The sequence below is a fragment of the Amycolatopsis vancoresmycina genome, assembly GCF_000716785.1.
GTDB lineage: Bacteria > Actinomycetota > Actinomycetes > Mycobacteriales > Pseudonocardiaceae > Amycolatopsis > Amycolatopsis vancoresmycina.
This window is the reverse complement of record NZ_JNYY01000025.1, coordinates 111,170-167,392: the sequence shown is the minus strand read 5'-3', so window position 1 is coordinate 167,392 and position 56,223 is coordinate 111,170. Positions and strand designations below refer to the sequence as shown.

At 71.9% G+C, this 56,223-nt stretch carries 52 protein-coding genes (2 of these 52 only partly in view); 28 read left to right on the top strand and 24 right to left on the bottom strand.

Annotated features, from left to right (window positions below; all coding sequences use genetic code 11):
- On the top strand, positions 1-2,177 hold the 3' portion of the coding sequence (locus tag OO60_RS39060; RefSeq protein ID WP_033263249.1) for an alpha-L-fucosidase. 175 nt of this gene lie to the left of the window's left edge; 2,177 of the gene's 2,352 nt are visible here — the last part of the coding sequence; its start codon lies beyond the left edge, outside the window; the stop codon is at positions 2,175-2,177.
- Here OO60_RS39060 and OO60_RS39055 read toward each other — a convergent pair.
- Together OO60_RS39055 and OO60_RS39050 are read right to left on the bottom strand one after the other, a co-directional pair.
- Positions 2,158-4,143 (bottom strand): HelD family protein, encoded by a 1,986-nt coding sequence (locus tag OO60_RS39055; RefSeq protein ID WP_003099298.1) that lies wholly within the window; start codon positions 4,141-4,143, stop codon positions 2,158-2,160. The two genes, OO60_RS39060 and OO60_RS39055, sit on opposite strands and share 20 nt — an antisense overlap.
- 57 nt (positions 4,144-4,200) lie before the next feature.
- Positions 4,201-5,526, bottom strand: a complete 1,326-nt coding sequence (locus OO60_RS39050; RefSeq protein ID WP_003099301.1) for a type III PLP-dependent enzyme domain-containing protein — start codon at positions 5,524-5,526, stop codon at positions 4,201-4,203.
- 82 nt (positions 5,527-5,608) lie between these two features.
- On the opposite strand from OO60_RS39050, the gene OO60_RS39045 reads away from it, so the two are divergent.
- Positions 5,609-6,517, top strand: a complete 909-nt coding sequence (locus OO60_RS39045; RefSeq protein ID WP_003099308.1) for a LysR family transcriptional regulator — start codon at positions 5,609-5,611, stop codon at positions 6,515-6,517.
- Here OO60_RS39045 and OO60_RS39040 read toward each other — a convergent pair.
- A complete protein-coding gene (locus OO60_RS39040; RefSeq protein ID WP_003099310.1) occupies positions 6,483-7,037 on the bottom strand; it encodes a hypothetical protein in 555 nt (184 codons plus the stop codon). The genes OO60_RS39045 and OO60_RS39040 overlap by 35 nt on opposite strands.
- 24 nt (positions 7,038-7,061) lie before the next feature.
- Complete coding sequence (locus tag OO60_RS39035) at positions 7,062-8,351, bottom strand: NAD(P)/FAD-dependent oxidoreductase (protein ID WP_033263248.1); 1,290 nt, start codon at positions 8,349-8,351, stop codon at positions 7,062-7,064.
- 170 nt (positions 8,352-8,521) lie between these two features.
- On the opposite strand from OO60_RS39035, the gene OO60_RS39030 reads away from it, so the two are divergent.
- Entirely contained in the window at positions 8,522-8,890 is a 369-nt protein-coding gene (locus OO60_RS39030; protein WP_003099320.1) for an STAS domain-containing protein, read from the top strand.
- Positions 8,891-8,915: 25 nt separating this feature from the next.
- On the opposite strand, the gene OO60_RS39025 is transcribed toward OO60_RS39030, so the two are convergent.
- Genes OO60_RS39025 through OO60_RS39015 form a run of 3 tightly spaced genes read right to left on the bottom strand, consistent with a single transcriptional unit; the run spans position 8,916 to position 9,894 of the window.
- The gene (locus OO60_RS39025) at positions 8,916-9,182 is read right to left on the bottom strand and encodes a DUF4235 domain-containing protein (RefSeq protein ID WP_003099325.1); all 267 of its coding nucleotides are present in this window, start codon (positions 9,180-9,182) and stop codon (positions 8,916-8,918) included.
- Positions 9,179-9,484 carry a DUF3618 domain-containing protein gene (locus OO60_RS39020; RefSeq protein WP_003099327.1) on the bottom strand — a complete coding sequence of 102 codons (306 nt, stop codon included), beginning with the start codon at positions 9,482-9,484 and terminating at the stop codon, positions 9,179-9,181. Before OO60_RS39020 ends, OO60_RS39025 begins: the two co-directional genes overlap by 4 nt.
- Positions 9,481-9,894, bottom strand: coding sequence for a phage holin family protein (locus OO60_RS39015; RefSeq protein ID WP_003099329.1), 414 nt, complete (start codon positions 9,892-9,894; stop codon positions 9,481-9,483). Before OO60_RS39015 ends, OO60_RS39020 begins: the two co-directional genes overlap by 4 nt.
- Positions 9,895-10,012: 118 nt before the next feature.
- Here OO60_RS39015 and OO60_RS39010 point away from each other — a divergent pair, with 118 nt between their 5' ends.
- The 3 genes from OO60_RS39010 to OO60_RS39000 all read left to right on the top strand — a co-directional run bounded on the left by OO60_RS39010 (position 10,013) and on the right by OO60_RS39000 (position 11,934).
- Positions 10,013-10,474, top strand: a complete 462-nt coding sequence (locus OO60_RS39010) for an SRPBCC family protein (RefSeq protein WP_003099331.1) — start codon at positions 10,013-10,015, stop codon at positions 10,472-10,474.
- Between the two features lie 87 nt (positions 10,475-10,561).
- Entirely contained in the window at positions 10,562-11,401 is an 840-nt protein-coding gene (locus tag OO60_RS39005) for an aldo/keto reductase (RefSeq protein ID WP_033263247.1), read from the top strand.
- 68 nt (positions 11,402-11,469) lie between these two features.
- Positions 11,470-11,934: a hypothetical protein gene (locus tag OO60_RS39000; protein ID WP_003099336.1), complete on the top strand. Its 465-nt coding sequence runs from the start codon at positions 11,470-11,472 to the stop codon at positions 11,932-11,934.
- Between the two features lie 65 nt (positions 11,935-11,999).
- Here the strand turns inward: OO60_RS39000 and OO60_RS38995 are convergent, their stop codons facing one another.
- Entirely contained in the window at positions 12,000-12,800 is an 801-nt protein-coding gene (locus OO60_RS38995; protein ID WP_033263277.1) for a GAF and ANTAR domain-containing protein, read from the bottom strand.
- A 688-nt stretch (positions 12,801-13,488) separates the two neighbouring features.
- Between OO60_RS38995 and OO60_RS38985 the strand changes: the two genes are divergently transcribed.
- Positions 13,489-15,006 carry a CYTH and CHAD domain-containing protein gene (locus OO60_RS38985; protein ID WP_003099346.1) on the top strand — a complete coding sequence of 506 codons (1,518 nt, stop codon included), beginning with the start codon at positions 13,489-13,491 and terminating at the stop codon, positions 15,004-15,006.
- A gap of 33 nt (positions 15,007-15,039) precedes the next feature.
- On the opposite strand, the gene OO60_RS38980 is transcribed toward OO60_RS38985, so the two are convergent.
- From OO60_RS38980 to OO60_RS38970, 3 genes are all read right to left on the bottom strand, one after another.
- Positions 15,040-15,831 carry a SigB/SigF/SigG family RNA polymerase sigma factor gene (locus tag OO60_RS38980; RefSeq protein ID WP_003099349.1) on the bottom strand — a complete coding sequence of 264 codons (792 nt, stop codon included), beginning with the start codon at positions 15,829-15,831 and terminating at the stop codon, positions 15,040-15,042.
- A complete protein-coding gene (locus tag OO60_RS38975) occupies positions 15,828-16,277 on the bottom strand; it encodes an ATP-binding protein (RefSeq protein WP_003099353.1) in 450 nt (149 codons plus the stop codon). Before OO60_RS38975 ends, OO60_RS38980 begins: the two co-directional genes overlap by 4 nt.
- Before the next feature lie 62 nt (positions 16,278-16,339).
- A complete protein-coding gene (locus tag OO60_RS38970; protein WP_003099355.1) occupies positions 16,340-16,669 on the bottom strand; it encodes a hypothetical protein in 330 nt (109 codons plus the stop codon).
- A gap of 119 nt (positions 16,670-16,788) precedes the next feature.
- On the opposite strand from OO60_RS38970, the gene OO60_RS38965 reads away from it, so the two are divergent.
- Positions 16,789-17,751, top strand: a complete 963-nt coding sequence (locus tag OO60_RS38965) for an LLM class F420-dependent oxidoreductase (protein WP_033263246.1) — start codon at positions 16,789-16,791, stop codon at positions 17,749-17,751.
- 17 nt (positions 17,752-17,768) lie between these two features.
- Here OO60_RS38965 and OO60_RS38960 read toward each other — a convergent pair whose 3' ends face one another.
- A complete protein-coding gene (locus tag OO60_RS38960; protein ID WP_003064713.1) occupies positions 17,769-18,134 on the bottom strand; it encodes an STAS domain-containing protein in 366 nt (121 codons plus the stop codon).
- A gap of 297 nt (positions 18,135-18,431) precedes the next feature.
- Here OO60_RS38960 and OO60_RS38955 point away from each other — a divergent pair, with 297 nt between their 5' ends.
- A complete protein-coding gene (locus OO60_RS38955; RefSeq protein WP_003064710.1) occupies positions 18,432-19,169 on the top strand; it encodes a GAF and ANTAR domain-containing protein in 738 nt (245 codons plus the stop codon).
- On the opposite strand, the gene OO60_RS38950 is transcribed toward OO60_RS38955, so the two are convergent.
- Positions 19,166-19,378, bottom strand: a complete 213-nt coding sequence (locus tag OO60_RS38950; RefSeq protein ID WP_003064707.1) for a hypothetical protein — start codon at positions 19,376-19,378, stop codon at positions 19,166-19,168. The genes OO60_RS38955 and OO60_RS38950 overlap by 4 nt on opposite strands.
- Before the next feature lie 62 nt (positions 19,379-19,440).
- Between OO60_RS38950 and OO60_RS48490 the strand changes: the two genes are divergently transcribed.
- The 5 genes from OO60_RS48490 to ligD (OO60_RS38930) are packed head-to-tail and all read left to right on the top strand — an operon-like array spanning position 19,441 to position 22,529.
- Complete coding sequence (locus OO60_RS48490) at positions 19,441-19,521, top strand: hypothetical protein (protein ID WP_162146205.1); 81 nt, start codon at positions 19,441-19,443, stop codon at positions 19,519-19,521.
- Positions 19,522-19,567: 46 nt separating this feature from the next.
- Complete coding sequence (locus OO60_RS38945) at positions 19,568-19,765, top strand: hypothetical protein (protein ID WP_003064704.1); 198 nt, start codon at positions 19,568-19,570, stop codon at positions 19,763-19,765.
- Between the two features lie 21 nt (positions 19,766-19,786).
- Positions 19,787-20,728 (top strand): non-homologous end joining protein Ku, encoded by a 942-nt coding sequence (gene ku, locus OO60_RS44810; protein ID WP_003064701.1) that lies wholly within the window; start codon positions 19,787-19,789, stop codon positions 20,726-20,728.
- A complete protein-coding gene (gene ligD, locus OO60_RS38935; RefSeq protein WP_003064698.1) occupies positions 20,725-21,669 on the top strand; it encodes a non-homologous end-joining DNA ligase in 945 nt (314 codons plus the stop codon). Before ku ends, ligD (OO60_RS38935) begins: the two co-directional genes overlap by 4 nt.
- Entirely contained in the window at positions 21,666-22,529 is an 864-nt protein-coding gene (ligD, locus tag OO60_RS38930; RefSeq protein ID WP_003064695.1) for a non-homologous end-joining DNA ligase, read from the top strand. Before ligD (OO60_RS38935) ends, ligD (OO60_RS38930) begins: the two co-directional genes overlap by 4 nt.
- Here the strand turns inward: ligD (OO60_RS38930) and OO60_RS38925 are convergent.
- A complete protein-coding gene (locus tag OO60_RS38925) occupies positions 22,522-23,148 on the bottom strand; it encodes a UdgX family uracil-DNA binding protein (protein WP_033263245.1) in 627 nt (208 codons plus the stop codon). The genes ligD (OO60_RS38930) and OO60_RS38925 overlap by 8 nt on opposite strands.
- Before the next feature lie 88 nt (positions 23,149-23,236).
- On the opposite strand from OO60_RS38925, the gene OO60_RS38920 reads away from it, so the two are divergent.
- Positions 23,237-23,653: a CBS domain-containing protein gene (locus tag OO60_RS38920; RefSeq protein WP_003064685.1), complete on the top strand. Its 417-nt coding sequence runs from the start codon at positions 23,237-23,239 to the stop codon at positions 23,651-23,653.
- Positions 23,654-23,714: 61 nt separating this feature from the next.
- Here OO60_RS38920 and OO60_RS38915 read toward each other — a convergent pair whose 3' ends face one another.
- The 6 genes from OO60_RS38915 to OO60_RS38890 form a co-directional block, all read right to left on the bottom strand.
- Entirely contained in the window at positions 23,715-24,020 is a 306-nt protein-coding gene (locus OO60_RS38915; RefSeq protein WP_003064683.1) for a DUF3040 domain-containing protein, read from the bottom strand.
- 65 nt (positions 24,021-24,085) lie between these two features.
- Positions 24,086-25,852: an IlvD/Edd family dehydratase gene (locus OO60_RS38910; RefSeq protein WP_003064680.1), complete on the bottom strand. Its 1,767-nt coding sequence runs from the start codon at positions 25,850-25,852 to the stop codon at positions 24,086-24,088.
- 155 nt (positions 25,853-26,007) lie between these two features.
- Positions 26,008-27,429, bottom strand: coding sequence for a GH1 family beta-glucosidase (locus OO60_RS38905; protein ID WP_167346747.1), 1,422 nt, complete (start codon positions 27,427-27,429; stop codon positions 26,008-26,010).
- A gap of 2 nt (positions 27,430-27,431) precedes the next feature.
- Complete coding sequence (locus OO60_RS38900) at positions 27,432-28,289, bottom strand: carbohydrate ABC transporter permease (protein WP_003064674.1); 858 nt, start codon at positions 28,287-28,289, stop codon at positions 27,432-27,434.
- Positions 28,286-29,275 (bottom strand): carbohydrate ABC transporter permease, encoded by a 990-nt coding sequence (locus OO60_RS38895; RefSeq protein ID WP_003064672.1) that lies wholly within the window; start codon positions 29,273-29,275, stop codon positions 28,286-28,288. The genes OO60_RS38900 and OO60_RS38895 overlap by 4 nt, the downstream gene beginning before the upstream one ends.
- 4 nt (positions 29,276-29,279) lie before the next feature.
- Positions 29,280-30,584 (bottom strand): ABC transporter substrate-binding protein, encoded by a 1,305-nt coding sequence (locus OO60_RS38890; RefSeq protein ID WP_003064668.1) that lies wholly within the window; start codon positions 30,582-30,584, stop codon positions 29,280-29,282.
- 249 nt (positions 30,585-30,833) lie between these two features.
- Between OO60_RS38890 and OO60_RS38885 the strand changes: the two genes are divergently transcribed.
- The 4 genes from OO60_RS38885 (at position 30,834) to OO60_RS38870 (ending at position 38,580) form a co-directional block, all read left to right on the top strand.
- Positions 30,834-31,826: a LacI family DNA-binding transcriptional regulator gene (locus tag OO60_RS38885; RefSeq protein ID WP_081655748.1), complete on the top strand. Its 993-nt coding sequence runs from the start codon at positions 30,834-30,836 to the stop codon at positions 31,824-31,826.
- 435 nt (positions 31,827-32,261) lie between these two features.
- Positions 32,262-35,180, top strand: coding sequence for a glycoside hydrolase family 48 protein (locus OO60_RS38880; protein ID WP_003064662.1), 2,919 nt, complete (start codon positions 32,262-32,264; stop codon positions 35,178-35,180).
- A gap of 10 nt (positions 35,181-35,190) precedes the next feature.
- Positions 35,191-36,720 (top strand): cellulase family glycosylhydrolase, encoded by a 1,530-nt coding sequence (locus OO60_RS38875; protein ID WP_003064659.1) that lies wholly within the window; start codon positions 35,191-35,193, stop codon positions 36,718-36,720.
- A 33-nt stretch (positions 36,721-36,753) separates the two neighbouring features.
- Positions 36,754-38,580 carry a glycoside hydrolase family 6 protein gene (locus OO60_RS38870; RefSeq protein WP_003064656.1) on the top strand — a complete coding sequence of 609 codons (1,827 nt, stop codon included), beginning with the start codon at positions 36,754-36,756 and terminating at the stop codon, positions 38,578-38,580.
- Between the two features lie 448 nt (positions 38,581-39,028).
- Here the strand turns inward: OO60_RS38870 and OO60_RS38865 are convergent, their stop codons facing one another.
- Positions 39,029-40,300, bottom strand: coding sequence for an ABC transporter substrate-binding protein (locus tag OO60_RS38865; RefSeq protein WP_033263244.1), 1,272 nt, complete (start codon positions 40,298-40,300; stop codon positions 39,029-39,031).
- 167 nt (positions 40,301-40,467) lie between these two features.
- On the opposite strand from OO60_RS38865, the gene OO60_RS38860 reads away from it, so the two are divergent.
- Positions 40,468-41,418, top strand: coding sequence for a LacI family DNA-binding transcriptional regulator (locus OO60_RS38860; protein ID WP_033263243.1), 951 nt, complete (start codon positions 40,468-40,470; stop codon positions 41,416-41,418).
- Positions 41,419-41,467: 49 nt separating this feature from the next.
- Here the strand turns inward: OO60_RS38860 and OO60_RS38855 are convergent, their stop codons facing one another.
- A complete protein-coding gene (locus OO60_RS38855; protein ID WP_033263242.1) occupies positions 41,468-42,592 on the bottom strand; it encodes a lytic polysaccharide monooxygenase in 1,125 nt (374 codons plus the stop codon).
- Positions 42,593-42,759: 167 nt separating this feature from the next.
- Between OO60_RS38855 and OO60_RS38850 the strand changes: the two genes are divergently transcribed.
- Positions 42,760-43,953 carry an AGE family epimerase/isomerase gene (locus OO60_RS38850; RefSeq protein WP_004561890.1) on the top strand — a complete coding sequence of 398 codons (1,194 nt, stop codon included), beginning with the start codon at positions 42,760-42,762 and terminating at the stop codon, positions 43,951-43,953.
- 35 nt (positions 43,954-43,988) lie between these two features.
- Entirely contained in the window at positions 43,989-44,990 is a 1,002-nt protein-coding gene (gene mgrA / locus OO60_RS38845) for an L-glyceraldehyde 3-phosphate reductase (RefSeq protein WP_033263241.1), read from the top strand.
- A gap of 75 nt (positions 44,991-45,065) precedes the next feature.
- On the opposite strand, the gene OO60_RS38840 is transcribed toward mgrA, so the two are convergent.
- Positions 45,066-46,232 (bottom strand): cellulose-binding domain-containing protein, encoded by a 1,167-nt coding sequence (locus tag OO60_RS38840; protein WP_033263240.1) that lies wholly within the window; start codon positions 46,230-46,232, stop codon positions 45,066-45,068.
- A gap of 507 nt (positions 46,233-46,739) precedes the next feature.
- On the opposite strand from OO60_RS38840, the gene OO60_RS38835 reads away from it, so the two are divergent.
- From OO60_RS38835 to OO60_RS38815, 5 genes are all read left to right on the top strand, one after another.
- Positions 46,740-48,185, top strand: a complete 1,446-nt coding sequence (locus OO60_RS38835) for a hypothetical protein (RefSeq protein WP_244885647.1) — start codon at positions 46,740-46,742, stop codon at positions 48,183-48,185.
- 116 nt (positions 48,186-48,301) lie between these two features.
- Entirely contained in the window at positions 48,302-49,105 is an 804-nt protein-coding gene (locus OO60_RS38830) for an AfsA-related hotdog domain-containing protein (protein ID WP_003084473.1), read from the top strand.
- Positions 49,106-49,141: 36 nt separating this feature from the next.
- On the top strand, positions 49,142-49,954 hold the full coding sequence (locus OO60_RS38825; protein WP_003084470.1) for a carboxymuconolactone decarboxylase family protein: 813 nt from the start codon (positions 49,142-49,144) through the stop codon (positions 49,952-49,954).
- On the top strand, positions 49,951-50,682 hold the full coding sequence (locus OO60_RS38820) for an HAD family hydrolase (protein WP_003084467.1): 732 nt from the start codon (positions 49,951-49,953) through the stop codon (positions 50,680-50,682). The genes OO60_RS38825 and OO60_RS38820 overlap by 4 nt, the downstream gene beginning before the upstream one ends.
- Positions 50,679-51,680 carry a zinc-dependent alcohol dehydrogenase family protein gene (locus tag OO60_RS38815; protein ID WP_003084464.1) on the top strand — a complete coding sequence of 334 codons (1,002 nt, stop codon included), beginning with the start codon at positions 50,679-50,681 and terminating at the stop codon, positions 51,678-51,680. Before OO60_RS38820 ends, OO60_RS38815 begins: the two co-directional genes overlap by 4 nt.
- Positions 51,681-52,032: 352 nt before the next feature.
- On the opposite strand, the gene OO60_RS38810 is transcribed toward OO60_RS38815, so the two are convergent.
- Positions 52,033-54,702 carry a cellulose binding domain-containing protein gene (locus OO60_RS38810; protein WP_003084461.1) on the bottom strand — a complete coding sequence of 890 codons (2,670 nt, stop codon included), beginning with the start codon at positions 54,700-54,702 and terminating at the stop codon, positions 52,033-52,035.
- 350 nt (positions 54,703-55,052) lie between these two features.
- Here OO60_RS38810 and OO60_RS38805 point away from each other — a divergent pair, with 350 nt between their 5' ends.
- Positions 55,053-56,223 carry the 5' portion of a sugar porter family MFS transporter gene (locus OO60_RS38805; RefSeq protein WP_003084459.1) on the top strand. The gene runs 245 nt beyond the window's last position, so 1,171 of the gene's 1,416 nt are visible here — the first part of the coding sequence; it begins with the start codon at positions 55,053-55,055; its stop codon lies off the right edge, out of view.

The following is a 56,223-nucleotide window of genomic DNA, read 5'->3' as shown; positions in this document are numbered from 1 at the left end:
GGTTCACCAACGACGGCATCGACAGCGCGTCGGCCACCGGCGGCGACTTCGACGGCTCCGGCTACACGTTCCCGGCCGAACACGTGCCGGCCGGGCAGACCGTCACCGCGGGCGGTGTCCCGTTCAAGCTCGGCTCCGCGGCCGCCGGCGCCAAGAACAACGTCGCCGCCACCGGGCAGCGGATCGACCTGCCGAAGGGCCGCTACTTCGTCGCCTACTTCCTGGTCGCCGCCAGCTACGGGGCCACCGGCGGCCCGGCCACCGTGCACTACGCCGACGGCAGCACGAGCACCGGTTCGCTGTCCGGCCCGGACTGGTACACCGGCAGCGGCGCGCTCGTCTCGCCGTTCCGCTACGCACCCGGCGGCGTCGTCGACGACAACCCGGTTTCCCTGGCCACCGGCCAGGTCTGGCTCGACCCGGCGCGCGAAGCCGTCGCGCTGACCCTGCCGGTGACGGCGAACCCGGCGCCGAACGTCGCCAGCCTGCACGTCTTCGCGCTCACCCTGCAGCCGGTCGCCGTGGGCCGCTCGGCGCTGGTCCTCGACGGCCGCTCGACGGCGAACCTGCTGACCGACGGCGGGCCGCAGGCCGCCGAAGCGACCATCGTCAACGCCGGAACCGTGTGGCTCGGCGCGGGCGACCGGGTGAGCGTCACCGTCGACGTGCCGGGCGGCCGGACGACGGTCCCCGCGCAGATCCGCGCGCTGGCGCCGGGCGAGCAGGCCACGGTCCGGCTCGGGCTCGCCCGGAACGCGTCCGTGCCGCCCGGGACCACCACCAACGGCCAGATCCGCGTCACGGCCGGGCGGGGCACCCTCGCCACGCAGCAGATTCCGGTCACCCTCGGCGTCCCGGACTTCCGCCCGGCCGACGGCTCGCTGTCGACGCACCGCGCGCCCTACTGGTTCGGCGACGCCAAGTTCGGCATCTTCATCCACTGGGGTGTCTACGCCGTGCCCGCGTGGGCGCCGGTGGGGCAGCAGTACGCCGAGTGGTACTGGCAGAACCAGCAGGACCCGAACGGGCCCACCTACGCCTACCACCGGCAGAAGTACGGCGAGAACTTCACCTACGACGACTTCATCCCGCAGTTCACCGCGGCGAATTTCGACCCGCGCGCCTGGCTGAACCTGATCGCGGACGCGGGCGCGGAGTACTACGTCCTGACGTCCAAGCACCACGACGGTTTCGCGTTGTGGGACACCAAAGTCAGCGACCGCAACTCCGTCAAGCTCGGCCCGAAGCGGAACATCGTCGCGGAGCTGTTCGCCGCGTCCCGGAAGTACACGCCGCAGCTGCGCAACGGCCTGTACTTCTCGCTGCCGGAATGGTTCAACCCGGACAACCCGTGGATGGGCCACGCGCCGCGCAACCCCTACACCGGCGCGCCGCTGCCCTACACCGGGTACACCGCGGGGAAGGACTTCGTCCGCGACTACCAGGCGCTGCAGGTGCTCGAGCTGATCTCGGAGTTCGACCCGGACGTCCTGTGGTTCGACATCGGCGGCGTCAACGACACGCGGGACGTGATCACCGAGTACTTCAACCGCGCGAAGAACCGCAAGCGCCCCAAGGACGTCACCTACAACGACCGCGGTGGCATCCCCGACCACGACTTCACGACGCCGGAGTACACGACGTACCCGAACACCGTGGTGGCGAAGTGGGAGGCGAGCCGCGGCCTCGACCCGTTCTCCTACGGCTACAACCGCGCGACGCCCGACGACCGGTACATGACGGCGGAGGAGGTCGTCCGGACGCTCGTCGACATCGTCTCGAAGAACGGCAACTTCCTGCTCGACATCGGCCCGGACTTCGACGGCACGATCCCGGACGTGATGCAGCGGCACCTGCGGGACGCGGGCGCGTGGCTGAAGGTCAACGGCGAAGCCATCCACGGCACGACCTACTGGTCCCGGATGGCCCAGCTCGGCGACCTGCGGTTCACGGTGAAGCAGAACGAGGCGTTCTACGTGCACTCGCTGACCGCGCCGGGCAGCCGCGTGGTCGTGGACGCGCCGGTGCCGATCCGCCGGGGCGACCGGGTGACGCTGCTCGGGTACCGCGGGAACCTGCACTGGACGGTGGAAAACGGTTCGCTGGTGATCGACGTCCCGGCCGCGGCCCGCCAGGCCGGCCGCTACACGTGGGTGTTCAAGATCGCCTGGAGCTGACCGGCCGTTCCACCAGCGAGGCCAGTTCCCGCGGGACCGGCCCGGGGTGGACGACCCCGAGCGACCGGGTGGCCCGCGTCATCGCCACGTAGAGGTCGCGGGGCCCGTGCGGGCCGGCCGCGAGGACGGCGGCGGGGTCGGCGATCACCACCGCGTCGAACTCCAGTCCCTTGGCCTCGGCCGGGGTCAGCAGCACCACGTCGTCGGCCGGGTCCGGCGGCCGCCGCAGCGAAAGCGCGGCCGCCAGGTCCCCGGCCGCCGGCGCGATGACGGCCAGCTTCCCCCCGGTGTGCTCGCCGGCGAGTTCGGCGAGCACACCGGGCACGTCGTCGGCGGCCCGCCGCCACGGCGGTTCGCCACCCGCCCGCACCGAGGTCGGCGGCCGCAGCGCCGGGTGGTGGACGGCCAGCACCCGCGCGGCGGCGTCCATGATTTCCCGCGGGGTGCGGTAGCCGACGGTCAGGTGGGCGAGCCGGTGCGGCCGCGGTACCCGGTCCCACGACGTGGCCCCCGCCGCGCTCCCGGTCTGGGCCAGGTCCCCGACGACGGTCATCGACCGGGACGGGCAGCGGCGCAGCAGCATCCGCCAGTCCATTTCGGACAGTTCCTGGGCCTCGTCGACCACCACGTGCCCGAACACCGGCACGCTCGCGCCGACCAGCGCGGCGGCCTCGTCCAGCAACGGGACGTCCGCGGCGCTCCACGGCCCCTCGACCACCTCCGCCGGGGTCAGCGGCGGCCACAGCGCGTCGAGCACGTCCCGGACGCCGGTGTCGGCGAGCAGGGCCGTCTGCAACGCTTCGCGGTCCCCGTCGTCCAGCACGGTGCGCGGGCCGTCGTCGTCCTCCGGGCCGAGCACCACGCCCGCGGCGGCCAGCGCCCGCAGTTCCGCCTCGCCGAGGCGGCCGTCCGCACTGCCGCCGTCGAGCGCCTCGCCGGTCTCGGTGAACACCACCGCCTCCAGCCGGGCGGCCAGTTCCCCGGCCAGCGTGGCGACGACCGCCCGGTGGAACACGTGGCGGGCCTGGTTGTGCGGCAGCCCGGTCGCCCTGGCCGTCCGCACGGCCCGGCGCAGCGCCGCCGGCTCCAGCCGCAGCACCTGCTGCTCGAATTCGACGTCCACGGCGTGCCCGGGAACGCGCACCGCGGCGCGGACCCGTTCGGCCAGCCGCGCCGCCATCTCCGCCCGGCCCTTGCGCACGGCTTCGGCGTCGGTGTCGACGCGGGTGACCACGACGCCGGGAACGAGGTCGGCCACGGTCGCCGTCACCACCCGGTGCTCGCCGAGGCCGGGCAGGACCTGGCCGATGTAGTCGAGGAACACCCGGCTGGGGCCGAGCACGAGCACCCCGCGGGTGCGCAGGTGTTCGTGGGTGTAGAGCAGGTACGCGACCCGGTGCAGGGCGACGGCCGTCTTGCCGGTGCCCGGTCCGCCCTGCACGACCAGGACGCCCCGGGCGTCGTCGCGGACGATCCGGTCCTGCTCGGCCTGCAGCGTCGTGACGATGTCCCGCATCCGCCCGGTGCGCTCGGCCGTCACCGCGGCGAGCAGCGCGGCCGCACCGACCAGCCCGTCGGCCGGGGCATCGGGATCGAGCAGTTCGTCGTCGAGGGCGACGACGCTGCGGCCGCGCGTGGTGATCCGCCGGCGGCGGACGACTTCGCCCGGCTCGGCGGCGGTTGCGGTGTAGAAGGGCCGGGCAGCCGGCGCGCGCCAGTCCAGCAGCAGGGGCTCGCCGTCGTCGGCGAACAGCCCGAGCCGTCCGATGTGGACACGCCGGCCGCCGGTCAGGTCCAGCCGGCCGAAGCACAGCCCGTCCTCGACCGTCGCCAGCCGCGCCACCTCGCCCCGCCACACGTCCGTCGCGTGGCCGCGGGCGAGGGCGGCGGCCGCCTCCTCCCGGAGGGCGTCGAGGCGGGCGTAGAGGAGGTTCAGGTGTTCCTGCTCGGCGGTGAGTTCGCGCATGCCGCAGAGCGTGCCCGCGATTTCGCGGGAAGTGCAGTCTTGTTCTTCTTGACAGCTTCAGCCGCGCACCATTCCGAGGAATTCGCCGCCCGCGTCGGCGACCAGTTCGGCCGGCGTTTGCGCGCGGCGCAGTGGCGTGAACTCGACGTCACCGCGCGGCGACACGGTGAACCCGTACACCGCCGGGCGGGGGAGCGTGTTGTACGCGTAATGGGCCCCGAAGTAGTACGCGCCCGTGTCGTGGGCGACGACGAGGTCGCCGGGGTCCAGCCGCGGCAGCGGCCGCTCCCTGGCCAGGAGGTCGCCGGCGAAGCACAGCGGTCCGGCGATGTCCTGCGGTACCTCGGGGCCGGTCTTCGGGAGCCCGGCGGCGTCGAACGCGCCGATGCGCAGCGGCCAGTGCTCCGGCTGGAGCACCGTGCGGGCCGCCACCTGGGCGCCCGCGTGCGTCACCGCGATGTGCCTGCCGCCGGCGACCTTCGTGTACTCCACCTCGCTGACGAGGAAGCCGCTCTTCGCCAGCAGGGACCGGCCGAACTCGGTGACGAACGCGTAGAGGCCGTCGGCGAGGGACGGGACCCGGGCCAGCAGCGTCGCGACGTAGTCCGCGTAGCCCGGGCCCGGCTCGTCGGAGGTGAAGTCCACCGGCAGCCCGCCGCCGAGGTCGAGGCTGGTGACCTGGCGGTAGCCGCCTTCGGCGTTGATCTCCTCGGCGAGGGCGTGCACCGCGGCGACCCCCTCGGCCATCAGCTCCGGCGGGCAGCCCTGCGAGCCGACGTGGACGTGCAGCCGCGTCAGCCACGGCCGGTGCGCGAACGCCTCCCGCAGCAGCGCGCGGTTCCCGTTGTCCCGCAACGGGATGCCGAACTTCGACGCCGCGGTGGCGGTGCTGGTGTCGCCGATCCGGCCCGCCCCGACCTGCGGGTTGATCCGCAGGCCCAGCACCGACCGCGGCGGGGTCGCGCCGACCAGCGCGTCGAGCCGGGCGAGCTCCTGGAAGTTGTCGGCGTTGACCGCCGTGCCTTCGGCGAGGGCGTGGGCGAGTTCGGCGGTCGTCTTGGCCGGGGAGTCGAGCACCAGCCGCGGGCCGCGGAGGCCGGCGGCTTCCGCCACCGCCGTCTCGCCCGGGCTGGCCACTTCGGCGTCGATCCCGAGGTCGCCGAGGAAGCGCAGCAGCGGCGCGAGGCCGCACGCCTTGGCGGCGACGGTGTGCTGGACGCGGCCGAGGGGCGCGAACGCCTTCGCCAGGTCCTCGACGGCTTCCCGGACGCCGGCGAGGTCGACGAACCCGGCCATCGGGGCGGCCAGCCGCCGGTCCGCCGCGGCGGCGACGGCGAGCAGCTTCCGGTCGGTGCGGGTCAGGGGTGCGCTGGTCGTGGTCACGGGGTCCAGGACAGCAGCGGCCGGCGCGCCCGGTCCAAGACTTCGTCCCGATGAAACCATAGGCAGGCCCTATAATCGCTGCGTGGACCTGCGCCGATGGCACTACTTCGCCGTGCTCGCCGAGGAGATGCACTTCACGAAGGCGGCCGCTCGCCTGTTCGTCTCGCAGCCGTCGCTGAGCCAGCAGATCCGCGCCTTCGAGGCGGAACTCGGCGTCGCCCTGCTCGACCGCACGGGCCCGCGCTTCGCCCTGACCGAGGCGGGCCGTGTCGCGGCGGAGCACGCGCGCGACCTGCTCGGCCACCTGGAGCGGGCCCGCGGCGCCGTCGCCGCGGCCGGCCGGGGTGCCGCCGGACGGCTGCGGATCGCCTACACGCGGTCGGCGCCCGGCCCGCTATCCGGTGACCTCGTCGCCGTGTACCGGGAGCGCCATCCCGGCGTCGAACTCGCCCTGGAGACGGGCTGGACGAGCCTGAACCTGGCCCGGCTGGCGGCGGGGGAGATCGACGCCGGGTTCGTGCGGCCCCCGGTGACCGCCCCCGGGATCGAGGTCGCGGTGGTCGGCTCGGAGGAGGTCCTGCTCGCGCTGCCGTCGACGCACCCGCTCGCCCGCCGCCGCGGCCGGCTGCGGCGCGCCTGGATCGCCGTCGAGCCGGTCGTGTTCTGGCCGCGGGAAAACGGCCCCGGCCAGTACGACGCGATCAGCGGCCAGGTCTGGCCGGGCGGGCTGCCGCCGATCGTGCGCGAGGAACCCGAGGACGAGCAGCTGATGCGCGCGGTCGCCGAAGGCGCGGGCATCGCGGCGGTCCCGGAACACCGGGCGCGGGCGCTGCGGCGCCGTGGCGTGGTGCTGCGGCGGCTGGAAGACCCGCCGCCGCGGATCGACCTGGGCCTGGCCTGGCGGGCCGGCGCGGTGCCCCCGGTGGTGCGGGCGTTCGTGGACCTGGCGGCCGGGGTCAGCCCAGGCCGAGGGCCGAGCGCACCGCCGTGACGACGTCGGGGTGACCGAGCGGCAGCGGCGGCGGCACCCGGTCGTCCGGGCGCTCGCCGCTCGACGCGACGATCCGCACCTCCGTGCCCGCTTCGCGCAGCTTCGAGACGACGTCGTCGTGTTCGGCCAGCCAGGCGTCGTTGGCCGCCGCGGCGGCGCCGGCGGGCAGGAACGCGTCCGACGCCGGGTCGACCAGCAGCAGGTGCGTGGCCGCGCCCGGGTGCCGTTCGACGAGCTGCAGGGCTTCCGCGGCGAAGGGACCGCCGGCCACGACGGCGATGTCCGGGTCGGCGGGACCGGCGTCACCGAGGACGTCGTCGGCTTCGGTGAGGGCGCCCCCGGCGGGCACCCGGCACCAGAAGACGGCCCGCTCGGCCGCCATCGGCCGCCAGGTCGCGGGCAGCTCGTCGTGCTTCCCGGCGCCCGCCGGGTCGAGCACGATCACCTTCGGGCCCGACGCGTCGCCCGCGGTCACCACGGACGGGCCTTCGGAGCGGGCGGGACGGGCTTCGGCAGCCATGATTCTCCTTACCGGGAAAGGGGTTCACCGACGGGGCAGTTCCGGGGCGTCCGTGTCGAGCGGCACCGCGCCGGACCGGACGAGTCCCAATTGGACGGTCTGGCGGCCGGTCAGCGCCTCGAGGGCCCAGTCGGCGGCCGTGCGGATCCGGTTGCCCGGCATCGCCATCAGGTGGTAGCCGCGCGTCACGGCCTTCGCCGGGCGGCCGGACAGGGGCACGTGCAGCGGGTTCGCCGCGGCGGCGCCGGCCCCGAGGTCGACGACGAAGCCGAGGTCGTGGTGGCGGTAGGTGCCGGGGCTCCCGTAGCCGAGCGACGCCGCCACGTTGCGGCCGGCGAGCCTGCCCTGCCGCTCGGCGTGCTGCGCGGTCATCGCGGTGTACTGGCCGGGGCGGGTGAGGTCGGGCACCGCGGCCGCGTCGCCGCAGGCGAAGACGTCGTCGTGGCCCGGCACCGTCAGCTGCCCGGTGACCACCAGCCTGCCCTTCGCGGTCTCGAGCCCGAGGTCGGCCACCAGCGGGTCCGGGCGCACGCCCACGCACCACACGAGGGTCCGGGACGGCACCGAGTCGCCGTTGGTCAGGGTGACGCCCTTGGCGTCGGCGTGGTCCACCGAAGTCTTCATGAGCACCTCGACCCCGCGGGCGCGCAGCACCTCGCCCGCCGTGCGGGCGAGCCGCTTGTCGAGCTCGGGCAGCACCCGCTCGGCGAGGTCGAGCAGCAGCCAGCGGATCGGCTGCCCGGCCAGTTCCGGGTGGCGCCGGGCGAGCGCCGCGGTGAACGCGGGACCCTGCGCGGCCACCTCGGTGCCGGTGTAGCCGGCGCCGACCACCACGAACGTGCAGCGGGCGGCGCGTTCGGCCGGGTCGTCGGCCGCCGCGGCCAGCTCGATCTGCCGCGTGATGTGGTCGCGCAGGTACAGCGCCTCCGGCACGCCGCGGAAGCCGTGCGCGTGCTCGGCGACGCCCGGGATCGGCAACAGCTTGTTGACGCTGCCCGCGGCCAGCACCAGCCGGTCGTACCCGATCCGGTGTTCCCGGTCCTCCGGGTCGGTGTAGGTGACGCTCCGGGCGGCGAAGTCCACGCCGGTCGCCGAGCCCAGCACCAGGCGGACGCCGGGCAGTGTCTCGGGGATCGAGACGGTGACCCGCCGCGGGTCGAGGATCCCGGCCGCCACTTCGGGCAGCAACGGCAGGTAGAGGAAATAATCCGTCGGGTTCAGCACGACGATTTCGACGTCGCCCCCCGCCTCTTTCCGCAGGCTCTTCGCGGCGTGGTAGCCGGCGAAACCGCCGCCCACGATCACGGCACGCATGGATCTCCTTCCGGGGCCGGGTTTCCGTCCCGAACGGATTACCCGAGGTCGGAGCCGGGAAACCCGCGGGGTTGACCTCACCGCTCAGGGGCGTACGGTCGACGGTGTTGGCTGTTGTTCAGACACGTGCTCCGGTCAGCGCCCCTGCACCGCTGAGAAAAGGGAGCGCCATGCACGACTGTTTCCGCACGATCCAGGAACCGTCCGGCCTCACCGTCACCACCACCGAACGGCCGGGCGGCATCCGCGTCCTCACGCTGGTGGGCGACATCGACGCCGCCACGGTCGGCACGCTCGACGCCGCGCTCGCCACCGGCGGGCGGCTGGTCGCCGACCTGACCCGGGTGTCCTTCCTCAGCTGCGCCGGTGTCCGGTCGCTGCTGGAGGCCAACGCCCGCACCGAACTCGCCGTCGTGCTCGGCGGCCACGCGGTCACCCGGTCACTCGAAGCCACCGGGGCCGACCTGCTGCTGAAGATCCACCCCGGCGTCGGGGCCGCGCTCGTCGGCATGGGCCCCGGGCTCGGCGGGCCGGCCTGACCGCCCGCCGAGCCGTCCACTGTGGTCAGTCGTCGCCCGGCCAGTCGCCGGTCGCCTTGCGGTAACCGGCCGCGCCGGCCCGTTCGGTGGCGGCCTTGACGGCACCGAAGATCGCCCCCTGCACCGCCGCCGCGACGACCACCTGACGCCAGGTGTAGTCGCGGTCGGTGGCGTCGGGGGCGTCTTCTTCGCCCGCCACCCGTTTCCACACCTGCTTGAACACCTGGCCGGCGAGGATGCCGCCCAGCGCACCCACGACCCAGCTCAGCGGCTTGTACAGCGTTTTCGTCACGAATTCCTCCGGCGCAGGATCAGGCGGATCAGGATCAGCAGGCCCAGCACGCCGGCGAAGACCGGAACCGGGTTCGCGCGCACGGCGTCGGCGCCCTGGCGGAACTTGACCGCGGTCGGCTCGTTCGTCACGTCGGCGACCTTCGCGGTCGCCTGGTCGAGCTTCTCGTCGACGTTCTCCTTGACCCGGGCCTTGACGTCGAGCTTCTGCCCGAGCGCCGTCAGCGTCTCGGTGAGCTCTTCCCGGGTGGTGTCCCGGTCGAGCCGCGCTTCCTCGGCGTTCTTGGGGAAGTCCCCGCTCATGTCCGCACTCCCTGCTTCACCGTGTCGACGTCTTCGCGGACGCCGGTGATCGCCTCTTCCGGCACCGGCGGCACCCCCTGCGTCACTTCCTTCTTGCCGACCAGCGCCGCGATCCCGGCCACCAGGAACAGCGCGACCGCGACGAGCACCGCCGCCAGCCAGCCGGGCACCGCCAGCGCGAGCGCCAGCACGGCGGCCGCGACGAGCGTGCCGGCCCCGAGGAACGCGAACAGGCCCGCCGCGCCGAACAACCCGGCGCCGAGGCCCATCTTCTTGCCCTTGCGCTGCAGTTCGAACACCGCGAGCCGCATCTCGTCCCGGACCAGCCGCTTGACCTCGTCGGTCAGCTCGGTCACCAGTTCGCCGACCGAGCGCTCGGCGGCCGGCTTCTTGTTCGCTTCTTCGATCACGGAACACCTCCTTGCCTGGCCGCCGTGTACCCGGCCCGGACCGGGATCAACCGCGCCGGGTTTGGCCGCTGTCGCACCGGGTAGCCGATTCGGTGTCGACACCGACGAGGAGGAGTGCATGAGCACGATCACCGAAATCGTGGACGTGGAAGTCCCCGTTTCCACCGCCTACAACCAGTGGACGCAGTTCGAGGAATTCCCGCAGTTCATGGAAGGCGTCGAAGAGATCCGCCAGCTCGACGCCACCCACACCCACTGGGTGACGCGGTTCGGTGGCGTGACGCGCGAATTCGACGCGACGATCACCGAACAGCACCCCGACGAGCGGGTCGCGTGGACGTCGGACTCCGGTCCGGACCACGCCGGCGTCATCACCTTCCACCGGCTCGACGACTCGCACACCCGGGTGACCGCCCAGATGGACATCGACCCGGAGGGGTTCGCCGAGAACGTCGCCGACAAGCTCGGCGTCCTCGACCGCCGGGTGAAGGGCGATCTCAAGCGGTTCAAGGAGTTCATCGAGCAGCGCGGCCACGAGACCGGTGGCTGGCGCGGCGATGTGGACCGCCCGGGGCGGTAACCCGTTCCGGGTGAGATCCGGCGGCGGGGCGGGTGGATCCCGCCCCGCCGCGTTTCGCGTCCGGGCGGCCCCGGGTACGCCGCTCGCATGACGACCACCACAGCCGGCGTTCCCGCCGTGGACCTGGCCGACGGCGTGCGCATCCCGCAGTTCGGCTTCGGCGTGGCCGAAATCCCGCCCGAGGAGACCACCCGGGCCGTGCGGGCGGCGCTGGAGGCGGGCTACCGCCACATCGACACCGCGCAGCTGTACCGCAACGAGGCCGCCGTGGGTGCCGCGATCGCCGAGTCCGGGCTGGCCCGCGAAGACGTGTTCGTCACGACGAAACTGGCGAACGACGCGCACGGCCACGACAACGCGATCACCGCGCTGGAAGGCAGCCTGCGCCGCTTCGGCTTCGACCACGTCGACCTCTACCTGATCCACTGGCCGCTGCCGGCCAGGGACAACTACGTCCGGACGTGGCTGGGTTTCGAGGACCTCCTGCGGGCGGGCAAGACCCGCGCGATCGGCGTCTCGAACTTCCAGCCCGCCCACCTCGACCGCCTCGCCGCGGAAACCGGGACGGTGCCCGCGGTGAACCAGATCGAGCTGCACCCGGCGTTGCAGCAGGCCGCGCTGCGCGAACACCACCGCGCGCACGGCATCGCCACCGAGGCGTGGAGCCCGCTCGCCCGGGCCGGGGTGCTCGGCGACAGCGTGCTCGCCGGCCTGGCGGAGAAGCACGGGCGGACCCCCGCGCAGGTGGTGCTGCGCTGGCACGTGCAGCTCGGGAACATCGTGTTCCCCAAGACGGTCTCGCCCCGGCGGATGCGGGAAAACCTCGACGTGTTCGGCTTCGCGCTCGACGACGAGGACATGGCGGCGATCGGCGGCCTCGACGAAGGCCGCCGCACCGGACCGGACCCGGACACCTTCACCGCGTGACGGCGGCGTTTCCCTGCGCGACCTGCCGGGTATTCCTCCGGCAAGGTCCCCCAGGAAGGAGCGTCCGCATGACCACGAACGCGTATCTGTCGTTCCTCGCGATCGGTATCGCGCTGGTCCTGATAGACGGGCAAGTCATCTACCGCAGCGGCCGCCGGTACCTGGAGAACTCCTACGGCGACCCGGCGGCGGGTGCTTCGATGACGCGCCTGGTCACGGTGCTGTTCCACCTCGCGACGCTGGGCGTGCTGGCGCTCATCTCGACCATCGACATGGGCGGCAGCGACCTGCCCGGCGTCGTCGGGCGGATCGGCGTGCTGCTGCTGATCCTCGCACTGGCCCACGCGATCACCCTCGGTGTCCTGGCCCGCATCCGCGGTGAGCAGGAGGTCGAGGCGGTCGTCCAGCGCGGCCCCCGGCCGCGGGCGGAGGCGGAGCAGCAGGCGACGGTCACCCCGGTGCCGGGTCAGGACGGCCACTACCCGGCCGCGAGCCCGTCGCTGGAGAACCGGTCCCCGTACACGGCGCAGTAACGGCCGCACCGCGATCGGGGGCGGCGCATCCGCTGTGGATGTGCCGCCCCCGGCGTGTGCGGCGGTCAGGCTTCGGAGGCGGGCAGGTCGATCTCGGTGTGCCGGGTGGCCAGCGTCCGCGCCAGGTCGGCGAGCTTGACGTTGAGGTCCTGGGACGCGCGGCGCAGCACGTCGAAGGCCTCGTCGGCGGTGATGCCGCGGCGCTGCATCAGGATGCCCTTCGCCTGGCCGATGACGTCCCGGCCGTCGACCGCGCGGCGCAGGTGCTCCGCTTCCAGCTCGGCCGAGGCCACGGCCCGGGTGTGGGCGAGCGCGAGCGACGCGTGCGTCGCCAGCAGCAACGCGGTGTCGATCGCCGGGCCGCCGAACGCACCCGGCGTGCGCGAATAGATGTTGAGCGCGCCCGAAAGCCGCGGCGGGCGGGCGTCCGGGACCAGGGCGGTGGCCAGCACCGAGTGGTAGCCGTGCCGGGCGGCGGCCGGGCCGAACGCCGGCCAGCGCGGGTCGTGCCCGAGGTCGGTGGACCAGCCGACGGCCGGCCCGTCCGGCCGGGCCGACTCGACGCACGGGCCTTCGCGGTGGTCGTACTGCACCTGGTCGAGCTGTTCGGCGACCGGGTCCGTCTCGACCGGCGTGTGGTACGTGCCGTCGGCGTCACGCAGGGTGACGCTGACCAGGTCGGCGTCCGGGATGAGTGCCGTGGCGGCCCCGACGACGAGCTTGAGGACCCCGCCGACGGTGGGTGTCGCGTCGAGCAGGGTCCGCGTGAGGTCGGCGAACTGCCGCGCCAGCGGGCCCGGCGCCGGTGCGCCGTCCTGCCCGAACCAGGCCCGATCGCGGGCCCACTCTTCTTCGCCGACGCTCATCCGTCCTCGCTGCCTTCCGTCGGGGTGGCCGGACTGCCCATTCAACCCGATGCCGGGGGGGTTCAGGGCGGCCCGGGCCCGGTCGACGAACCCCGGGCCCGGCCAGAGCTGGTCGGCCTGGGGCACCCGGTCGGCCAGGTCGGGGTGCGGCAGCATCGGCGCGGCGTCGCGGGTGTCGAGGACCTCGCGGCCCAGTTCGGCCTGCCGGCCGGGCGAGCACGTGCTCCCGATCTTCCGCACGGCCGCGGGCCCTTCGTCGCGCACGTGCCGCCGGACGGCGCGGATCAGCCCGCCCAGCAGGCGCTCGAACCGGGGCTCCTGCGGCCCGGTGCCCTCCAGCTGCCGCATCAGGCGGTCGGCCTCGGCGAGGTCGCCGTCGCCGTCGAGGAACGGCTCCTCGGCGACGGCGTGCCGGACCACCTCCGCGATCAGGTGGTCGGCGAGGTCTCGGCGGTTCTCCGGGCTGCCCTGCCCGAGTTCGAGCTCGGTGCAGAGCCGGTCGAGCTGCTGGTGGTCGTCGGCGAGGACGGTCGTCAGGTCGGTGGCTGGCGGGCTGCCGTTCATGCACGCTCCTGGTCCGGGCAACGGGTTTTCGCCCGGATACCCGCTGCTGGAGCGCCGAATCCCGTGTCGGCCGCGTGACGGCCGGGTACTCGTGCAGGGAACCCGGATCCCGAGGAGGACGACCATGGCCGCGCCGGCACCGGTGCCCGAACGCGAACGCAAGTACGAAATCGCCGCCGGGAGTGGCGTCCCGCGCCTGGTCGGCGTCGGCGGTGTCGCCACCCAGAGCGACCCGGTCGAGCACGTGCTCGACGCGTCCTACTACGACACCCAGTCCTACCGGCTCGCCCGCGGCGGCCTCACCCTGCGGCGGCGCGTCGGCGGTCCCGACGCCGGCTGGCACCTCAAGCTGCCGGTTTCGGCGGACGAGCGGCAGGAGATCCGGCTCCCGCTGGGCGGCGACCCCCACAAGGTGCCCGGCCGGCTGCGGCGCCTGGTGCGGGCGTACACGCTGGGGGAGAAGCTGGTGCCGGTCGCGCACCTGCGCACCGACCGGTTCGCCCACCGCCTGGCCGACGCCGGCGGCCGCACGATCGCCACCCTGACCGACGACCACGTGACCGGGGAAGCCGGCGGCGCGACCGCGCGGCTCGACGAATGGCGCGAGCTGGAACTGGAGCTCGAACCCGAGACCGAACCCGGGCGGCTCGGCGAGTTCGATCGCGCGCTGACCGGGGCCGGCGTGACCGCGGCGGCGTGGCCGTCGAAACTGCGCCGCCTGCTCGGCGACCGGCTGCCGGCACCGCCGCGGCCCCGCAAGAAGCCGTCGGCGGGGGACGTCGTGCTGGCGTCCCTGCGCGAGCACTACGGCCGGTTGCGCCGGGCGGACGTCGGCGTGCGGCTGGACGTCGACGACTCCGTGCACCAGATGCGCGTCGCCATCCGGAAGCTGCGGAGCACGCTTCGCACCTTCGGGTCCGTCATCGACAAGGAGGCGACGGCGCCGCTCGCGGCCGAGCTCAAGTGGCTCGGTGGCCAGCTGGCACCGGCGCGGGACACCGAAGTCACCGAGGAGCGGCTGCGCGAGCAGCTGGACGACGTGCCTTCGGAGCTGGTGTTCGGGCCGGTCCGCCAGTTCCTCACCCGGTACTTCGCCCGTGAAGCCGAGGAGGGCCGGACCCGCGCGATGTCGGCGTTGACCGGCAAGCGTTACGTCGAGCTGCTGCGCGCGCTGGACGCCGTGCTGGAGGACCCCCCGCTGACCGCGCAGGCGCGCAAGCCCGCGAAGGCCGGGCTGCGCAAGCCGCTGCGGAAGGCGGCGAAGAAGCTGAGCCGCGCCGAGGCGGCGGCGCGCGGCCTGACGGGCAACGAACTCGGGCTCGCCCTGCACGACGTCCGCAAGAAAGCGAAGCAGGCTCGCTACGCCACCGACACCGTGAAGCCGGTGTACGGGAAGAAGCTGGGGAAGTGGCGCAAGAACGTCAAGGCCGTCCAGCAGACCCTGGGTGCGCACCAGGACACCGTGGTGGGCCGGGAGGTCCTGCACCACCTCGCCATCGCCGGCCACGGCGAGGGGCAGAACACGTTCGCCTTCGGGGTGCTGCACGCCCAGGACGCCGGCCGGGCGGCGGAGCTGCGGGGGACGTTCGCGAAGCAGTGGCGGCGGCTGCGGAAGGGCGGCCGTCCCGGCTGGCTCGGCTGAGCGGCGCCGGGAGGCGGCCCGCCGGGCCGCCTCCTAGCCTTCGCCGGTGAGCTTCCCGCGCAGCTGTTCCAGCGTCTGCGACAGCAGCCGGGAGACGTGCATCTGCGAAATGCCGACGCGGTCCGCGATCTGGGTCTGGGTGAGCCCGCCGAAGAACCGCATCACCAGGATCGCGCGCTCGCGCTTGGGCAGTTCCTGCAGCAGGGGCTGGAGGGCCTCGTGGTTCTCGACCATGGCCATCTCGTGGTCCGGTTCCCCCATGGTGTCGGCCAGCGACAGCGCCTCGGCGTCGTCGTGGACCGGCTTGTCGACCGACAGCGCCTGGTAGGCGTTGCCCGCGAGGAGCCCTTCGCGGACCTCGTCGACGTCCAGGTTCAGGTGCTCGGCCAGCTCGGTCGGCGTCGGGGCCCGGCCGAGGCGCTGCGACAGCACCGCCGAGCCCTGGCTCAGCGACAGGTGCAGCTCCTTGAGCCGCCGCGGGACCCGGACGGACCAGCCGGTGTCCCGGAAGTGCCGCCGGACCTCGCCCATGATCGTCGGCACGGCGAAGGACAGGAAGTCGTGCCCCCGGCTGGGGTCGAACCGGTCGACGGCGTTGATCAGGCCGATCCGCGCCACCTGGACCAGGTCCTCCCGCGGCTCGCCGCGGCCGGAGAACCGGGTCGCGATGTGCTCGGCCAGCGGCAGCAGCTCGGTCACGAGCTTGCTCCGCACGACCTCGCGCCGCGGATCGTCGGTGCCGAGCTCGCCCAGCTCCTCGAACAGCGGTTCGCAGTGGGCGTATTCGTCCGGGCGGTGGAGGAGGGTTTTGCGCTCGCTGCTCACGCGCTCGTTCCCGGGTTCAGCACCAGCTCGATCGTGACGATGCCCGCGCCACCACCCGGCAGGACGTCGCAGTGCGCGGTGACCGACCGGCTGAGGGTCGTCAGGACGTGCCAGCCGAACGTGCGGTCGCTCGGCGGCCGCGGGTCGGCCGAGCGGGTGGAGACGATGACGTGCAGCCCGTCCGGCGCGAGCCGGAAGCGGCACTGCAGCTGGGACCCGAGCTCGGCCAGCTGGACCAGCTGCGCGCAGGCTTCGTCGACGGCCATCTTGGCGTCGGCGATGGCGTCCAGCCCGAAGTCCGCGCGCGAAACCACGCCGTGCGTGAGCATGCGGACCAGGGGGATCTGCTCGGCCATCGCGGGGAGCCGCAGCTCGACGAGTTCGTCGAGCAGCTCGTCCACGGTCGGCTTGCCGCCGAACGAGCTGTCGCTTCGAGTTTCTTCCATGCGGGAGGTACTACCCATCTGGGGGAGAGCGGACACTTCGTGATCAGGGGTTTCGGGTTTGGTCACCGGCCCAGCGCCCGTTCGAGTTCCTTCTTGGTCATCGTCGAGCGGCCGTTGATCTTGCGCTTCTTGGCCTCGTTGTACAGCTGGGCCTTCGTCGGCCCGCCGGGACCCTTGCGGTTGCCGGACCGCTCGCCGCCGCGCTGCTGCGGCGACTTGTCCTTCAACGACGTCTTGCTGGCCTGCCGGGACTCCCCCGACTGCGCGCGGTTCTTGTTGACGGTCCTGGCCGCGATCTCCTTGGCCCGCTTCGTGCTCGCCCCGCGGTCCTCGGCCGAGTCCTTGATGTGCTCGTACTGGCGCTCGCGCTTGCCGCTCCACGACTGAGGCATACCCGCTCCCTTCGTCTCGCGGGATGAGTACCCGCACGGACACCCGGTAAACGTCCGCGCCCGGGCGGTTACCCACCGCAGCACCGGGTACGCGAGGGGCCGACGGAGAGGAGGCGCCGATGCGCATCGGCTACACCCTGATGACCGAGCAGGCCGGCCCGAACGACCTGGTCCGGTACGCCGCCGGCGCGGAACAGGCCGGCTTCGACTTCGAGGTGATGAGCGACCACTACTCGCCGTGGCTGGCCGAGCAGGGCCACGCCCCGTACGCCTGGAGCGTGCTGGGCGCGGTGACGCAGGTGACCGAGCGCGCCGAGCTGATGACCTACGTGACCTGCCCGACCATGCGCTACCACCCGGCGGTGGTGGCGCAGAAGGCGGCGACCGTCCAGGCGCTCTCGGGCGGCCGGTTCACCCTGGGGCTCGGCGCGGGGGAGAACCTCAACGAGCACGTCGTCGGCCGCGGCTGGCCGCCGGCCAACGTCCGGCACGACATGCTCGCCGAGGCCGTCCAGATCATCGGCGGCCTGTTCGACGGCGGGTACTTCGACTACGAGGGCAAGCACTTCCGCGTCGACTCGGCGAAGCTGTGGGACCTGCCGGAGACGCGGGTGCCGATCGGGGTCGCGGTGTCCGGTTCGCAGTCGGTCCGGCGGTTCGCCGCGGTCGCCGACCTGATGATCGCCGTCGAGCCGAAGAAGGAACTGTCCCAGGAGTGGGACGCGACCCGGCTCGGCCCGCCGACCCGCAAGGTCGGGCAGCTGCCCGTGTCGTGGGGCACTGACAAGGACGCCGCGGTCAAGCGCGCGCACGAGCAGTTCCGCTGGTTCGCCGGCGGCTGGAAGGTCAACGCCGAGCTGCCGGGACCGGCCGGGTTCGCGGGGGCGACGCAGTTCGTCCGCGAGGACGACGTCGCCGGGTCCATCCCGTGCGGCCCGGACGCCGAGCCGATCGCCGAGGCGGTGCGCGGGTTCGCCGAGGCCGGCTTCACCGACGTCGCCCTGGTCCAGATCGGCGGTGACCAGCAGGACGGTTTCCTCGACTTCGCCGAGAAGGAACTGCTCCCGGCGCTGCGCGGGTAGGACCGCGGCGCCGGTGCTCACGCCGGCGCGGGGGCGGGCCGGTGTTCGGCCACCGCGAGCCGCCGGTCCGCCCCGGTGACCCGCAGCGCCCGCCGGACGATGAGGTTCGGCCCGGTCACGACGAGCAGTTCGGTGCCGCCGTTGGCCGCCTGGAGCGCGGCCCGCAGGAGCACCTCGACGCCCGCCACGCCCAGGAAGTCCACTTCGGACAGATCGAGGGTGAGCCGTCCGGGCGTCGCCCACAGGCGGTCGGACACCAGCGTGGCCAGGTCGCCTGCCGTCACGCGGTCGAGGGCGCCGCGCGCGGTGACCAGCACCGCGTGCGGGGCCGGCCACGTCGTGCGCAGCCGCAGGCCCGGGTGCCGGGCTCGGGGGAGGTTCATGGCGGTTCGCCACCGTCCTGGTGCGGCGCGCGGCCCGCGGCGCCGCGCTCCGGGGAGATCGAGGCGGCTGCTGGTTGAACCGTTCCCCGAGCCTAGCTGCGCGTGCACGGCCCGCAACCGTCGTTGCTCCGAACGGACGTGTGGCGCGCCACGGCGGTGACCGCTCGTGCCCGGAGCCGCCGGGATGCAGTAATCTCCCGCTGGACCCGTTAAAGCGCTAGCGGCCCACTAGTGGCGCGCGCCCGGGTCCTCCCTGGTCTAGAGCGCCCTGAGGAAAGAAGAAGGGGCGTCACCAGGATGACGGGCGGCGATGAGCAGCTCACCGCACGGCTGGACGAGGTCACGCTCGCGATGGAGTCGCTGACCGCGATGCTGGACAGCGAACTCGATCTCGGCCAGATGCTGCAGGCGGTCTGCGACCACGCCGTGCAGGTGGTGCCGGGGGCCGACATGGCGAGCATCACCCTGGTGCGCGACGGGGTGCCGGAGACGGTGGCCAGCACCGACCAGCGGGCGGTGAACTTCGACCGCGAGCAGTACCGGATCGGGGACGGCCCGTGCCTGCGCGCGGCCGAGACGGGCCAGCCGGTCCGGGTCGGCGTCGGCGCGGTGGGGGATCTGTGGCCGCAGTTCGTGTCGGCGGCCGAACAGCTCGGCGTGGCCAGCTTCCTCGCCGCGCCGCTGACGGTGGACGAGGACATGTCGGGCGCGGTGAACCTGTTCGGCTTCGGCGAGCACGGGTTCAGCGAGCTGGGCACCAAGATCCTGGAGCTGTACACCGCGACGGTGGTGATCGGCCTGCGCAGCGCCCGGCGGTACTTCGCCGCCCGCGAGCTGGTCGACCAGCTCAACCGGGCGCTGGAGACGCGGGCGGTGATCGACCAGGCCAAGGGCATCCTGATGGCCGCGCACCGGATCACCGCGGAGGAGGCGTTCCAGCGGCTGGTGAAGCGCTCTCAGGACGGCAACCGGAAGCTGCACGAGGTGGCGGCGGAGTTCGTGACGGCGGTGGCGACGACGAAGTCGGGGAGCTAGCCGGCGGCCACTTCGTCCGGGGGTGCCTCCGCTCCGGCGGCGGGCGGCTCCGGGTGGTGCTTGCTGCGCTGGCAGGTCGTGCAGACGAGGGTGCGGCCGAGCACGGTCCCGTCGTCGGCGACGACCTTGGCCACGTGCATCGTCGGGAAGCCGCACACCTCGCAGGGCAGTGACCCGTCCTCGCGGCTGATGCGGAGCTGGGTGCCCATCCGGCCTCCTGTGTGACGTGGGTCTCACCACCTTGCCCGCGTCCGGGCCGTGATCCCGGCAGATTCACTCGTTCGGCCTAGCGTGCCGTGTCTCCGGTGCCTCCTTCGGGGACACCTGTGTCGCGTGGGGTGATCCGGGGTAACCCGCCCGCGAACGAAGCACCCGGACATTGCCGGAGGGGAGCGAACATGCGAGACAAGCGCAACGATCTGCGGCCGGTGGCGGACCTCCTGCTCGACGGCGGGGACTCGCCCGGCCAGGCGGAACTGCGGCGCAAGGCGGCCAGGGCCGTGGCCGCGCGGGCCAAGGATCCCGAGGACTGCGCGCGGCTGCTGGAGATGCTGGGGCTGCACCGCAGCGGCACCCGCGCCAGCGACGTCGCCTGACGCGGGCGGGGGAGGACGACCATGGCCCGACCGGTGTGGAGCGGTGCGCTGAGCCTGGGACTGGTCACCGTGCCGGTGGAGCTGTACCCGGCGGTGGCGGACCACACGATCCACTTCCACCAGTTCGAACGCGGGACCTCGGACCGGATCCGCAACCGCCGCGTCAACGAGCGGACCGGCGAGGAGGTCACCCAGGACGAGATCGTCAAGGGCTACGACCTCGGCGGCGGCGACCACGTGCTCGTCGAACCGGACGAGCTGGACGAGATCGCGCCCGAACGGTCCCGCCGGATCGACATCGAGCAGTTCGTCGAGCTCGACGAGATCGACCCGTGGTTCTTCGACAAGACGTACTGGCTCAAGCCGGCGAAGGAGGACTTCGCCAAGGCGTACGGCCTGCTGCTGCAGGCGATGGACCGCAGCGAGAAGGCCGGGGTCGCGAAGTTCGTGCTGCGCGGCAAGGAATACCTGGCCGCGGTCCGCGCCGGCGAAGGCGTCATGGTGCTCAACACGCTGCACTTCGTCGCCGACCTGCGCAAGCCCAAGGACGTCATGGGCAAGCTGCCCGAGCTGCCGAAGCCGCGGCCGAAGGAACTCGACATGGCGCTCGCGCTCGTGGACGAGATGACGGCGCCGTGGAAACCCGAAGATTACCGCGACGAGTACTCGAAACGCGTCGAAGAGCTGATCAAGGCGAAGGAAGCGGGCAAGGAGATCGCCCACGAGGAGGAGCCCGAGCCCTCCGCCGACGTCGTCGACCTGTTCGAGGCCCTGTCCCGCAGTGTCAAGAACCGCAAGAGTGGTGGTAAGGCACCGAAGAAGGCGTCGAAGAAGGCCGCGAAGCAGCCCGAGCTGTCCGAGCTGTCGAAGTCCGATTTGGACAAGCTGGCCCGTGAGCAGGGCGTGAAGGGGCGGTCCAAGATGACGCGCGCCGAGCTCGAGAAGGCGCTGAAGGCGTCGTGAGCGGGCCCGGCTGGCGCGAGCCGACCCTGGCCACGCTCACCGATCGCCGGTTCTCCGACGCGGGCTGGATCTTCGAGCGCAAGCTGGACGGCGTCCGGGCGATCTGCGTGCGCGACTCCGGCCCGCCGACGCTGTACTCGCGCAACCACAAGGTGATGGACAACGCCTACCCGGAGCTCGTCGAAGCGCTCGCGGACCAGGGCGGCCCGCGGTTCGTCGCGGACGGCGAGATCGTGGCGTTCGACGGCGCGAACACGAGCTTCGCCGCGCTGCAGCCGCGGATCCACGTCAGCGACCCCGATCGCGCCCGCGCGACCGGCGTGCGGGTCTACTACTACCTGTTCGACCTGCTGTACTTCGACGACCACGACACGACCGGGCTGCCGCTGCGGCAGCGCAAGGCGTTGCTGCGGGACGCGTTCGACTTCGCCGGCCCGCTGCGGCTGTCCGCGCACCGCAACACCGAGGGCGAGAAGTTCTACGCGGAAGCGTGCCGGCGCGGCTGGGAGGGCGTGATCGCCAAGCGGGCGGACGCGCCGTACCACCACGGGCGGTCACCCGACTGGCTGAAGTTCAAGTGCGCGCAGGGGCAGGAGCTGGTGATCGGCGGCTTCACCGACCCGCAGGGCGCCCGCCACGGCTTCGGCGCGCTCCTGCTGGGCTACCACGAGGACGGTGGCCTGAAGTACGCGGGCAAGGTCGGTACCGGCTTCGACGAGCACCTGCTGACGTCGCTGCACGCGCAGCTGCAGGAACGGGAGATCGCGCGGTCGCCGTTCACCGGGCCGGTCAAGGAACCCGGCGCGCACTGGGTGCGTCCCGAACTGGTGGCGCAGATCGGTTTTTCGGAGTGGACGCGCGACGGGCGGCTGCGGCACCCGCGGTTCGCCGGGCTGCGCGAGGACAAGAAGGCGGCCGACGTCGTGCGGGAGCGCGCATGAAGACTTCCCACCCGGACAAGGTGTTCTACCCCGCCGACGGGCTGACCAAGGGCGACGTCGCCGAGTACTACCGCGCGGTCGCGGACGTCATGGTGCCGCACCTGCGCGGCCGCCCGCTGACCCTGCGGCGGTTCCCCGACGGCATCGGGAAGCCGGGCTGGTTCCAGAAGCACCCGGGGGAGCACTTCCCGGACTCGATCCGGACCGCCCGCGTGCCCCGCCGCGGTGGCGGCACGGACGAGTACGTACTGTGCGAAGACGCCGAAACCCTTGCCTACCTGGTGAACCAGGGCACCCTGGAGTTCCACGTCTGGTTGTCCACAGTGGACGCACCGGAGCGGCCCGACCGGCTGGTGCTGGACCTCGACCCGCCGGCGGTCACCCCCGCCGCCGAGCTGCGCGCGGTCGCCCGGCGCATCCGCGACCACTACGAGCGGGTGGGCCTGACGGCGTTCGTCCAGGCCACCGGCGGCCGCGGGTTCCACGTCCTCGCGCCGCTGGACGCGAAGTCGGGCACCGACACCGTGCTGGAGCTCTCCCGCGCCCTCGCCGAGCGCGTCGCGGCGGACGACCCGGACCGCCTGACGACGGCCCAGCGCAAGGAGAAGCGCGGCGACCGGATCTTCCTGGACGCCAACCGCAACGGCTACGCGCAGACGTTCGTCGCCCCCTACTCGCTGCGTGCCCGCCAGGGGGCGGCGGCCGCGACGCCGCTGGACTGGCGGGAGCTGGGCGGCGCCGACCCGGACGGGTGGTCCCCGGCGAAGGAGAAGCGGCGGCTGGCGCGCAAGGAAGATCCCTGGCGGAACCTGGACGAGCACGCCGCTTCGGCGGAAGCGGCGCTGAAGGAACTCACTTGAGCAGCTTGCCCGCGGCCTTCAGGTCGGCGACGAAGGCCGCGTAGGCGTCGTCCCGGTCCGGGGCCCGCAGCACGGCCGACGGGTGGACGGTCGCCACCGCCGACGGCACCAGCTCCGCCACGTCGTCCGGCGCCTCCACCGGCTCCCCGCGGTGGGCGGTGAGCCGGAACTTCGGGCCCAGCAACGACTGCGCGGCCGTCGCGCCCAGCAGCAGCACCAGGTCCGGGCGCACCGCGCGCAGCTCGGCCAACAGCCACGGGCGGCACGCGACCACCTCGGTGCGGCCCGGCTTCTGGTGGATGCGGCGCTTCCCTTCGCGCTTGAACTTGAAGTGCTTGACCGCGTTGGTGACGTACAGCGCTTGACGGTCGAAGCCGGCTTCCGCGAAGGCGCGGTCCAGGAGCTTCCCGGCTGGCCCGACGAACGGCTCGCCCGCGAGGTCCTCCTTGTCACCCGGCTGCTCGCCGACGACGAGGACCTTCGCGCCGGCCGTCCCTTCGCCGAACACGGTCTGCGTGGCGTCCTGGTACAGCGGGCAGCCGTGGCAGCCGGACGCCACCGACCGCAGGCGGTCCAGATCGGTGGTGTCCGGCGGCTCGGCACCGCGGGAATCGGGCATGTACCGGGAAATTTCCCGTCCGGGACGCGGGTAAACGCGCCCGGCCCGGGTAGCCGGAGGGACACCGGCGGAGCGAAAGGAGTTCACGATGACCACCGCACGCGACATCATGACGTCGGACGCGACCTGCGCCCGGGAGTCGGACACCGTGCACGACGCCGCGGTCACCATGGCGGAGAAGGGCGTCGGCGCCCTCCCGATCTGCGGTGAGGACAACCGCCTGAAGGGCATGATCACCGACCGGGACATCGTGGTGAAGGTGCTGGCCGAGGGCAAGGACCCGCGCGCCCTCCACGTCGGCGAGCTGGCCCAGGGCGAGGTCGTGACGATCGGCGCGGACGACGACGCGCAGGAGGTCCTGCGCACCATGTCCGAGCACCGCGTCCGCCGGCTGCCGGTGATCGACGGGCACGACCTGATCGGCATCGTCGCCCAGGCCGACGTGGCCAGGGCGCTGCCGAACCCGAGCGCCGGCGAGCTCGTGGAGGCCCTCTCCTACGACTGAGCCGACCGGCCACCGCGAAGGCCGCCCACGAGCACGTGGGCGGCCTTCGGCACGCGGGCGGTCAGGCGGGACCGGCGGCCGGTGCACCGTCCTCAGTGGACTCACGGGCCGATTCGGCGCGGGCGATGTGCCAGGCCACCAGTGCGCCCGCGCTCACCGTGCCCCAGAGCACGAGGGCGGCGTCCCGGGCGAAGAGGCCGACCACGAGCATCACCACGGCCGTGACGTCGCAGAGCACCAGCAACAGGGGCCACCGCCTCGGCGAGCGCAGCTTCCGGCCGCTGAAGGCGGCGGCGAACGCGGGGTCGCTCGCTTTCAGCTCCGCCTCGATCTCACGCAGGGCGTGGCGTTCACGATCCGGGAGCATGGGGGGCCTCCTCGCCTCGGCTACCGGGCTGGATACCCGTTTTCCCCGCTTCCGAAGCGGCAAACTCAGTGGTTGTCGCGGGGTATCCCCTTCGTGGCCGCGATCCGCTGGTACGCCACCGCCGGGCGCAGCACCATGCCGTCGCACAGCTGGTCGACCATCGACCGCTGGATCTCCTGCCACGGCGTCTGCGACTCCGGCACCGGGTAGCCACCCGCCTCGGCCAGCTCCGCGCGCCGCCGTTCCAGCTCCTCGTCCGGGACGAGGACGTCGGCGGTGCCGGCCCGCAGGTCGATCCGCACCCGGTCGCCGGTGCGCAGCACGGCGAGCCCGCCGCCCGCCGCGGCTTCGGGGGAGGCGTTGAGGATCGACGGCGACCCGGAGGTGCCCGACTGGCGGCCGTCGCCGAGGCAGGGCAGCTCGTGCACGCCCCGCTTGATCAGCTCCGCGGGCGGCCGCATGTTCACCACCTCCGCGGAGCCGGGGTAGCCGAGCGGGCCGGTGCCGCGCATCACCAGCAGGGAGTGCTCGTCGACGCCGAGGTCCTCCTCGTCGATGCGGGCGTGGTAGTCCTCGGGGCCGTCGAACACGACCGCGGTGCCTTCGTAGACCCCGCCGTCCAGGTACCGCCGCCGGAACTCCGGCGAGATCACGCTGGACTTCATGATCGCGGCGTCGAACAGGTTGCCCCGCAGCACCAGGAACCCGGCGTCCGGGGTGAGGGCGGTCTCGAAGGTGCGGATGACGTCCCGGTCGCCGGCCTCGGCGTCGCGGCAGTTGTCGCCGAGCGTGCGGCCGTTGACCGTGCGCGCGTCCTCGTGGACCAGGCCGTGCCGCATCAGCTCGTGCACCACGGCCGGGACGCCGCCCGCCCGGTGGAACTCCTCGCCGAGGTACTTGCCCGCGGGCTGCAGGTCGACCAGCAGCGGGACGGCGTGGCCGAGCCGCTGCCAGTCGGCCAGCGGCAGGTCGACGCCGATGTGCCGGGCGATGGCACCGAGGTGGATGGGGGCGTTGGTCGACCCGCCGATCGCGGAACTCACCACGATGGCGTTCTCGAACGCCTCGCGCGTCAGGATGTCCGACGGCTTGAGGTCCTCGCGGACCAGCTCGACGATCCGCAGCCCGGTCCGGTAGGCCATCCGCGCCCGGTCGCGGTGCGGCGCCGGGATGGCCGCGCAGCCGGGCAGGCTCATCCCGAGCGCTTCGGCGAGCGCGTTCATCGTGGACGCCGTGCCCATCGTGTTGCAGTGCCCCGGCGACGGCGCCGAGGACGCGACGAGGTCCATGAACCCGGCGGCGTCGATCTCGCCGGCGGCCAGCAGTTCCCGCGCCTTCCAGATGATCGTGCCGGACCCGGTGCGCTCGCCGTTGTACCAGCCGTTGAGCATCGGGCCGCCGGAGAGCACGATCGCCGGGATGTCGACGGTCGCGGCGGCCATCAGGCACGCCGGGGTCGTCTTGTCGCAGCCGGTGGTGAGCACGACGCCGTCGATCGGGTAGCCGTAGAGCGTCTCGACCAGGCCGAGGTAGGCGAGGTTGCGGTCCAGGGCCGCGGTCGGGCGCTTGCCCGTCTCCTGGATCGGGTGCACCGGGAACTCGATCGCGATCCCGCCCGCCTCGCGGATGCCTTCCCGGGTCCGGTCGGCCAGCTGCAGGTGGTGCCGGTTGCACGGGGTGAGGTCCGAGCCGGTCTGCGCGATCCCGATGACCGGTTTGCCGGACTGCAGCTCCTCCCGGGTCAGGCCCCAGTTCAGGTACCGCTCGAGGTAGAGCGCGGTCATCCCCGGGTTGGCCGGGTTGTCGAACCAAGCTTCGCTGCGCAGTCCCATACCGGCCAGTCTGGCAACGGCAGGCCCGGAACGCACCCCCCGCACCAACGCCGCGAATGACTCATTCGGGACGTCGGAGGTCCCGAATGAGTCATTCGCGACCCCGGGGAGCTCGTGGCGGGCACCCGCGCCGGTGCCCGCCACGAGCGCCTCCCTCAGCCGAGCCCGTTCAGGCCGATCACCCGGGAGTACCAGTGGGCACTCTGCTTCGGCGTCCGCTGCTGGGTCTCGTAGTCGACGTGGACCAGGCCGAACCGCTTCGCGTACCCCTCGGCCCACTCGAAGTTGTCCAGCAGCGACCAGTAGAAGTACCCGCGCAGGTCGACGCCGGCCTGGATGGCGTCGTGGCAGGCCCGCAGGTGGGAGTCCAGGAACGCGACGCGGTCGGTGTCGACGATGTCACCGCCGTCGCCGACGACGTCGGGGTAGGCCGCGCCGTTCTCCGTGATGTACAGCGGCACCGGCCGGTAGCCGCGGTGCACCTGCAGCAGCGACTCGGTCAGCCCGGCCGGCTGGACCTCCCAGCCGGAGTCGGTGCGCGGCGCCGCCGGGTCCGGGACGAAGTGCACGTCGGCGGCGCCGACCCACTCCGGGCCCGCCGGCTCGCTGCCCGGCACCGGGCGGCCCGCGACGCGGTAGTCGCGGTAGTAGTTCACGCCGACCCAGTCGACGTGGGCGGCGATGACGGCGGCGTCCTCGTCGCGGACCACGTCGCCGAAGCCGAACGGCTCGAGGTCGGCGACCAGGTCGTCCGGGTAGCCGCCGCGCAGCACCGGGTCGAGGAACAGCCGGTTCTGCAGGCCGTCGATCCGCCGGGCCGCGGCGACGTCGGAGACGTTCGCCGGGTCGTGCGGGGCCACCGGGTACAGGTTCAGCGTGATGCCGGCCGGGGTACCGGGGGCGTGCTGCCGGATGATGTCCATCGCCAGCCCGTGGCCCAGCAGCAGGTGGTGCGTGGCGGCGACGGCGGCGGGGTGGTCGGTGCGCCCGGGGGCGTGGATGCCGCCCGCGTAGCCGAGCATGGCCGCGCACCAGGGCTCGTTGAGCGTCGACCAGCTGGCGACCCGGTCACCGAGCCGCTCCAGCACGGTTTCGGCGTACTCGGCGAACCGGTACGCGGTGTCGCGGTTGGCCCAGCCGCCCTGCTCCTCCAGCACCTGCGGCAGGTCCCAGTGGTAGAGCGTCGCCCACGGCTGGACCCCGGACTCGAGCAGGCAGTCGACCAGCCGGTCGTAGAAGGCGAGCCCGGCGGCGTTGGGCTCGCCGCCGTCCGGGCGCACCCGCGGCCACGCCAGCGAGAAGCGGTAGGCACCGAGGTTGAGCCGGCGCATCAGGCCGACGTCTTCGGAGTACCGCCGGTAGTGGTCGGCGGCCGGGTCGCCGGTGTCGCCACCGACGACCGCGCCCGGACGGCGGGCGAAGACGTCCCAGACCGAGTCGGTGCGCCCGTCGGCCGTCGTGGCCCCTTCGACCTGGAACGCCGCGGTGGCGGCACCCCAGACGAAGCCGGGCGGGAACATCAGCGCGGCGTCTTCCCGGAACTCGGTCGCCCGAACGCTGTCGGGTTCTACGGACATGTTCACCCTTTCACGGCACCTTGCATGATCCCGGCCACGATCTGGCGGCCGAGGAGGACGAAGACGATGAGGATGGGGATGGTGGCCAGCGTCGTGCCGGCCAGGACGAGCGAATAGTCGACGTAGTAGCCGCTCTGCAGCTTTTCCAGGGCCACCTGGACGGTGGGGTTGCCGGCGTCCAGCACGACGAGCGGCCACAGGAAGTCGTTCCACGACATCATGAACGTGAACATCGCGAGGATCGCCGCGGCCGGGCGCACGGCGGGCAGGCAGACGTTCCAGAAGATCCGGATCATGCTGCAGCCGTCCACGCGCGCGGCCTCGACCAGCTCGTACGGCAGAGCGTCCACTGTGTACTGCCGCATCCAGAACACGCCGAACGCGGTGACCAGGTTGGGCACGATCACCGCCTCCAGGTGCCCGGCCCAGCCCAGCTCCGACATCGCGATGAACAGCGGGATGATGCCGAGCTGGGTCGGCACGGCGAGCGTGACGACGATGAACACGAACAACCCGTTGCGGCCGCGGAACCGCAGCTTGGCGAAGGCGAACCCGGCCAGCGACGAGAACAGCACCGTGGTCAGCGTGACCGTACCGGACACGATGATGCTGTTGGCGAGCGCTTTCCAGAACGGCACGGTGTCGAACACCCGCTGGGCGTTGGCGAAGAAGTTCCCGCCGGGCAGGAACGGCGGGATCCGCTCGGTGAGCATCCCGTTGTCGCGGCTGGCCACCAGGAACGACCAGTAGAACGGGAACAGCGAGCCGAGCACGAAGATCGCCAGCACGACGTAGGTCGCCTTGCGCGGCTTGCCGAGGGTGGCGACGCTCTTGCGCAGCCCGCCTTGCAGGGTCGTCATTTCTTCTTCACCGCCGGGGTTCGGGCGAGCCGGCCGGTGAGGAAGAAGTTCACCAGCGCGATGAGCACGATGACCAGGAACAGCACCCAGGCGATCGCCGAGGCGTAGCCGAGGCTCGAGTTCTCGAACGCCATCTGGTACAGGTACAGCGTCACGGTCTGGAACTGGTTGGTCGAACCGCCGTTGTTCGACCCCGGCATGGCGTCGAACAGCTTGGGCTCGGTGAAGATCTGCAGGCCGCCGATCGTCGAGGTGATGGTGACGAAGATCAGCGTCGGCTTCAGCAGCGGCAGCGTGACGTTGAAGAACCGGCGCCACAGGCCCGCGCCGTCGATCAGCGCCGCCTCGTGCAGCTCCTTGGGGATGGCCTGCATGGCCGCCAGCACGATCAGGGCGTTGTAGCCGGTCCAGCGCCAGTTCACCATGGTCGCGATCGCGATGTGGCTGGCGAACCGGCTGGCCTGCCAGTCGACCGGGTCCAGCCCGATCGTCTGGAGCACGCCGTTGATCAGCCCGTACTGGGGGCCGAACAGGTTGGCGAAGATGATCCCGATCGAGACGAGGCTGGCCGCGTACGGGAGCAGGATGCCGACGCGCCAGCCGGTCGCCCCGCGCAGCCGGGCGCCCATCAGGGCGGCCAGCAGCACCGCGATGATCAGCTGCGGGACGCTGGAGAGCAGGAAGATGCTGATCGTGTTGACCAGCGCGTTCCAGAACTGGCTGTCGGCGAACAGGTCCTTGTAGTTGTCGAGGCCGATGAAGTCCGGGTCGTCGCCCCCGGCCTTCCACTTGAACAGTGAAACGTACGCGGTGTAGAGCAGCGGGAACAGGCCGACGATCCCGAAGACGATGAAGAACGGCGCGACGTACAGGTACGGCGACACCTTGACGTCCCACCGGCTCAACCGGTGACGGAAGGTGGGCCGGGGAGACACCCGCTCCCCGGCCTTACTCCCTTCTGGCGCGACCTTGTCGATGACGGTCATCGGTTCAGCGCGTGATCTTCTTCGCGGCTTCGACCATCTGGTTCCAGCCGTCCGCGGCCGACTTGCCCTGTTCGACGGCCTTCAGGGCCGGGCTCGACGCGTTCTCCTGGATCTGGCCGTCACCGGGGCCCTTGTACTGCGGCTTCTGAACCTTCTTGGCCTGCTCGGCGAACAGCTCGCCGATCTTGGCGCCACCGAAGTAGGCGTCGGTCTGGCTCAGCAGGGCCGGGTCGGTCAGCGCCTTGACCTGGCTGGGGAAGTTGCCCTTCGCCTGGAACGCCTTGATCTGCTGCTCGGGGGCGGTCAGCCAGGCGGCCAGCTCGGCGGCCTCCTTCGGGTGCTTGGACTGCGTCGGCACGGTCAGGTACGAACCGCCCCAGTTGCCGCCGCCGCCGGGGAAGGCCGCGGTGACGGCCCACTTGTTCGCGTTCTCCGGGCCCGCCTGCTCCTTGATCACGCCGAGCATCCACGACGGGCACACCTTCGTGGCGAACGCGCCCTGCTTGAAGCCGGTGTTCCACTCCGGGCTGAACGCCGTGAGCTTGGCGGACTCGCCCTTGGCGACCGCGTCGGTGACCTTGGTCCAGGCGTCCTTGATGCCCTGGTTGGTCTCGACGGCGAGCTTGTCGTCGGTGCTGATGTAGCCCTCGGGCAGCTGGTTGACCATGGCGTTGAAGTTCTGCGCGGCCGAGTCGAACCAGGCCTTGTGGGTCTTGGCGGAGTAGTCGGCACCGGCCTGGAAGTAGCTGTCCCAGGTGGCGAACAGCGGCTTCACCGCTTCGGGGTCGGTCGGCAGGCCCGCGGCCTGGAACAGGTCCTTGCGGTAGCACATGGCGAGCGGCCCGATGTCGGTGCCGTAGCCGATGACCTTGCCGTCCTTGGTCTTGGCGGCGTCGTACTTCCAGCCGAGCCAGCGGTCGGGGGAGGCGTCGGCCGGCCCGATCTTGCTCAGGTCGTTGAACTTCGAACCCTTGTCGAGGAAGTCCGACAGGTGGCCCTCTTCCAGCGCCGTGACGTCGGCGAGGCCCGATCCGGCGGCCAGCTTGGTGGTGAGGTCCTGGTGGTAGGGCCCGCCCTGGCCGGTCTTGCGGTGGGTGATCTTGATGTTGGGGTGCAGTCGCTCGTACTCCGGGATGAGGGCCTCGTAGCCGAACTCGGTGAAGGTCGCCAGCGTCAGGTCGACGTGCTCGTTGGGCGCCGCCGCGGCCGGGGTCTGCTGGTTACCACCGCCTCCGCTGCAGGCTGTGGCGCCGAGCGCCGTCATCGTGATGCCCAGTGCCAGGACCAGGCCGTTCCGGATCGTTCTCACGTGTCCAACCACCTTGTTGACGGGAATGAGCGCTCTCACTGCTGGGAGCCGATCTGGGAGCGCTCCCAGGTGTGGCAGAGTCTGGTGGGGGCGTTCACCGGTGTCAAGAGGTCGTAACCGGAGTGTTTCCTGCGAGGAGCGCTCCCGGACGCCGGCTTGCGTGAACGTTAAGCTGAGTCCGTCAGGGTGGTTGTGGTGAATGAGGGCGGTGCCGTGGGGCCTCGAGCAGGGGATGAAGAACGGCCGACACTGGAGGACGTCGCGGCGTTCGCCGGCGTGTCGCGGTCGACGGCGTCGCGCGCGCTGAACGACGACGCGTACGTCAGTGCGGCGGCGCGCGAGAAGGTGCTCGCCGCGGCCCGTGACCTGGGCTATTCCCCGAACCAAGCAGCGCGGTCGCTGGTCACCCGCCGCACCGGGGCGGTCGCCGTGGTGCTGTCGGAGCCCGAGGACCTGCTGCTCGACCACTACCGCACCGCCGTCGTGCGCGCCGGCTACCGCGAGCTCGCCGACGTCGGCCGCCAGATGGTGCTGATCTTCAGCGACACCCGCGAGGACCTGAGCAAGACCGTGCGGTTCCTCGAGGGCGGCCACGTCGACGGCGCGCTCGTCTTCGCGCCGCACCGCGCCGACCCGCTGCCCAAGGCGCTGCGGCTGCTGCGGATCCCGATCGTGTTCGGCGGGCAGGCGGCCGGCATCCGGCGCGGCGTGCACGTCGTCGACTTCGACAACGAGGGCGGCGCCCGGCTGGCGGTGCAGCACCTGGTCGCGGCCGGGCGGCGGCGGATCGCCACGGTCGCCGGGCCGCAGGACCAGAGCGCCCCGATCGACCGGCTCGCCGGCTGGCGCAAGACCCTGCTCGACGCCGGGCTCGACCCCGCCGACCTGGCCGAAGAGGCCGACTTCACGCTCTCCGGCGGGGCCAATGCGATGTCCGCGCTGCTCGCCCGGCGCCCGGACCTCGACGCGGTGTTCGTCGCCAGCGACATGATGGCGGTGGGCGCGCTGCGCACCCTCGACGCGGCGGGCCGCCGCATCCCGGACGACGTCGCGGTGGTCAGCTTCGACGACAACGCCACCCTGGCCCCGGCCATGGACCCGCCCCTGACGTCGGTCCACCAGGACCCCCGCGAGCAGGTCCACGCCATGGTCGAAATCCTCATGCAGCTGCTCGACGACCAGGACCTGAAGCCCCGCCAGCACGTCCTCCCGGTCTCCCTGGCGGTCCGCGCCTCGAGCTGACCCCCGTGTCGTCCGCCGGGGTACGCGTGTCGTCCCGGGAATCACGCGTGTCGTCCATCCGGACACGCGTGTCGGCCACCTGGGCGCGTGCCGGCGCGCCCGGCCGCGGTCAACTCGCCGTGTGCTCGGCCGGATGACGTTGCCCGCTCGGTGGGAGCCTCGGCGCTCAGGTGTACACGTTTGGCGCTAAATAACGTTTCATTGCACGCCACGTAACCGTCTCGCTAGGCCGAACGGGTGACAACGCGACGAACGGTGGCGGCTGTTCAGGAGCGTTCAGCGGGCCGGCGTTCGCCCGGCGCGCAGGTGTGACGTCCGGACCCGCGGTGTCCTTCTGACTCGATTCTTTACATCCAGGTTTCCGGCTGGCTACCGTCTGCGCCTGGAAGCGCTCCCAGATCGCTGGCTCCCTACGGACAAAGGAGTTCCGCAGCCATGCGTTCCTCTCCCCGAAAGCGCGCCCGTGCGCTGGCACTGGCCTCGGCCGTGCTGGCGGTCACGGGCGCGGTGGTCGCCCCACCACCGGCGCTCGGCGCCGACATCGCCTGTTCCGTCACCTACACCACCAACGACTGGGACACCGGGTTCACCGCCAACGTCTCGCTGCGCAACGACGGCGCACCGTTCGACAGCTGGAAGGTCGGCTGGACGTTCCTCGACGGCCAGAAGGTCCAGCAGGGCTGGAGCGCCACGTTCGCCCAGTCCGGCGCCGCGGTCACCGCGACGAACATGTCCTACAACGGCCACCTGGGCACCGGGGCCAGCACGTCGTTCGGCTTCAACGGCTCGAAGGGCTCGGCCAACCGGCCGCCCACCGACTTCTCGGTGAACGGCACCGCGTGCACCGGCGCGAACAAGGCACCGACGGTCACGCTGACCTCGCCGAGTTCAACCGGCACGTACTACGCCCCGGCGACGATCCCGCTGGCCGCCACGGCCGCCGACAGCGACGGCACGGTCAGCAAGGTCGAGTTCTACGCCGGCGACACGCTGCTGGCCACCGACACGGCCGCGCCGTTCGAGGGCAGCTGGGGCAACGTCCCGGCCGGGACGTACTCGATCACCGCGAAGGCCTACGACAACAAGGGCGCGAGCACCACCTCGAGCCCGGTCAGCGTGAAGGTCCTCTCCGGGCCGACGATCGTCGCCTCCCCGGCGACCGCGCAGGTCAAGCAGGGCGGCACGACGACGTTCGCGGTCAGCCTCGCCGGCGCCCCGAGCGCCCCGGTCACCGTGGCCGTCGCGCGCACGGCCGGCAGCACGGACCTCACCGCGAGCCCGGCGAGCCTGACGTTCACGACGTCGAACTGGAACGTGCCGCAGAACGTGACGGTCACCAGCGCCGACAACGGGGGCGACCTGGGCAGCGCGACCTTCACCGCGAGCAGCAGCGGCTACACCGCGGCCACCGTGACGGTCAACGAGATCTCGTCGTCCACTTCGGACTACCAGCTCGCGTTCCTCACGCAGTACAACAAGATCAAGGACCCGAACAACGGCTACTTCCGCAAGTTCGGGAACATCCTGGTGCCCTACCACTCGATCGAGACGCTGATCGTCGAGGCACCGGACCACGGCCACGAGACGACGTCGGAGGCGTTCAGCTACTACCTCTGGCTCGAAGCGGCGTACGGCCGGGTGACCGGTGACTGGTCCCCGTTCAACCAGGCGTGGACGTCGATCGAGACGTACGCGATCCCGTCGGCGGCGGACCAGCCGGGCAACTCCGGCTACAACGCGAGCAAGCCCGCCACCTACGCGGCCGAGTACCCCAGCCCGAAGCAGTACCCGTCGCAGCTGCAGAGCGGCGTCTCCGTCGGGTCCGACCCGATCGCGGCCGAGCTCAAGGCGGCCTACGGTTCCGCGGACGTCTACGGCATGCACTGGCTGCTCGACGTGGACAACATCTACAAGTTCGGGCACTGCGAGGACGGCACCAACACCGCGCCGGCGTTCATCAACACCTTCCAGCGCGGCTCGCAGGAGTCGGTCTGGGAGACGGTCACCCAGCCCAGCTGCGACCTGCTGAAGTTCGGTGGCAAGAACGGGTACCTCGACCTGTTCACCGGCGACTCCTCCTACGCCAAGCAGTGGAAGTACACCGACGCGCCCGACGCGGACGCCCGCGCCGTGCAGGTGGCCTTCCAGGCAGAGAAGTGGGCGGCCGCGCAGGGCAAGAGCGCCGATGTCTCGGCCGTGGTGAAGAAGGCGTCGAAGATGGGCGACTACCTCCGGTACTCGCTGTTCGACAAGTACTTCAAGAAGATCGGCAACTGCGTCGGCGCGTCGAGCTGCGCGGCCGGCACCGGCAAGGACAGCGAGCACTACCTGATCTCGTGGTACTACGCCTGGGGCGGTTCGATGGACTCCTCCAGCGCGTGGGCGTGGCGGATCGGGGACGGCGCGGCGCACCAGGGCTACCAGAACCCGCTGGCCGCGTACGCGCTGGCCAACGACCCGGGCCTGAAGGTCACCTCGGCGACCGGTGCGCAGGACTGGGCGACCAGCCTCGGCCGGCAGCTGGAGTTCCTGCAGTGGCTGCAGTCCTCCGAAGGCGGCCTCGCCGGCGGCGCGACGAACAGCTGGGACGGCCAGTACGGCACCCCGCCGTCGGGCACGCCGACCTTCTACGGGATGTTCTACGACTACCAGCCGGTCTGGCACGACCCGCCGAGCAACCAGTGGTTCGGCTTCCAGACCTGGGGCATGGAGCGGATCGCCGAGTACTACCAGGCGACGAACGACGCCCGCGCCAAGAAGATCCTCGACAAGTGGGTGCCCTGGGCGATCGCGAACACCACGGTCGGCGCCGGCGGCAGCTTCCAGATCCCGTCCGACCTGACCTGGAGCGGCGCGCCGGACACCTGGAACGCCACCAGCCCGGGTGCGAACACCGGCCTGCACGTCACGGTGAAGAACTTCAGCCAGGACGTGGGTGTCGCGGCTTCGCTGGCCAAGACGCTGCTGTACTACGCGTCGGGGTCGAGCAACGCCCAGGCGAAGACGGTCGGGGAGCAGCTGCTCACCGCCCTGACCGCGAACGCCGACAGCAAGGGCATCGCGGTGCCGGAGACCCGGACGGACTACAACCGGTTCGACGACACCTACAACGCCACCACGGACCAGGGGCTCTACGTGCCCTCGGGCTGGAGCGGCACGATGCCGAACGGCGACCCGATCAACGCGAACTCGACGTTCCTGTCGATCCGCTCGTTCTACAAGAGCGACCCGCAGTGGCCGAAGGTCCAGTCCTACCTGGACGGTGGCGCCGCGCCGACGTTCACCTACCACCGGTTCTGGGCGCAGTCGGAGATCGCCACGGCGTTCGCCGCGCACGTCGCCCTGTTCGGCTGAAAGGCACTTGATGAAGCGACTGCTCTCACTGGTGGTCGCCGCACTGGTCGGGGGCGCCGTTCTCACGGCGTCCCCGGCCGCCGCGGCCCTCCAGACCACCGCGGCGACCGGTACCGGCACCGGGTTCTGGCACGCTTCCGGCTCCCAGCTGGTGGACTCGACCGGCGCGCCGGTCCGGATGACCGGGGTCAACTGGTTCGGCGCCGAGACGGCCAACTACTCGCCGCACGGCCTGTGGAGCCGCAACTACAAGGACATGCTCGACCAGATGGCCGGGCTCGGGTACAACACGCTGCGGCTGCCGTACTCGAACCAGCTGTTCGACAGCGGCTCGAAGCCGGTCAGCATCGACCAGGTGGCGAACCCGGACCTGCAGGGCCTGACCGGGCTGCAGGTGCTGGACAAGATCGTCGCATACGCCGGTGTCAAGGGCATGCGCGTGCTGCTGGACCGGCACCGGCCGGACTCCGGCGCGCAGTCCCCGCTCTGGTACACCAGCGCGTACTCCGAAAGCCGGTGGATCTCCGACTGGACGATGCTGGCCCAGCACTACAAGGGCAACCCGACGGTGATCGGCGCGGACCTGCACAACGAGCCGCACTCGATCCAGGGCGGCGGCGGGGCCTGCTGGGGCTGCGGCGACACCGCGACCGACTGGCGGCTCGCCGCCGAACGGGCCGGCAACGCCGTGCTGGCGGCCAACCCGGACTGGCTGATCGTGGTCGAGGGCGTGGACTGCGTCAGCGGCACCGGCGACCCGCAGTGCGGCTGGTGGGGCGGAAACCTCTCCGGCGCGAAGCAGTTCCCGGTGCGACTGTCCAAACCGGACAAGCTGGTGTACTCGGCGCACGAGTACGCGACGTCGGTGTTCGCCCAGACGTGGTTCTCCGACCCGGCGTTCCCGGCGAACCTGCCCGCGCTGTGGGACCACTTCTTCGGCTACCTGCAGAAGCAGAACATCGCGCCGGTGCTGCTCGGCGAGTTCGGCTCCACCCTCGCCGACCCGCGCGACAAGGTCTGGCTGCAGGAACTGATGAAGTACGCGGGGTCGGGGCCGTCCGGGATGAGCTTCACGTACTGGTCGTGGAACCCGAACTCCGGGGACACCGGCGGCATCCTCAACGACGACTGGACCACGGTCAACCAGACCAAGCAGGCGATCCTGCAGCCGTACCTGATCCCGCCGGTGGGCTCGGGCGGCGGTCCGGGCGACCCGCCGCCCGCGGCGAGCTGCGCGGTCACCTACCACGTCGACAACACGTGGCAGGGCGGGTTCATCGCCACCGTGACCCTGAAGAACACCGGGACGTCCGCGCTGAAGAACTGGGCGCTCGGCTGGACCGTGCCGTCCGGCACGCAGATCACCGGCGGCTGGAACGCCACGGTGTCGCAGACCGGACAGCAGGCCACGGCCAAGGCGCCCACGTGGGCGCCCGACCTGGCCGGCGGCGCCTCGGTGTCGATCGGCATCCAGGCCACCGGCCCCTCGACCGGCGCACCGGGCGGCTTCGCCGTCGGCGCGACCGCCTGCACCACCTGACCCACCCCACCGAACGACGAAGGAGCGCACTCGATGAAGAGTGAATTCTGGTCCGCGAAGAGGAAGTCACGGTTCGCCGTGGCGTCCTCTCTGACGGCGGCGGCGATGACCGCCGGATTGCTGGTGGCCGGGGGTAGTCCGGCGGGCGCCGCCACCGGCTGCAAGGTCACCTACACGGTCAACCAGTGGGACACCGGCTTCACCGCCAACATCGCGGTGACCAACCTGGGCGACTCCGTCTCGTCCTGGAACGTCGAATGGGACTTCGCCGGCAACCAGCAGGTGCAGCAGGGCTGGAGCGCCACGTTCAGCCAGAGCGGCAAGCACGTGAGCGCGAAGAACCCGTCGTGGGGCGGGACGCTGGGCACGAACGCCACGGCGAACTTCGGTTTCAACGGATCGTACTCGGGCACGAACACGATCCCGACGTCGTTCTCGCTCAACGGCAACCACTGCGACGGCACCCCGGGCGGCACGTCGACGACGCCGACCACGCCGACGACGCCCACGACCCCGACCACGCCGACGACCCCGACCACGCCCACCACCCCGACGACGGTCACCACGACGCCGCAGCCGGGGACCCACGTGGAGAACCCGTACGCCGGGGCCAAGGGGTACGTGAACCCGGACTGGTCGGGCGAGGTGAGCGCGGCGGCCGCGGCCAAGGGCGGCACCCTCGGTGCCCAGATGGCCAAGGTGGCCAACACCTCGACCGCGGTCTGGCTGGACCGGATCGCGGCGATCGAGGGCACGTCGAGCGCGCGCGGCCTGCGCGGGCACCTCGACGCGGCGCTGTCCCAGGCGAGCGGCGGCACGCCGGTGACCATCCAGATCGTCGTCTACGACCTGCCGAACCGCGACTGCGCGGCGCTGGCGTCCAACGGTGAGCTGAAGGTCGCCCAGAACGGCCTGGCCCGGTACAAGAGCGAGTACATCGACCCGATCGCCTCGATCCTGTCCGACGCGAAGTACGCGCCGCTGCGGATCGTCGCGATCGTCGAGCCGGACTCGCTGCCGAACCTGATCACGAACACCTCGATGGCGACCTGCGCGGAAGCGCAGTCCAGCGGGGCGTACACGCAGGGCATCCAGTACGCGCTGAACAAGCTGCACGCGATCACCAACGTCTACAACTACCTGGACATCGCGCACTCGGCGTGGCTGGGCTGGGACAGCAACTTCCAGCCGTTCGTCAACCTGGTCAAGCAGACGCTGCAGGGCACCACGGCCGGCGTCAACAGCATCGACGGCTTCATCAGCGACACGGCCAACTACACGCCGCTGACCGAGCCGTACCTGCCGGACTCGAACCTCAACGTGGGCGGGCAGCCGCTGAAGTCGGCGACGTTCTACCAGTACAACCCGTACTTCGCGGAGGTGCCGTTCGCCTCGGCGATGTACAGCGCGTTCGTCTCGGCCGGCCTGCCCAGCGGCATCGGCATGCTGATCGACACCTCGCGCAACGGCTGGGGCGGCTCGGCCCGGCCCAGCGGTGCTTCCGGGTCCACTGTGGACAGCTATGTGAACTCGGGCCGGATCGACCGGCGGCTGCACCGCGGCAACTGGTGCAACCAGAGCGGGGCGGGGCTGGGCGTGCGGCCCACGGCGGCTCCCGCGGCGCACTTCGACGCCTACGTCTGGATCAAGCCGCCGGGTGAGTCCGACGGCGCGAGCACCCAGATCCCGAACGACGAGGGCAAGGGCGCGGACCCGATGTGCGACCCGACGTTCCACGGCAGCCAGCAGGCCAACGGCGGCAACCTGACCGGCGCGCTGCCGAACGCCCCGCTGTCGGGCAAGTGGTTCGAGACCCAGTTCGAGGAACTGGTCCAGAACGCCTACCCGGCGGTGCAGTAACGGCTCCGGGCCGGGCGGTGCAGCGCAGCCGCCGTCCGGCCCGGTCTCCACCCCGCGGTGACCGCGGCCCGTCCCGCCGGGCCCGGCTCGCCGCTGTTCCGCCCGGCCGCCTGACCGGCCGGGCGGGACCGCGGGATCCGGCCTGCCGTCGACGGTGACAGGGCCGGATCCCGCGGCGCTCTTCGGCGGCCGCAGCGGAGGTCCGTGCGGACGCTGAGCCGGTCCGGTCCCGGCCCGTCGTGGCCGGGGCCGCACCGGCACCCCCCTCGAACTCCTTCGGCCCTGGTTCGGTGACGAACCCCATCCGGGTGTGGAACGCGTGCGAACCCTTGCTCACCGGCGATGTGATCGCCCGAACCACCGGCCGCCCGTGCGCGCGGCTGCCGGCGACGAAGCGCTCTTCCAGCGTGGCGCCCGCTTCCGCACCGAGGCCGCGGGTTTCCGCGGCTCAGGGCACGAGCCGGTGCACGCCGATCAGCACCTGCTGCCAGACCGCGGCGGGGTCGGCGCCCTGCTCGACCGCCTTGAGCGACGGTGCGATCACCGTCTCCTGGATCTTGCCGTCGCCCGGGCCCTTGTACTGCGGCTTCCCGACCTTGCGGGCCTGCGCGACGAAGACCTGGCCGCTCAGCGCCCCGCCGAAGTAGCCGTTCATCTCGCTGAGCAGGTCCGGGGAGGTGAAGGCGTCGACCTGGCTGGGGAAGTTGCCGCTCACCCGGAACGCGTGCAGCTGCTGCTCCGGCGCGGTCAGCCAGGCGGCGAGCGCGGCCGCCTCCCGCTGGTGCGGGCTCGCGGCCGGCACGGTGAGGAAGGACCCGCCCCAGTTGCCGCCGCCGTCCGGGAAGGCGTCGGTGAGCGCCCACTTGCCCGCGTTGCCGACCCCGGCCTGCTGCTCGATGACGCCGAGCATCCACGACGGACAGACCTTCGTCGCGAAGGCGCCGGTGCGCAGCCCGTTGTTGCCGTCCTCGGCGAACGCGGTGAGCCCGGCCGACTGCCCCTGCTTCACCGCGGCGGTGACCTGGTCCCAGGCGTCCTTCAGCGCCTTGTTCGTTTCGAGCGTGGAGTGGTCTTCGCGGTCGAGGTAGCCGACCGGGAGCTGGTTGACCATGGCGTTGAACGTCTGCGCCGCGGAGTCGAACCAGGCTTTGCCGTGCGAGCGTTTGACGTACTTCTCGCCGGCCTTGAAGAAGCTGTCCCAGGTCGCGAACATCGTCTTCACCGAGCCCGGGTCGGTGGGCAGCCCGGCCGCCTCGAGCAGGTCCTTGCGGTAGCACATGGCCAGCGGGCCGATGTCGGTGCCGTAGCCGACGAGCTTGCCGTCCTTGCTGCGGCCCGCCTCGTACTTCCACTCCAGCCACCGGCCGGGTTTGACGTCGGGCGGCCCGACCTTCGCCAGGTCGGCGAACTTCGCCGACTGCGCGAGCACGTCGGCCAGGTGGCCTTCCTCGACCGCCTGGACGTCGGCGAGCTCCCCGCCCTTCTGCAGCTTGTCCAGCAGGTCCTGGTGGTACGGCCCGCCCTGCTCGGTCCGGACCTGGCGGATGGTCAGGCCGGGGTGGGTGAACTCGTAGCCGGGGATGAGGTCGTCGTAGCCGAACTCCCCGAAGGTCGCGATGGTGAGCGTGATGCGTTCCGGCGTACCGGGCCCGCACCCGCCGGTCAGGACGAGCAGGACGGCGGCGGTGGCGAACGCCAGCTGTCTTCGGATCTGCCTCATGCGCGCGTGCTCCCCGGTCGCGGCCCGCTCCCGGCCTCCGTTGGCTGGGAGCGCTCCCGGGCCGAGTCTTGTTTCCCGGTGCGGCGGGTGTCAAGGTTCGCGACGGCGGGTGCCCGGACGGACACGGACCGCGGGCCGGGGCTCTTGTGGTGCAACGGAGGAGTGCGATGAAGCGTCCGACGATCACCGACATCGCGCGGGAGGCCGGCGTCTCCAAGGGCGCGGTGTCCTACGCCCTCAACGGCCGCCCGGGCGTCTCCGAGGCCACCCGGCAGCGGATCACCGAGATCGCCCGGGAGCTCGGCTGGGCCCCCAGCAGCACCGCACGGGCCCTGTCCGGCGGCCGCACCGGCGCGACCGGCCTGGTCCTCGACCGGTCCCTCGAGGCGTTCGTGCCCGCCCTGCTCGACGGGTTCGAGGGCGAGCTGCTGCTGCAGGTCGCCGCCGGCCGCGACGCCGCGCTGGCGATCCACCGCCGCTGGCGGGCCGAGCGGAAGGTCGACGGCGTGCTGCTCACCGAGCCGGGGTGCGCGGCGGAACTGGTGCGGATCGGCCTGCCCGCGGTGGTGCTCGGCGGCCCGGGCGGGGTACCGGGCGTCCCGTCGGTGCTGGTGGACGACGTCACCGGCGCGCTGGAGGCGCTGGAGTACCTCGCCGCGCTGGGGCACCGGCGGATCGTCCGCATCGCGGGCGCGGCGGCGTTCGCCGACCCGGCGGCGCGGAACCGGGCCTTCACGACGGCGGCGACCGGCCTCCCGCACCCGGGCACCGTGCACCCGGAACCCTCGGCCGACGCGGTCCGGCGGGTGCTGGCCGCGCGCCCGCGGCCGACGGCGCTGCTGTGCGACACCGACGACCTCGCGGTGGCCGCGCTCGCCGCCGCGCGCGAGCTCGGCCTCGCGGTGCCCCGGGACCTGTCGGTCGTCTCGTGGGACGACACCCCGCTCTGCCGGCTGGTGCGGCCGGCGCTGACCGCGATCCGGCGCCCGCTGGCCGAACTCGGCTCGCTCGCCGCCGCCGTCCTGCACGACGTGCTGGCCGGGGAACGGGCGAGCGACGTGTGCGCGTCCCGGCCGCGGCTGATCACCCGCGGCAGCACCGGGCCCGCGAACGCGTGAAGGCCGCCCTGCGCGGCAGGGCGGCCTTCACGGTGTCCACTTCGGACGATCAGCTGCCCTGGCAGGTCGGCGAGGGCGCGGCGGCGCCGCCGGTCGTGGTGACCACCAGCCCGAAGGTGGTCTGGCCGTCGGCGGCGATCCCGCCGTTCCAGTCGGCGTTGCGGACCGTCACCGCCGAGCCGGACTGGCTCAGCGTGCCGTTCCACACGCTGTTGACCGTCTGGCCGGCGGGCAGTGTCCAGCCCACCTGCCAGCGCGAGTACGCCGAGGTGCCGTGGTTCATCACGGTCACCGTGGCCTGGTAACCGCCGCTCCAGGCGTTGGTGATCTCGTACATCGCCATGCACGAGCCCGCCGGGGTCGTCGGTGTGGTGGGCGTGGTGGGCGTGGTGGGGGTCGTCGGTGTGGTGGGCGTGGTCGGGGTGGTGGGGCCGGTCGGTGTCGTCGGGGTGGTGGTCGGGCCGCCGCCCTGGTCCTTCACGCCGGTGACCTCGCCGTGCCCGCCGTCGAACACGACGTCCGAGCAGCCGTAGAACGTCTCGCTGCTGTCCGAGCGCTTCCACACCGAGTAGATGATGTGCCGTCCGGACTTGTTCGACGGGAGCGCGCCGGTCCACTTGTACTGGCCGTCCACCGTGCCGACCTGGCCGGTGACCGGGGGGTGGTCGACCGTCAGGAACGGCTGGTCCTCGAGCGAGTCCCAGGTCAGCGGCTGGTTCGGGTTCCAGCCGTCCTTCGTCACGTAGGTGTAGAACCAGCCCGGGTGGGCGGCCCACGCGTTGTAGGAGAAGTCGAACTGGGCACCGGAGGTGAGGTGGGTCAGCGGCCACGAGCCGACGCCGTCGAAGCCGGCGTAGTTCGGGTTGCCGCCCGAGCACAGCTTCCCGTCGGGGATGAACCCGCGCGTGCGCCCGGCGCCGTCGGACCGCAGCACGGCGAACCAGTTGTACAGCGAGTTGGCGCCGCTGACGGCCACCGCGGCCGCGCAGGCCGGGTTGATGGGCTTGATCTCGCCGGTCGAGCTGAGCCCGTCCTGCCAGCACAGGAAGGTCCGGCTGCCCGGTTTCATCATGGCGCCGTGCGCCTCGGCCGTGCCGGTGTTGAGCAGGATGGCGGTCAGGCTCGCCAGCAGCACGGTGACGGCGGCGAGGATGGTACTTCGTCTCCTGGTCACGTCAGTCCCTTCATTGGGTTGCGTGCGTCGAAGACTGGGAGCGCTCTCAAGGTCAGGATACGCGGTGGCGGTCACTTCCGGAACAGCCCGCGGTGACCGCGGCGGGCCCGTTGGCCTACCTTGGCGCAGGGCGGGCGAACCGGGCCGGCCGTGGCGAAAGGCAGCGAGTGGACAGTCCGTCTTCGGTTCCCGCCTGGGTGCGGGCCGAACCCGCCCGGCTCCTCGGGTTCGCCCGCGGCGCGGTGCACCCCGGCGGCGGGTTCGCCTGGCTCGACGACGCCGGGCGGCCGGTGCTCGACCGGCCGGTCGAGACCTGGATCACCTGCCGGATGACGCACGTCTTCGCGCTCGCCTCGCTGCAGGGCGCGGACACCGGCGAGCTGGTCGCCCACGGCGTCGCGGCGCTGACGGGACTGCTGCGGGACCCGGCGCACGGCGGCTGGTACGCCTCGGCGGCCGTCACCGAGAAGCGGGCCTACGAACACGCCTTCGTGGTGCTGGCCGCCGCGAGCGCGGCCGCCGCCGGTGCCGACGGCGGGGAAGCGTTGCTGGCCGAGGCCCTCGAAGCCGTCGAACGCCGGTTCTGGGAGCCGGGTCCCGGCCGCGTCGCCGACGTCTGGGACCGCGGCTGGACGCGGCTCGAGGACTACCGCGGCGCGAACGCCAACATGCACACCGTCGAGGCGTTCCTGGCCGCCGCCGACGTCACCGGCGACCCGGTGTGGACGGCCCGCGCACTGTCCATTGTGGAGCAGCTGGTGCACGGCGAAGCCCGCGCGCACGGCTGGCTGCTCCCGGAGCACTACGACGGCGGGTGGCGCGTGCGCCCGGACTTCAACCGCGACGACCCCGCCGACCGGTTCCGGCCGTTCGGCGCGACGATCGGGCACCTCTTCGAATGGGCGCGGCTGGCCGTCCACCTCGGACGCGCGCTCGGGGACGGCGCCCCGGACTGGCTGCTGCCCGACGCGGTCGCCCTGTTCGGCACCGCCGTCCGGGACGGCTGGGCCGCCGACGGGCGGGCCGGTTTCGTCTACACCACGGACTTCGCCGGGAAGCCGGTCGTCCGCACCCGGCTGCACTGGGTGGTGGCCGAGGCGATCGCCGCCGCGTGGACCCTGCACCAGGAAACCGGCGACCCGGCGTACCTCGCCCGGTTCGCGCAATGGTGCGAGCACGCCGAAACCTGCTTCGTCGACGGCGAACTCGGTTCGTGGCACCACGAACTCGACCCGGAGAACCGTCCCGCCGCGACGGTGTGGGACGGCAAACCGGACGTCTACCACGCCTACCAGGCGACGCTGCTGCCCGCCTTGGCGCCCGCGGCGTCGTTCGCGGGCGCGCTCCGGCCCCGCCGTTAGACTGCGCGAGTCGCCCCTTCTCGGCAAGGAGAACCATGTCGCCTTTCGTCGCGGCCGGAGACCGGTACGCGGGCATGCCGTACCGGCGGGCCGGGCGCAGCGGGCTGAAGCTGCCCGCCGTGTCCCTCGGCCTGTGGCACAACTTCGGGGACGACAAGCCCCTCGACGTCCAGCGCGCGGTGCTGCGCCGCGCGTTCGACCTCGGGGTGACGCACTTCGACCTGGCCAACAACTACGGCCCGCCGCCCGGTGCCGCGGAGGCGAACTTCGGGCGGCACTTCGCCGCCGACTTCCGCCCGTACCGCGACGAGATCATCGTCTCGTCCAAGGCCGGCTACCTGATGTGGGACGGTCCGTACGGCGAGTGGGGCTCGCGCAAGAACCTGCTGGCCAGCCTGGACCAGAGCCTCGCCCGGACCGGCCTGGACCACTTCGACGTCTTCTACTCGCACCGCCCGGACCCCGAGACGCCGATCGAGGAGACGATGGGGGCGCTCGACACCGCCGTCCGCTCGGGCAAGGCGCGGTACGCGGGCATCTCGAACTACTCGCCGGAGCAGACGACGGCCGCGCTGGCCGCGTTGAGGGACCTCGGCACGCCGCTGCTGATCCACCAGCCGTCCTACTCGATCCTCAACCGGTGGGTCGAGGACGGCCTCCTCGACACCCTGGACGAGCACGGCGTCGGGTCGATCGCGTACTCGCCGCTGAGCCAGGGCCTGCTGACCGACCGCTACCTCGACGGCGTCCCCGCCGACTCGCGGGCGGCCGGCGCCAGCCCGTTCCTGACCCGCGACCGCCTCACCGAGGACACCCTGGGCACCATCCGCGCGCTGAACGACGTCGCGAAGCGGCGCGGCCAGACGCTGGCGCAGCTGGCCATCGCCTGGGTGCTGCGCCGCGGTCGCGTCACCTCCGCGCTGATCGGGGCCAGCAGCGTGGCGCAGCTCGAGAACACCGTCGCGGCCACCGCCAACCTGGAGTTCACCGACGACGAGCTGGCCGAGATCGACCGGATCGCCCGCGGCCAGCTGTAGCGCCCTACCGCGGCTGTCGTGAGTGGTAAGGCGGGTTCTAACCCGCCTTACCACTCACGACCAGCGTGGCGGGGGTCAGCAGCCGATCCGGGAGGTGCCGACGGCGACGTCGTCGAACCAGAGCGTGTCGGCGTCGCCGGCGTAGCTCTCCCAGCCGAGGCGCAGGTCCGTCAGGGCCGGGTGCCAGGACCGGGCGAGCCACTGCTGGTCGATGTCCGCGGTCGGGACGCTGTCGACGACCAGCCCGGGCACCGCGGCCGAGTTCAGCCACGTCCGCAGTTGCCCCGCGCTCCCGTCGACCTCGAACTCGAAGCAGGACCAGGTGCCGGTGGCCAGCGGGACGCTCTGGGCCACCCCGGCCGGGCTCTGCGCCGGCAGCGTCGCGTCGTCGGACTCGCGGTTCCACTGCAGGGCCTGGTTCTGCCCGCCGGCGCGCAGGTCCCGGCCGCCGTCGGCGGTGTCGCGCAGGGCCATGAACGCCACGTGGCCGGTGGGCAGCGGCGTGGTGTGGCGGACCCAGAACCGGCCGAACAGCGGGCCCGAGCCGAGCCCGGACAGGCTGGTGCCGAGGAACGCGTGGTTGCAGTAGCCGCCCTGGCCGGTGACCTTGACCGACCGGCTGCCCGAGTGCGCGACCGTGCTGTCGACGGCGACCGTGCCGGTGCCGGTGCAGTTGGCCGCGCCGACGGTCCAGCGGCCGCCCGGGGTGCCGCCGGTCTGCTGCTCGAAGTCGTCGCAGATCGCCGCGGCCGAGCAGCCCGCGGGCGGCGGCCCGGACGTGGTCGTGGTCGGGGTGGTCGGCGTCGTGGTGGGGGTCGGTGTCGTGGTCGACGGCGGAGCGGGGTCGCCGCACGAGACGCCGTTGAGGGCGAAGTCCGCCGGCGTGGCGTTCGTCCCGCTGTAGGTGCCCTGGAGGCCGAAGGAGACCGAGCCGCCGGCGGGCAGCGAGCTGTTGTACGGCAGGCTTTCGGCGGTGACCGCGGTGCCGGACTGCCGGACGGTGGCGTTCCAGGCCGACGTCACGGACTGGTTCCCGGCGTAGTGCCAGGTGAGCGTCCAGGAGGAGAGCGCGGTGGCGCCGTTGGTCACCACGATGTCGGCGGTGTAGCCGGTCTGCCACTGGTTGACGCGGTAGGCGACCGAGCACGCCGGCGCGGCGGCGGCCGGCCCGGCCACGATGACCGCGGTGGTGCCCGCCGCGGCGAGGCAGAGCGCAGCGAGGGCGCCGGCGAACCTGTGCATCGGGTCCTCCCCGGGACGCGGACAGGGGCGCCGTGGCCTGCACCACGGCGCCCCTGGGTGGTGGCCGCGTTCTGGCGAGGCGACCTGGCATGGGAGCGCTTCCAGCCGCGGTGAAGGTAACCCCGGTGTGACGCTCTTGTAAAGCGCGACCCGGACGCGGCGCCATCCGGTGGTCCGTTTTCCGGAACCGGGCCGGGCGCACTGTCCACTGAACCTTCCTGAACGGCCGAATCCGTTGTGGTGTCGGCCATGTCGGCGGTTGCGCTGCGCCACTGGCCCGCGGCGCCGGACACCGCCGTTCGAGTGGTTTCCGGAAAACCCGCCCATGATCACTTCCGGGAGAGTGCGCCCCGCCGTGTTGGGAGCGCTCTCAGGTTCACTCTTGTTGCCTACTCGCTCTCTCGGGAACCGCACGGTGCCCGCCCCGGTGACGTCCTGGGCTCCCGCCGTCACGCTGCGGTACTGTCGTCGGAGTGCACCCGTACTCCGGAAATCGTTGGATGAACGATGAGTCGACAGGCCAAACCAGGGAGTAAGCCGTACCGTGCACAACTGCGCGAACGGCTGGCCGCCTTGGGCTTCCCCGAGGAGGCGATCCCGGCCCGGGTGGCGCACAACCTGATCGTCGAGTGCCGGATCCCGCCGCGCACCGCGTGGCGGCTGGCGTCCGAGCTGTCGCTGGACGTCGCCGCGCACCAGTACAACGCCGTCACCGGCGACCCCCGCGCGGGGATGCGCGGCACGCGGATCTGGGAGTACGAGCAGTGGCCCGACCGCGGTGTCCGGCCCACCGTCGCCGCGCTGCGCGTGCTGGCGCAGGTCTACGGCACCGGCTGGCAGTGCCTGCTGGGGCTGCGGGACCTCGAGCAGCTGCCGGCCAAGGACCTCGCCGAGTACCACGCCGCGGCGGAGCCCGCGCCCGCCGTGGCGGCCGAGCCGCCACCCGCGCGCACCCTCGCGCGCGTCGAAGCCCGGCCCGACGAGGAAATCGGGGCAGGCGCCCTCGATGACGCGATCCTGCTCACGAAGACCAACGTGGACGACGTCCAGATCGACGACCTGTGGTCCGATCTGGACTTCCTCGGCGGCGCCTACACCCGGACCGCGCCCGACTCGATCCTCGGCCAGCTCGCCGTGATCGAGGAACGGACGTCGGCGCTGCTGAAGGGCCGCCAGCGGCCCAAGCAGACCCAGGAGCTCCTGCTCATCGGGGCCAAGTCGAGCGCGATGATGGCGTGGATCGCGGGCGACCTCGGCCGCTACCGGCTCTCGCGCGACCTCAACTCCGCGGCCTGGCTCTACACCCAGTACGCCGACGACTTCCTCGCCCGGCGCTGGGTCCGCACCTCCCAGGCGCGCGTCGCGTTCTGGGCGGGCAACGGCATCGAGTCCGCGAAGCTCGCCGCCGACGGGCTCAACTACCAGGCGGGCGGCCTGACGGACGCGCCGCTGATCCTCGCCGAAGCGCGCGGCTGGTCGTCGGTGCAGGCCGAACAGCAGGTGCTGGACGCGATCGCGCGCTGGACGTCCATCGAGGACCCGGACCTCGGCGCCGGCGGCGACGACCGGTTCTTCAACATCACCAAGGACCGGCGGCACTACATGGCGGGCAACTCGCTGCTTTCGGTCGGGCAGGCCTCGGCCGCGCTGCGCGAGTTCACCACCGCCCGCGAGTCCTTCGAGAAGCTGTCCCTGGAAAACCGCTGGGACGCCATGGACCCGATGATCCGGATCGACATGGGCCGCGCGCACCTGCGGCTCGACGACCTCGACGCCGCCGCCGCGCAGGTGGAACCGCTGCTGGACGCGGGGGTGGGCAAACAGCCCGACATGGTCCGCGCCATGCTGAAGCTCATGGCCACCGAACTGTCCGCACCCCGCTGGCGCTCGGCCACGACCGCCCGCACCCTCGCCGAGGCGCTCCTGGACGCCCACGCTTCGGCGCGGCCGTGACTGTGAGATCCGGGGCTTCGCCCCAGGCCGGGGGCCTCCCCCGAAAAGAAGCCGCGCCTTACCGGGCTTCGCCCCGACGAAAATCGCCCGACCCGACCCGGACGGAGGCTGCCCACGTGGCACCCGACGATGTCTCGTGCCCGCAGAACTCGCGAACGGAGATCCCGGCTCCACCCGGCCACACCCGGCGGGACGTGGTGGTCGTCGCCGACCGCTTCGCGCGGTTCGCCCGCGGGGACCGCGTGCTCACCCTGTCGGGCCTGCTCGGCCTGCTCGGCTCCGGGGCGCTGCAGGCGTCGGGCTGCCACTGGGCCGTCCACCTCGGCCAGGGCATCGACGGCACCGACGGCGACCTGCTGGCGGCCGCCTGCGACAAGACCGAAGGCGCCGTGTACCTGGCCGACCCGCAGGCGTTCCGGCGGCCGCCCGAACCGCCGGAGGTCGTCCACAAGGACCGGCCGGAAAACGTCCTGCTGGCCGGCGTGCACAGCCCGGTGCCCGAACACTGCCGGGCCGAGCTGCGGATCCACCGCGACAACGAACTGGTCCTCGACCACCACACCGGCGAGCACGTGCAGGGCATCGTCATCGTCGAGGCGATGCGCCAGATCTGCATCGCCCAGTTCGAAACCGCCGTCCGCCCCGGACTGGTCCCGGCCGCCTACGCCGGGGTGTGGCAGCGGATCGACCTGTCCTTCGAGGACTTCCTGTTCCCGCTGCCGGCCACGGTCGAGTCGGTGATCGTCGAGTCCGACCTCGGCCGGGACACCAACCTGAAGTTCCGCGCCACCACGGCGGTGCGCCAGCAGGGGCGCACCGTGGCCACCGCGGGCATCGAGTACTCGATGATCGCCCAGGGCCGCATCGACACCCTCGAACGGCGCAAGGCCGACCAGGCCACCGTGGCCTACCTCGGCTGAGCCGCATCCCCCACACCGAAGGGAAACCACCGCACGATGTCCGACGTTCAGGAGCAGGACCGCTCCGCGTCCTTCACCCAGGGCCTGAAACTCATCCAGCAGCTCGGCGGCGTGGAACGGCCCGCCGTGCTGGACCTGTTCGCGAGCATCGGGGAGGCCGAGTTCGGCGAGCAGTGCGTCGGGTTCATCTACGGCGACGTCTACCACCGGCCCGGCCTGCCGCTGCCCGAGCGGCAGCTGGCGACGGTCGCCGCGCTCACCGCGCTCGGCTACGCGGGCTCGCAGCTGCAGTTCCATGCCAAGGCCGCGCTCAACGTCGGCTGCACCCGCCGCCAGCTGGTCGAGGCCGTCATCCACGTCAGCTCGTTCGCCGGCTTCCCGGCCACCCTGAACGCGCTGACGGCGCTCAAGGCCGCCTTCGAGGGCCTGCCGGAGGACGAGCCGGAGCCGGCCGAGCCGTCGGACGTGCCGTGGGCCGGCATCGAAGACCGCTACGAGCGCGGCCTGGCCGCGATGCAGGCCGTCGACGGCGAAGCGGGGGAGAAGGTCGCCGCGGCGCTGGCGGACATCGCCCCGGACCTGGCCACCTACATCATCGAGTTCACCTTCGGCGAGGTCTACACGCGGCCGCACCTGAGCCTGCGCCACCGCGAGATCGTCACGATCGCCGCCTGCGTCGCGCTGGGCACCGCGCTGCCGCAGCTGAAGGTGCACATCCACGGCCTGCTCAACGTCGGCGGCACCGAGCAGGAGGTCGTGGAAACCGTGCTGCACCTGGCGTTCTACTGCGGCTTCCCGGCCGCGCTCAACGCCATCGCGGCCGCGCGGGAAGTGTTCGCGCAGCGGTGACCCGGTTCGAGAAGCTGCGCGTGGTCGCGCTCGACTGCGACGGCGTGCTCATCGACGACACCTACCTGGCCATGATCGCCCGGTTCGTCACCGGCTACGGCGGGGTGTACGACGCCGCGGCCGAGCGGGACGTGATCGGGCTGCGCGACATCGTCGTGGCGGAGAAGGTCACCGCGCTGTGCGGCCTCGACCAGCCGGCCGAGGAGACGCTGAAGCAGCTGTGGGCGGCGCGGCAGGAGTACCTGGCCGAGCACCCCATCCGCGTCGCCGAGGGCGCGCGGGACTGCCTGGCGGCGCTGGCGAAACTCCCGGTGCGGCTGGTCTGCTACGGCGGGCGGACCCGCGAGCACACGTTCGACCACTACCTCGGCGACTTCGTGGACCTGCTCGATCCCGAGGTGCCGTACGTGAGCATCAACGAGCACCGGCCGGGCGTCGACCACATCGCCCGGACGGTGTTCGGCGTCGGCTTCGACGAGATCGTGTTCGTCGACGACGTCAGCCGGGTCGCCGAGGACGCCCGCGCGCACGGCGCCGGGTTCGTCGGCTTCCCGTCGAGCCCCGCCCACGCGCGGCAACGGGACTTCATGGCTTCCTGCGGCGTCCGGCACTTCGCCGCGTCGCTCGGCGAACTGACCCCGGAACTCCTGGCGATCGTCGACGGGGAGCTCGCGACTTCGACACACTGGGCTCGTCGAGGAGTTCCCGCACCCCAGGAGCCGCTGTGAAGTTCTTTTCCCTGCCCCGTCCCGGCGCCGAGCTCGTCATGGGCGAGCGCGACGTGCCCGAACCCGGCCCCGGCCAGGTCCTGGTCCGGCTGCGCGGGTGGGCGCTCAACGCCCGCGACCTGATGATCCTCAAGGGCTTCTACCCGAAGCCGGTGAAGCCGGACGTGATCCCGCTGTCCGACGGTGCGGGCGAGGTCGTCGCGGTCGGCGACGGGGTGCGCGCCTGGACCGCTGGCGACCGGGTCGCGGCGACGTACTTCCCGGACTGGCTGGCCGGCCCGGGCACGCCGGAGAAGACCGCGGACGACCTGGGCGGCACGCTCGACGGCGTGCTCGCGGAGTACGCTGTCTTCGCCGAGCACGCCCTGGTCGCCGTGCCCGCCCACCTCGACCACTCCGAGGCCGCCACGCTGCCCAGCGCCGGTGTGACGGCGTGGCGGGCGGTCGTCGAAGAGGGCCGCCTGACGCCCGGCCAGACCGTGCTCACCCTGGGCAGCGGCGGCCTGTCGACGTTCGCGCTGCAGTTCGCCGCTCTCGGCGGCGCGCACGTCGTCGCGACGTCGAGTTCGGACGCGAAGCTGGCGCGGCTGCGCGAGCTGGGGGCCGCCGAGACGCTCAACCACGCGACCACCCCGGAGTGGGGGGCGGCCGTGGCGGAGCTGACCGGCGGCGGCGTCGACCACGTCGTCGACGTGGGCGGCGGCGGCACGATCGGCCAGTCCATGCTCGCCGCCCGGTACGGCGGGCACGTCACCGTGGCCGGCGTGCTGACCCACGAAGGCGGCGCCGACCCGATCCTGGTGCTCGTCAAGCAGCTGACGCTGCGCGGGCTCACCAACGCCTCGCGTGAGACGTTCCAGGCGATGAACCGGGCCGTCGAACGGACCGGCCTGCGGCCGGTGATCGACCGCCGGTTCGGCTTCGACGAGATCGCCGACGCCGTCAAGCACCTGGAGTCCGGGGTCCACATCGGGAAGGTCGTGCTGGAGAGCGCCTGAGCGCCTCCGCTGCCCGCCGGGTAAGTTTTGCCGCCCCGGATGGGTATTTTCGGTACCCCCGGATGGTGTTCTCGCAGGTCAGCAAGGGTGTGTCCGGGCGAAAAAGTCCCCTTTGGGCAGGAATGGCGGCCACCCGCGCCACCAGGGAGAGTGGTGGTTACCGGGACATCGCCCGAGCAGGCTGCGGCTGCTGGGGCGCCGGCTCCCGGACTGGGGGCGCGGGGAGGGGGTTTCAACCGCCTGGGGGTGGGTTGAAACCCCCTTCGCCCGCGCGTTGTGCCACGGCCGGTCGTGAGTGGTAAGGCGGGTTAGAACCCGCCTTACCACTCACGACAAGCCGCGGCAGACCGGCTCACGGGGTTGTGCAGGCCCGCCCGTTGAGGGAGATCGCGCCCGGCCGGGAGTTCACCATCCCCGAACTCCCGGTGAAGCCGAACTCGGCGCTCCCGCCGGCCGGGATGGTCCGGTTCCAGCCGGCGTCCAGGGCCGTCACCGCCGCCCCGGCCTGGGTGACCTGGGCGTTCCACGCCTGGTTCACCCGCTGGCCGTCGGCGAACGTCCACGTCACCGTCCAGCCGGTCACCGCGGTCGTGCCGGTGTTGCCCACCTTCACCGAAGCCTGGAACCCGCCCTGCCACTGGTTGGTGACCGTGTAGGCCGCCGTGCAGGACCCCGACGGCACCGTGGTGGTCGTCGGCGTCGTGGGCGTGGTGGGGGTCGTCGGCGTGGTGGGGGTGGTCGTCGTCGGGGGCGGCTGGCTGCCGCCGGACTCGCCCACGATCACGCCCCGGCCGTTCGTGCCCACGTAGACCCGGCCGTACACCCGTGGATCCCCGGTCAGCGCCGCCCCGATGTTGCCGTACTGGTGCTGGTCGTCGTTGATCCGCGTCCACGAGCCCCCGGCGTCGTCCGACCGGAAGATCCCGCGCACCCCGCCGATCTTCGCGATGGTGTATAACGCCGGATACGTCCGCCCGGTGGCCGCCTTGCCGAACCCGACGTTGTCGGCTTCGGCGACGTTCGCCAGTTTCGTGAACGAAGCGCCGGAATCAGTGGAGTGCCAGAGGCCGTACGCCGTGCCGGAGCCGCCGGCCAGCCAGATGTCCCCGGCCACCCCCGGCAGCGCCTTGAAGTGCGCGGAAGCCGACGGCAGCCCGGTGGCCGCGGTCGCGGTGAAGGACGCCCCGCCGTCGGTGCTGAGGTAGAACTTCCCGGCGGCGAACCCGTAGAACCGTTTCGGGTCCACGCGGTCGGACTCGACCACCGCGCCGGCCGGGATGCCGGTGGACGCCGTCCAGGACGAGCCGAAGCCGACGGAGTAGCTGACGTTCGCGCCGTCCGGGCTCCAGACGAACCGGCTGCCGTCGGCGGCCGCGGCCACCGTCCCGCCGCTGGCGTTGCCGCCCGGTTCGGCGCCCTGGAACCAGTTCTTGCCGCCGTCGGTGGAGAAGGCGATCCGGTTGTCGTTCGGCCGGGCGGACCGGTCCAGCGTGCCCACGCGGACGATCGTGGCCGGCGACAGCTCGGCGTAGTCCAGGCTCGTCGTCGTGGTGAAGACCGGCTGGGTGTACATCGTGGCCGGGACCGCGTCGAGGCTGTCGTGCCGGAACCCGCCGATGTCGCCGAGGCCGGACAGCAGGGGAGCGCCCGACGGCGGGCTGATCAGGTCGAGCACCGCGGTCTCCTCGAGCCCGCCGACGACCGGTTTGATCGTGATCTTCCCGCCGCTGTCCCACTTCGTCAGGTCGGACGTGCCGTAGATCGTCGCGCCCGTGCCGTAGAGCAAGTGGTTCGAGTCGAACGGGTCGATCTCCACCGACTCGGTCATCCAGCCCAGCTTCGGCGACGGCACCGGGGGAGCGGGCTGGGCGCCGAAGGTCAGCCACGGCACCGAAGAGATGTCCTGCGTGTAGCGCAGCGACCGGTCGGGATAGCCGGAGAAGTCCCAGATCCGGGTCCAGGTGGCGCCGCCGTCGGTGCTGCGGAAGAAGATCACGTCCGGCCACCACGACACCTGGGTGGCGACCATCAGCGTGTTCGGGTGCTGCCGGTCGATCGTCAGGCCGCTGTAGCCGAAGTAGTCGTCGGAGCTGTCGGAGGGGATCGGGCTGATCCGCGTCCAGGTGCCGGTCTTGATCGCGTACTTCCAGACGTCGCCCTTCGCGCCGTCGTACGGGCCGCCGGTGTCGCTGGTCGCCAGGTAGAGGAAGCCGCCGGTGCTGTCGACGACGCCCTTGTGCGCCAGGTACCCGGTGGGCTGGCCGGCCAGCCGCGCCCACGTCGTGCCGCCGTCGGTGCTGCGGTAGACGGTGTTCTGCTTGTCCGCTACGCCGACGTAGATCGTCTGCGTGGTGCTGCCGCGGGTGCCCGTCGAGGGGTCGAACGTCACCCAGGTGACGCCCTCGTTGTCGCTGGAGTACCCCGTCGTGTCGTTCGGATCGGGGACGTAGTTGCCGGGGTTGGGGAAGGCGGTCACCTTCGTCCACGTGACGCCGGAGTCGGTGCTGCGCCAGAGGCCGTTGCCGCTGGGGGCGCCGAGGTAGAGGACGCTGTTGCGGTTCGGGTCGATCGCGAGGCGCTCGCCCATGCCCCGGCCGGGCATGTTGCCGCCGAGCTTGAACGGCAGCGCGGCCGCCTGCCAGGTCGCGCCGCGGTCGGCCGACCGCAGGATCGCGCCGGGGTTCGGGTCCCAGCTGTTGGTGTACATCCCGGCGGCGACGTAGACCCGGTTCGGGTCGACCGGGTCGGTGGCCAGGCTGACGACACCGTTGTGGCCCCAGTCGGTCCAGCCGACCGAGTCCAGCAGCGGGAGCCAGCGCCCGGTGGCGGTGTTCCACCGGTACGCGCCGCCGATGTCGGTGCGGGCGTAGACCAGGCCGGGTTCGGTCTGGTTGAAGACGATCCCGGGGACGAACCCGCCGCCGGCGATCTCCGCGTTGCGCCACGTGGTGGCGGCCGCGGCCGGGGCCGCGGGGGAGGCCGGCGCGCCGACCGTGACCGCGAAGGCGGCCGGCAGCAGCACGGCGAGGGCGGAGACGAAGAGTCGTCTCGCTGACCGGGACCCGGACCGGGAACGAGTAGCTGGCACGGCGTTGTGCACTTCTGCCTCCACATTCTGGGAGCGCTTCCAGAGGGAAGGTAAACCAGCGTTCGGAGCGTTGTAAAGTTTCGACGATTTCGGCACTCTGCACTGTCCACAGTGGAATTGACCATGATTCGGCCACGACGTTGCGTCGGGTTTGCCGGAATCACATACGTGAACGGCAATCAGGTTTCTGAATCGTTATCAACGACTGTCTTGCCCGGGTATTTCCGGCGTGTGAATGTGGTGGCCGCTGGCTGGACTGGACCTACGAAAGAGGCGACCCGGCAATGACCGATCCGGCAAAGACCGATCCGGCAAGGACGCAGACGGCACCGGCGCGGCACATCAGCCGGACCACGTTGTACTTCTTCGGCGCGCTCGGCGGCATCCTCTTCGGCTACGACCTCGGCGTGATCTCCGGGGTGCTCCCGTTCATCGGGAAACTCTGGGCGCTGACCAGCTGGGACAAGGGCGTGATCACCGCCAGTCTGTCGGTCGGCGCGATCGTCGGCGCGCTGTTCTCCAGCCGTACCAACGAAGCCCTCGGCCGCCGCCGCACGATCATGGTCGCCGCGGCCATCGTCATCGTCGGCACGCTGGCGGCGAGCTTCTCGCCGACGTTCCTGCTCCTGGTGCTCTCGCGCCTGGTGATCGGCCTGGGCATCGGGCTTTCGTCGTCGACCGTCCCGACCTACCTGTCCGAGCTGGCGCCGGCCCGGTTGCGGGGCGCGATGGGTGCGCTGAACCAGATCTTCATCGTGCTGGGCATCCTGATCGCGTTCCTGGTGAGCTACTGGCTCGGGCCGATCTCGGCCTGGCGGTGGATGTTCGCCGGCGCGGTCGTGCCCGCGGTGATCCTGCTCGTCGGGCTGGTGTTCCTGCCGGAGACGCCGCGGTGGCTGGTCAAGAACGGCCAGGAGGACGAGGCCCGGCGGGTGCTGGCCAGCGCGCACGGCAACACCGTGAACCTCGACGAGGAGATCGCCACGATCCACGAGGTGATCCGGCTGGACACCGAGGAGAAGCCGCGGATCCGCGACCTGTTCTCCGGGTTCGTGCGGCCGATGCTCGTCGTGGCGCTGCTGCTCGCGATCGGCCAGCAGTTCAGCGGCGTCAACGCGATCAACGCGTACTTCCCGACGATGCTGATCGGCCTCGGCTTCGCCACGCAGGCCGCGCTGCTGTCGGGCGTGCTGCTGGGGGTCACGAAGTTCCTGTTCACCGCGTGGGTCGTGTTCGTGGTGGACCGCTGGGGCCGCAAGCCGCTGCTGCTCATCGGCAACGTCATCATGGTGATCACGCTGGTGGCGGCCGGGCTCGTGGTGCTCAACGTCCACGACACCGGCACGCGCGGCATCCTGATGCTGGTCATGATGGTGCTGTACCTGGTGGGCTACGAGCTCGGCTGGGGCGCGGTGGTCTGGGTGATGATGTCCGAGGTGTTCCCGCTGAAGTACC

What these genes read in the sequence shown, in the direction of transcription:
- OO60_RS38905 (WP_167346747.1), bottom strand. Translation starts at nt 27,429, where the DNA reads ATGTCCGTAGAACCCGACAGCGTTCGGGCGACCGAGTTCCGGGAAGAC.
- OO60_RS38880 (WP_003064662.1), top strand. Translation starts at nt 32,262, where the DNA reads ATGCGTTCCTCTCCCCGAAAGCGCGCCCGTGCGCTGGCACTGGCCTCG.
- OO60_RS38925 (WP_033263245.1), bottom strand. Translation starts at nt 23,148, where the DNA reads ATGCCCGATTCCCGCGGTGCCGAGCCGCCGGACACCACCGATCTGGAC.
- OO60_RS38970 (WP_003099355.1), bottom strand. Translation starts at nt 16,669, where the DNA reads ATGCCTCAGTCGTGGAGCGGCAAGCGCGAGCGCCAGTACGAGCACATC.
- OO60_RS38895 (WP_003064672.1), bottom strand. Translation starts at nt 29,275, where the DNA reads ATGACCGTCATCGACAAGGTCGCGCCAGAAGGGAGTAAGGCCGGGGAG.
- ligD (WP_003064695.1), top strand. Translation starts at nt 21,666, where the DNA reads ATGAAGACTTCCCACCCGGACAAGGTGTTCTACCCCGCCGACGGGCTG.
- OO60_RS39030 (WP_003099320.1), top strand. Translation starts at nt 8,522, where the DNA reads ATGCACGACTGTTTCCGCACGATCCAGGAACCGTCCGGCCTCACCGTC.
- OO60_RS39020 (WP_003099327.1), bottom strand. Translation starts at nt 9,484, where the DNA reads ATGAGCGGGGACTTCCCCAAGAACGCCGAGGAAGCGCGGCTCGACCGG.
- OO60_RS39040 (WP_003099310.1), bottom strand. Translation starts at nt 7,037, where the DNA reads ATGGCTGCCGAAGCCCGTCCCGCCCGCTCCGAAGGCCCGTCCGTGGTG.
- ku (WP_003064701.1), top strand. Translation starts at nt 19,787, where the DNA reads ATGGCCCGACCGGTGTGGAGCGGTGCGCTGAGCCTGGGACTGGTCACC.
- OO60_RS39005 (WP_033263247.1), top strand. Translation starts at nt 10,562, where the DNA reads ATGACGACCACCACAGCCGGCGTTCCCGCCGTGGACCTGGCCGACGGC.
- OO60_RS39000 (WP_003099336.1), top strand. Translation starts at nt 11,470, where the DNA reads ATGACCACGAACGCGTATCTGTCGTTCCTCGCGATCGGTATCGCGCTG.
- OO60_RS38975 (WP_003099353.1), bottom strand. Translation starts at nt 16,277, where the DNA reads ATGGAAGAAACTCGAAGCGACAGCTCGTTCGGCGGCAAGCCGACCGTG.
- OO60_RS38900 (WP_003064674.1), bottom strand. Translation starts at nt 28,289, where the DNA reads ATGACGACCCTGCAAGGCGGGCTGCGCAAGAGCGTCGCCACCCTCGGC.
- OO60_RS39055 (WP_003099298.1), bottom strand. Translation starts at nt 4,143, where the DNA reads ATGCGCGAACTCACCGCCGAGCAGGAACACCTGAACCTCCTCTACGCC.
- OO60_RS38995 (WP_033263277.1), bottom strand. Translation starts at nt 12,800, where the DNA reads ATGAGCGTCGGCGAAGAAGAGTGGGCCCGCGATCGGGCCTGGTTCGGG.
- OO60_RS38955 (WP_003064710.1), top strand. Translation starts at nt 18,432, where the DNA reads ATGACGGGCGGCGATGAGCAGCTCACCGCACGGCTGGACGAGGTCACG.
- OO60_RS38910 (WP_003064680.1), bottom strand. Translation starts at nt 25,852, where the DNA reads ATGGGACTGCGCAGCGAAGCTTGGTTCGACAACCCGGCCAACCCGGGG.
- OO60_RS38960 (WP_003064713.1), bottom strand. Translation starts at nt 18,134, where the DNA reads ATGAACCTCCCCCGAGCCCGGCACCCGGGCCTGCGGCTGCGCACGACG.
- OO60_RS39035 (WP_033263248.1), bottom strand. Translation starts at nt 8,351, where the DNA reads ATGCGTGCCGTGATCGTGGGCGGCGGTTTCGCCGGCTACCACGCCGCG.
- mgrA (WP_033263241.1), top strand. Translation starts at nt 43,989, where the DNA reads ATGTCGCCTTTCGTCGCGGCCGGAGACCGGTACGCGGGCATGCCGTAC.
- OO60_RS38865 (WP_033263244.1), bottom strand. Translation starts at nt 40,300, where the DNA reads ATGAGGCAGATCCGAAGACAGCTGGCGTTCGCCACCGCCGCCGTCCTG.
- OO60_RS38965 (WP_033263246.1), top strand. Translation starts at nt 16,789, where the DNA reads ATGCGCATCGGCTACACCCTGATGACCGAGCAGGCCGGCCCGAACGAC.
- OO60_RS38870 (WP_003064656.1), top strand. Translation starts at nt 36,754, where the DNA reads ATGAAGAGTGAATTCTGGTCCGCGAAGAGGAAGTCACGGTTCGCCGTG.
- OO60_RS38860 (WP_033263243.1), top strand. Translation starts at nt 40,468, where the DNA reads ATGAAGCGTCCGACGATCACCGACATCGCGCGGGAGGCCGGCGTCTCC.
- OO60_RS38875 (WP_003064659.1), top strand. Translation starts at nt 35,191, where the DNA reads ATGAAGCGACTGCTCTCACTGGTGGTCGCCGCACTGGTCGGGGGCGCC.
- OO60_RS38920 (WP_003064685.1), top strand. Translation starts at nt 23,237, where the DNA reads ATGACCACCGCACGCGACATCATGACGTCGGACGCGACCTGCGCCCGG.
- OO60_RS38915 (WP_003064683.1), bottom strand. Translation starts at nt 24,020, where the DNA reads ATGCTCCCGGATCGTGAACGCCACGCCCTGCGTGAGATCGAGGCGGAG.
- OO60_RS38950 (WP_003064707.1), bottom strand. Translation starts at nt 19,378, where the DNA reads ATGGGCACCCAGCTCCGCATCAGCCGCGAGGACGGGTCACTGCCCTGC.
- OO60_RS39010 (WP_003099331.1), top strand. Translation starts at nt 10,013, where the DNA reads ATGAGCACGATCACCGAAATCGTGGACGTGGAAGTCCCCGTTTCCACC.
- OO60_RS38835 (WP_244885647.1), top strand. Translation starts at nt 46,740, where the DNA reads ATGAGTCGACAGGCCAAACCAGGGAGTAAGCCGTACCGTGCACAACTG.
- OO60_RS38985 (WP_003099346.1), top strand. Translation starts at nt 13,489, where the DNA reads ATGGCCGCGCCGGCACCGGTGCCCGAACGCGAACGCAAGTACGAAATC.
- OO60_RS38825 (WP_003084470.1), top strand. Translation starts at nt 49,142, where the DNA reads ATGTCCGACGTTCAGGAGCAGGACCGCTCCGCGTCCTTCACCCAGGGC.
- OO60_RS38840 (WP_033263240.1), bottom strand. Translation starts at nt 46,232, where the DNA reads ATGCACAGGTTCGCCGGCGCCCTCGCTGCGCTCTGCCTCGCCGCGGCG.
- OO60_RS38945 (WP_003064704.1), top strand. Translation starts at nt 19,568, where the DNA reads ATGCGAGACAAGCGCAACGATCTGCGGCCGGTGGCGGACCTCCTGCTC.